Source organism: Metabacillus rhizolycopersici, from assembly GCF_020075705.1.
Genome location: NZ_JAIQUM010000033.1, coordinates 1 through 56,417 on the forward strand (window position 1 = coordinate 1; position 56,417 = coordinate 56,417).

Consider the following 56,417-nt stretch of genomic DNA (forward strand, 5'->3'; position numbering starts at 1 on the left):
ATCTCACCAAAAAGATGGGATGGAGGACTATTTTGGATCGTTTTTTCTCTTATTTCAACTATTTTTCACTAGTTTATATAAAAACCGTTCAAGTTGCCGAGAATTAAAAGGGTTTCTCGACAATCTGTTAAAAAGCTAGCATTATGCTAGCTTTTTTTATGGTTTCCTAAACGATAAAATTTTTGTACTGTGGATAAGCGCACGACATCCAGCGCAAGCGTCCGGCCCCTCTAAGGTCTAGAAGCGCATGAATAGAAGGCAAAAAAGTGCGCCTTCTATTCATGCGCTTCTTATGCCTGCCTTAGCTGATCAAGGCGCTTGCGCTTTTGTTATGGAGTGAGGTTCACAAATACTTAAATTAATGTTTTCAAAACAGAACGCTTAGTAAAAATATCTAATATAACCGTGTGGAATGATCATCGATTCACTTAGAGATTTTGCATTTTCTTTAAAAATTGCGCAAATTCTTACAAATTTAAGATATACTATATAGCAAGACTTCCATCAATGAGAGAATAAAATTACCTAACTGATGGAAATCACTTTGTGTAGTTAGACCGTAATAGGAGAGTTTACATTGGTTGATCAAGATTATGAGTTATTTATTAAGAAAATAAAACAAAAAACAGGAATTGATCTATCACTTTACAAAGAAGCCCAGATGAAAAGAAGATTAACATCTTTATATGAGAAACGAGGTTTTTCTAGCTTTAGTGATTTTTATAATGGTCTTAGCAAGGAAAATGAACTTTATTATGAATTATTAGATAGAATGACGATCAATGTATCGGAATTTTATCGCAATTATAAAAGGTGGCAAGTTCTAGAAGAGAAGATCCTACCAGGATTACTTGAAAAGAATGGTCAGTTAAAAATATGGAGTGCTGCTTGTTCTACAGGAGAAGAGCCATATACAATTGCTATGATACTTTCTAAGTTCGTTTCTCTTTCAAAGGTGAAAATTTTGGCAACAGATATTGATGAAAATGTTCTCGCACGGGCAAGACTAGGCATTTATCCTGAGAGATCATTAAATGAAGTTCCGATAGATATGAAACGGAAATATTTTACCCAAGAAGGTATGAACTACAAGGTAAGTGATCAAATTAAAAGCACTGTCCAATTTAAAAAGCAGAATCTACTAGCAGATCAATTTGATTCTCGGTTTGATTTAATTGTGTGCAGAAATGTTTTAATTTATTTTACAGAAGAAGCAAAAGAAACATTATATAATAAATTTAGTGACGCTTTAAACGATCAAGGAATCTTTTTTGTTGGGAGTACAGAACAAATTTTTAATCCAGATCGATTTAAACTAACATCTGTCGATACATTTTTTTATCAAAAGAAATAAGAATCTACTATTTTTTTCATACTTGTTATGTTATATTGTTACTTAAAAGCGTTAGTGCGTTGAAGGGAGAGAGAATTATGAGATATTTAACAGCTGGAGAATCCCACGGACCTCAATTAACTGCAATTGTAGAAGGTGTTCCGTCTGGTTTAAATTTAACTGCAGAAAATATTAATAAAGACTTAGCTAGAAGACAAAAGGGCTATGGTCGTGGTCGAAGAATGCAAATTGAAAAAGATCAAGTTCAAATAGTAGGTGGCGTAAGACATGGTAAAGCATTAGGAGCACCAATCTCACTTGTTGTTGAAAATAGAGATTGGAAGCATTGGACAAAAATTATGGGTGCAGAACCGATTTCTTCTGAAGAAGAACAGGAAGTAAAACGTCAAATTACTCGTCCTCGCCCTGGTCATGCAGACTTAGTAGGTGCGATGAAATATGGTCATCGGGATATGAGAAATGTTCTTGAACGTTCTTCAGCCCGTGAGACAACAGTTCGAGTAGCTGTAGGTTCATTAGCAAAACAAATCTTATCAGAGTTAGATATAAAAGTTGTTGGTCATGTTTTAGAAATCGGCGGTGTAAGAGCTGAAAATACTGAATACCGTGATATCGATGATCTTTTAGCAGTTACAGAAGAATCTCCTGTAAGATGTTACGATCGTCAAGCTGAACAGAAAATGATGGAAGCAATTGACCAAGCGAAGGAAAATGGAGACTCAATTGGTGGAATTGTTGAGGTTGTTGTTGAAGGGCTTCCTGCTGGAATTGGTAGCTATGTTCAATACGATCGCAAGTTAGATAGTAAAATCGCGGGTGCTATTGTCAGTATCAATGCTTTTAAAGGTGTAGAATTCGGTATTGGTTTTGAAGCAGCACGAAAATTTGGTAGTCAAGTACATGATGAAATTGAATGGTCAGAGGGAACAGGCTACACTCGTAAATCCAATCGTCTAGGTGGATTTGAAGGTGGGATGACGACAGGGATGCCAATCGTCGTTAGAGGTGTTATGAAACCAATACCTACGCTTTATAAACCATTGCAAAGTGTTGATATTGAAACGAAAGAACCATTTACGGCTAGTATTGAGCGATCAGATAGCTGTGCAGTACCTGCGGCTAGTGTGGTAGCTGAATCAGTCGTTGCATGGGAAATTGCCAATGCAATTGTTGAGCAATTCGGTGTCGATCGAATGGATCTTATTAAAGAAAATATTATGAAGATGCGTGCATATACGAGGGATTTCTAATGGAATCGATTTTAGTCAATACAGTCGACGATACGTATCCGGTAATCGTTGGTAGTGATGCCTTAAAGGAGCTTCCAAATCACTTAAGGGGCCTTTCTCCTTCAAAAATTCTTGTTATTACAGATACAAATGTAGACAAGTTGTATGGTCATGTATTAGTTGACCTGATTGGTGGAGATTGGAAAACTTATAAGTATGTAATAAAAAGCGGTGAGGCTGCTAAATCATTTGAAATGTTTTATGAGCTTCACTCGTATGCATTAAAAAACGAATTAGATCGAAAATCGGTCATCATTGCCTTTGGAGGTGGTGTGGTCGGTGATTTATCGGGATTTGTTGCAGCTACATATATGAGAGGGATCCCTTTCATACAAGTACCAACGACATTATTAGCGCATGATAGTGCAGTTGGTGGGAAAGTGGCAATAAATCATCCGGAAGGTAAAAATATGATAGGTGCTTTCTACCAACCTAAAGCTGTTGTTTACGATAGTAACTTTTTGCAAAGTCTGCCTGCAAACGAAATGAGGTCTGGTTTTGCAGAAGTTATTAAACATGCACTTATTCGAAGTGAATCATTGTATCAGTTTTTATTTAAGGAAATACGACGATTGGATGATATAAAAACTGAACATTTACAACGGATGATTCTTGAAGGAATTCAAATTAAAGCAGATGTTGTTTCGAAAGATGAAAAGGAATTAGGGCTGCGTGCGATTTTAAACTTTGGTCATACACTTGGTCATGCGATTGAAGCAGAAGCAGGCTATGGAAAGCTTTCCCACGGTGATAGTATTGCAATTGGAATGTTATTTGCAACATGGTTAAGCAATAAAACCCTTGATGTTTCACTACCTTATCACGAGCTGAAATTATGGTTTAAAGAGATTGGTTTTCCGGTAGAGGTACCTGCTTCGCAATCAACGGATCAACTAATTAGCAGAATGAAAAAGGATAAAAAAACAACGTCCAATCAATTAACGATGATAGTATTAAAAGAGATCGGTGTGACTACTTCTGCGATATTTTCTGAAGACGAACTTTATTCGCTTCTTAATGAGTGGAGAGCCGAGGAACGGAGTGAAAAGGTTGATTAGGGGAATTCGAGGGGCAACAACTGTAAACGAAAATGACGAGACTATTATCTTACAAGCTACAGACGAGTTAGTTCATGAAATGATTCGTCAGAATGACATTAGACCAGAAGATGTAGTGCAAGTTATTATTACTGTTACAGAGGATCTTACAGCTACATTTCCAGCAAAAGTGTTACGAACGATTGAAGGATGGATGCATGTTCCTGTTATGTGTATGCTGGAAATACCGGTTCCTAACAGTCTGAAAAGATGTATTAGAATTATGATGACCGTACAAACAAATGAAAAACAAGAACATATTCATCATGTTTATTTAGGGGAATCAGTTAAGCTTAGACCAGATCTAACTAAGATTGACTGATAGGAACAGGAACCCTTTTGTGGTGAAAAATTCAGAATAATTTTATAACATGATTGACAGAAGTTAGCATAGTGTATTACCATGATAGAGTAGTTTAATGAGTTAGTGAGCAGAGTAGATGAGTATAGGGTAGCCGAGAATGAGTTAGTTTAGCTGAGGTTTTATTTGTAATGGCACAAGTCTACCCAAAAACAAATGTGTTTTTGGGTTTTTTATATTCTTTCTTGAAAAGCAATTGGACACTTCGAACAATACAAAGTTAACTAAATATCAAACTTTTATTTTCATGTTCCTTTGTAAAGAAAGAAAGATTGTTGTGCTAGGACATTCTTCAAAATTTAATTACCTCCTAAATGCTCATTCTCCAAAATTTATTGGAGGAGTGAGTTATTTTGAATATTTCTTCTTTTACGACCTTTCGTGAAGATAGTAAGCATTATCGAACAATCCCCATTGTGAAACGATATATCGTTGACACTTTTACACCAATTCAATTATTTCAGCTTTTTCAAGATGAAGCTGTTTACTTATTAGAGAGTAAAGATGCTGAATCAAGCTGGTCGCGTTATTCTTTTATTGGATTAAATCCGTTTTTATTCATTGAAGAAAACCATGGAGAGTTTTCAATCTTAAATGAACAAAGAACAACGCTATCAAAATCAAATTCTATTACAAAGATTTTTGAAAACCTTCAAGATCATTTAGTTATTAAACTTCCTGATTTAGACATTCCTTTTGTAGGGGGAGCAGTTGGTTATATTGGCTATGATACGGTATCGATTATAGAAAAAGTTGATAAACATGAAACCGATGATCTTCAACAACAAAATTGTATGTTTTTTGTATGTGAGACAGTTATTGCTTTTGATCATCAGGAGAAACAGCTCTATTTCATCCATTATGAACGAGTAAATGGTGACGAGGATGAAGGTCATCTTCAAGCAACTTATCAGCTCGCTGAAGCAAAAATGAATAAGTATGTGAGCAAGCTAAAGCAAAAAGACCAAATGGAACATTTTCCATTGACTGTTGCAGATCAATTTGAAGTGAATTTTGATGACATAAAATCAAATTACGAAAAAAGTAAATTTATGGAGGATGTTGAAAAGGTAAAGGAGTACATTCGTTCAGGTGACATTTTTCAGGCGGTGTTATCGCAAAGATTTGAAATACCAATCACAATAGACGGTTTTTCATTATATCGAATTTTACGAATTGTTAACCCATCACCATACCTGTTTTATATTCGTATTAACGACACAGAACTTGTAGGGAGTTCTCCTGAGAGACTGATTTATATACAAGATAAACATCTTGAAATTCATCCGATTGCAGGTACGAGAAGACGAGGGAAAACAAACGAGGAAGATAGATACTTTGAAGAAGAACTGAAAAATGATGAAAAGGAAATAGCCGAACATTATATGCTTGTCGATTTGGCACGTAATGACTTAGGTAGAGTAGCGGAGTATGGAACTGTCAAAACACCGACATTAATGGAAGTTGGCCGCTTTTCCCATGTGATGCACTTAATCTCAAAGGTGACAGCAAAAAAGAAAGAGGATGTTCATCCAATTGATGCATTACTATCCTCATTTCCGGCTGGTACTGTCTCAGGTGCCCCGAAAATTCGAGCAATGCAGATCATTAAGGAATTAGAACCGAATGCAAGAGGAAGTTATGCAGGGTGTGTGGCCTACGTCGGTTTTGATGGAAACATTGATTCTTGTATAACGATAAGAACGATTATGGTTAAAAATAATACAGCTTATGTGCAGGCTGGAGCTGGAATTGTTGTGGATAGTGTTCCTGAGCTCGAATGGAAAGAAACGTGTAACAAAGCTAGTGCGATGTTAAAGACAGTTCAATTAGCTGAAAAGATATTTACTGAGGAGGCAAACGAAGATGATAGAACTACTAGCAAAATGTATTGAAGGGGAAACTTTAACAGAGGCACAGGCTGAAAATGTGATGAATTTGATCATGACTGGTAACGCTACATCTAGTCAAATTGCTAGTTTAGTATCCATCATGAGGCTAAGAGGGGAAACCGTTGATGAATTAGTTGGTTTTGCCAAATCAATGAAAAAACATATGACATCAATAAAATATGATAGCGATGTTGTTGATACGTGTGGAACGGGTGGCGACGGAGCTTCAACCTTTAATATTTCAACAGCTGCGGCAATTGTTGCTTCATCACTGAAGGTTAAAGTTGCAAAGCACGGAAATCGAGCATTTACCTCGAAAAGTGGCAGCGTAGATGTTATCGAAACACTTGGAATCAATATCCAAAAAACAGAAGAAGAGGCGGTAAAAAGCTTAAATAACCAGAATATGAGTTTTTTATTTGCACCGATGTTTCATTCATCAATGAAGCATGCGGTAAATCCTCGCAAAGAAATCGGCTTTCGAAATGTGTTTAATTTATTAGGACCATTAGCTAATCCTGCCAACGCAAAACGGCAAGTGATTGGAGTTTATTCTACGATCTATGCTGAAAAAATGGCAGAAGCGTTAAAACGATTAGGTGCCGAACATGTTTTGCTTGTCACCGGAAGAGATGGTTTAGACGAAATTTCAATATCAGGTGATACGGATGTAGTTGAACTAAAAAATGGTGTGATCACAAGATATGTTTTACATCCGACTGATGTCGGGCTTTTAGAAGGAGATAACGATGAAATAAAAGTTTCTGATCCGAAAGAAAGCGCAGAACTAATTGAAAGTATTTTTAAAGGGATAGCACCGAAAAGCGCAGAAAACATTGTAGCGCTCAATGCAGCTGCTGCTTTATATGTAGCAAACTATGTCCAATCATTAGCTGACGGAGTTATGTTTGCGAAAGAAGCGATACAGAACGGTCTAGCTTTACAGCAGTTAAAAAAACTACAGCGTCAAAAGGAGGAAAATTATGCTTAATCAAATAATAGAATCAAAGAAAGAAGAAATTAAAAAATTAATCCTACCAGAAGATGCTAATCTACCACATCTTTCTTTCTATGATGCACTTATGTACCCTCAGAGAGAACTAGCGCTCATTGCTGAAGTGAAAAAAGCATCGCCTTCAAAAGGGTTAATAAAAGAAGACTTTCATCCGGTTGAAATTGCTCAAGCATATGAAAAGGGTGGAGCTGATTGTCTATCAGTTCTTACGGATAACCCTTTCTTTCAAGGAAAGCGAGAGTTTTTGACAGAGGTGAAAAAGACAGTAAACCTACCAGTTTTAAGAAAGGATTTTATCATTGATCATATTCAGATTGATGAAGCAAAACGGATTGGTGCTGATGCCGTTTTATTGATAGGGGAAGCTCTTGAACCTTCCCTGTTAAAAGAACTTTATTACTATGCCGGGGAATTAGCATTAGACGTACTTGTAGAAGTACATGATCAACAAACTCTAGAAGCAGTATTAAAGGTTATTACACCGAAAATCTTAGGTGTTAATAACCGTAATTTGAAGAATTTTGAAGTGAATATCGACCAGCTAGAAGAAATGGTTACTTCTATTCCAAAAGGTACATTACTTGTTAGCGAAAGCGGTCTTTATACGAAAGAAGATCTTAAACTAGTTCAGCAATATGGGGCAAAGGCTGTGCTAGTTGGTGAATCGCTTATGAGGAAAGACGATCAAACATTAGCGATTAAACAACTATTCGGTGAAGTATAAATGAGTAAACCATTATTAAAATTTTGCGGAGTACGATCAAAAGAGGATTTAAAACTAGTCGCAAGCTCTCAAGCGGAATATATAGGTTTTATATTTGCAGAAAGCAAAAGAAGAGTTAATCCTGAGCATGTAAGTGAGTGGTTAAAAAAAGTTGATATTTCTACTAAAAAAGTAGTTGCAGTTTTTGTTAACCCGACCATTGAAGAAGTGCGTGCTGCCCTAGAATACGTACCACTAGATGTCATTCAATTTCATGGAAATGAATCAATTGAAGAAATTAGAAAAGCTAAAGACATATTTGCCGGTTCTGTTTGGAAGGCTCTTCACCATCACCCAAACACACTGGAAGAAATGAGTTCCTATAATGAGGTTGTAGATGGGTTTGTCATTGATTCAAGGATAAAAGGCCAATGGGGAGGGACTGGTGTAAGTTTTGACTGGTCGGCAGTACCTCAGTATATAAAGACCTCAAAGCTTTATGGAAAGCATTGTTTTATTGCTGGTGGTGTCAATAGTAGTAATATTGAAAGACTATTAACCTATGAGCCTCAAGGCATTGATTTATCAAGTGGTATTGAAGAGGAAGAAAAGAAAAGCAAGGAAAAGATAAGGGAAATAGAAGAGAGGGTGCTACATTATGACAACATATCCAGATAAGAATGGTAGATATGGAGAATTTGGTGGAAGATTCGTTCCAGAAACGTTAATGAGTCCATTAGCAGAAATTGAACAAGCGTATAATGAGGCAATGCAGGACCCTTCATTTTTAGAAGAATATCATTACTTACTTAAAGAATATTCAGGAAGACCAACTACTGTTACCTTCGCGGGTAATGTAACTAGAAAAATAGGTGGCGCTAAAATTTATTTGAAAAGAGAAGATTTAAACCATACAGGTGCCCATAAAATAAATAACGCAATTGGCCAAGCGTTGCTAGCAAAAAGAATGGGAAAGACTAAGGTGATTGCAGAAACCGGTGCAGGCCAGCATGGTGTCGCAACAGCAACGGTTGCAGCAAAGTTTGGAATGGAATGCAAAGTATTTATGGGTGAAGAGGATGTCCGTCGTCAAGAATTAAATGTCTTTCGTATGCAGCTTCTTGGAGCAGAAGTTATTCCGGTAACAAGCGGAAATAAAACGTTAAAAGACGCAACGAATGAAGCTATGCGTTATTGGGTCCAACATTGTGAGGATCATTTTTATATCATTGGCTCAGCTGTTGGTCCTCATCCGTATCCTTATATTGTAAAAGGATTTCAACGTGTAATTGGAGATGAAGCCAAGAAACAGTTTCAAGAAATTGAAGGCACACTTCCTACTAAAGTCGTAGCTTGTGTTGGTGGAGGAAGTAATGCAATCGGAATGTTTGCTGCATTTTTAAATGATGATGTTGATCTTGTCGCAGCAGAAGCGGCCGGCTTGGGTGTGGATACCGACATGCACGCTGCAACTATCACAAAAGGAACGAAAGGTGTACTTCATGGCTCATTAACTTATTTATTACAGGATGAATTTGGTCAAATCACTGAACCGTATTCGATTTCAGCAGGGCTCGATTATCCTGGAATTGGACCTGAACACGCTTATTTAGCAAGTACAGGACGGGTAAAATATGAAAGTGTAACAGATCATGAGGCATTGCAAGCCCTCGAATTGTTAGCAAAGGAAGAAGGAATCTTAGCTGCGATTGAATCAGCACACGCACTTTCAACAGCTTTTGAGCATGCGAAGCACATGTCTAGTGATGAATCTATTCTAATTTGTCTATCTGGAAGAGGAGACAAGGATGTACACACGTTAATGTCTTATTTTAAGGAGGGGGAACAAAATGAAAACACTCTTCACGCAGCCACTACAAGATAAATTATTTATTCCGTTCATAACTGCTGGAGATCCAAACGGTGATGCAACAATTGATATCGCAGTTGCATTACAAGAGGCTGGTGCTCAAGCGATTGAATTAGGGATACCATACTCAGACCCAGTAGCAGATGGACCGGTGATTCAAAAGGCATCTAGCCGTGCATTACAGAACGGAATGAATATTATTAAAGCGATGAAACTTGTGCCAGAAATGAGAAAAAAGGGATTAAATATTCCAATTATTCTATTTACGTATTATAATCCTGTGTTACAATTAGAGCAGGAATCCTTTTTCGCTTTACTGCGGGAAAATACGATTGATGGATTGCTTATTCCCGATATCCCATTTGAAGAGAGTAAAGAACTTCGCCAAAAATGTCAGGAACATTCGATATCATTTATTTCACTTGTTGCACCAACTTCGTCAAGTCGAATAAAAATGATTGCGGAAAACGCTGAAGGATTTGTCTATTGTGTATCTTCTTTAGGAGTTACCGGGGTCAGAAAACAGTTTGATAGCTCTATTAAATCGTTCCTAGATGAAGTCAAATTATATAGCAATGTACCGGTTGTTGTTGGTTTTGGTGTTTCTTCTAGAGAACAAGTTGAACAGCTATCAGGAATTTGTGATGGAGTTGTCGTTGGAAGTGCATTAGTAAGCGAAATTGATCGTTTACAAACACAATTAATGAATGAAAGTACTCGTAAACTGGCAATTGATGAATTTAGAGAATTCGCACAAAGATTCGGGGCTTAATCGAGTTTGATTTAAGTGACTAGTAAGAGGAATAGGATCGATCGTTGATTGCTTTATGTAAAATAATACTCTAAGATAATAAACAATCATCAGTGGGCAAATTTCACTGATGATTGTTTCATTCATAGTAGGAGAGGTGTTATCCATTGCAAGTTAAGGAGCAGTTATTAAAGTTAAAACCTTATCAACCAGGTAAACCAATTGAAGAAGTAAAAAAAGAATTCAACTTAACTAAGGTTGTCAAACTAGCTTCAAACGAAAACCCATATGGTAGTTCGAAAAAAGTTAAACAAGCGATACTAAATGAGCTAGATCAAGATCAGTTAGCTATTTATCCTGATGGATACAGTGCGCTTCTTCGCACGCAATTAGCTAAGCATTTGGGTGTGGACGAGAAGGAAGTCATTTTTGGAAATGGAACAGATGAAGTTATTCAAATTATTTGTCGAGCACTTTTACTTCCAGGGAAAAATACAGTGATGGCTAATCAGACATTTCCACAATACAAACATAATGCTGTTATTGAAGGAGCAGAAGTTCGTGAAGTACCACAAGTTAATGGTGAACATGACCTTGAAGCAATGCTTACGCAAATTGATGAAAACACGACAGTGCTATGGATTTGTACCCCAAATAACCCAACAGGTACATATGTGAAAAAGCAGGCACTAATTGAGTTTCTAAACAAAGTTCCTAAGCATGTTCTTGTCGTAGTTGATGAAGCTTATTATGAGTATGTATTAGCTGAAGATTATCCGCAAACAATTCCAATGTTAAAGGATTATCCAAATCTAATGATTCTTCGTACATTTTCAAAAGCATATGGGCTTGCTGCGTTAAGAGTCGGTTATGGGATTGCAAGTGCTGATTTAATTCAAAAAATTGAGCCTGCTCGCGAACCATTTAATACAAACCGTATAGCACAGGCAGCCGCAATTGCAGCATTAGAGGATTCTGAATTTATCTCTGAATGTATCGATAAAAATAAAAAAGGATTACAGCAGTTCTACAGATTTTGTGAAGAATTAAAATTAGATTATTATCCTTCAGAAGGTAATTTTATTCTAATTGATTTTAAGAGAGACGCAGATGAAGTATTCCAAGCGTTGTTGCAAAAGGGATTTATCGTTCGATCTGGTAATGCACTAGGTTTTCCAACCTCGTTACGTATAACAGTTGGAACGGAACAACAAAATGCAGAAATTATTGAGATTTTAAAGGATTTTGTTTGATTACAACTTTTTCTAACTATGAGAGTTCAGTCCTTTTGTTGATGGAACAGTGGACTGAACTATCTTAATGTGTTCTTTTCTCTGTAAATCTAAGTCATTCTAACTTTCAAATAAGTTAAATCTTTTCTTTATTTAATATGAATAGTCTTTTAGAATGGCGGATTGAAAAAAGGTGATTTTGATGGTGAAAAATATTTACATAATAGGACTTGGTTTAATCGGGGGCTCTTTAGCATTATCAATTAAACGAAAAGATCCTACAATACATATCATGGGTTATGATTTAAATGGTGATCAAGCATCGTTAGCAAAAAAGCTAGGTGCGATAGATGAAATTTCACCTACCCTTTTTCCAAATTTATCAGCAGTCGATATGATTTTTATTTCTACACCTGTTCAACAAACGATTAACATTATTGAACAACTTCAAAGTATCGAATTAAAACAAGGTGTTATTATAACAGATGTAGGTAGTACGAAAGTGAAAATCGTTGAAAGTGCAAAGAAATATCTCAACGGTACTACTATCAAATTTATCGGTGGTCATCCGATGGCTGGCTCCCATAAATCGGGGATTTTAGCAGCGAAATCCCAACTGTTTGAGAATGCATTTTACATATTAACTCCTTCTGAGAATGTAACGGCACAAGATCTTACTTGTTTAACAAACGTTCTTGAGGAAACGAGAGCTAATTTTGTAGAAATGTCTCCAGAAGAACATGATAAGGTAACTGGTATAATAAGTCATTTTCCGCATATTGTTGCGGCAAGCTTGGTATCTCAAGCAGAGAAACATGAAGATCAATTTCCTTTATTAAAAAGGCTTGCTGCTGGAGGATTTCGAGATGTGACAAGAATTGCATCAAGCAATCCAGCAATGTGGAGAGATATTTTACTACACAACAAAGGTCCTTTGCTCCATTTGTTTGATGAATGGATTGCTGAAATGGAACGGATAAAAAGCTTTGTGGCAAATTCAGAATCAGACAATTTATACTCGTATTTTGATCAGGCGAAACAATTTCGAGACGAATTGCCTAAGAAGCAAAGAGGGGCAATACCGTCCTTCTATGATTTATTTGTAGATGTACCGGATTATCCTGGGATTATTTCCGAAATTACCGGATATTTGGCGAAAGAAGAAATCAGTTTAACGAATATCCGCATTATTGAGACGAGAGAAGAAATTTATGGAGTATTAAGACTAAGCTTTCAAACTGACCATGATCGAGAATTGGCAATTGACTGTATTAGAAAATATTCAAATTATGAAACATTTATCATTTAATAGTTGCTTTTTTAAGTAAAAACTATTTTAGAATATAGTTTTTGATGAGAATTCTATAAGAAAAACTAAGGATTTTGCAAGTGGTTTTTGGTGACAACCTAAAATTTTCTACTAATTAAACGAGGTGCAATACATGACAGATGTAATAAAGTTGTCGAAGGTAAATAGCTTAGTGGGTACAATTGAAGTTCCTGGAGATAAATCGATTTCACATCGTGCAGTAATGTTTGGGGCATTGGCTAATGGCAAAACCGAAGTATCAAATTTTTTAATGGGGGCCGATTGCCTAAGTACGGTTTCTTGCTTTCAAAAAATGGGCGTTTCAATTGAAGTTGGAGAAGGATTAGTTACGATAGAAGGAAAAGGTTATGATGGACTGGTAGAGCCTTCAGAAATTCTAGATGTTGGAAATTCTGGTACAACGACGCGATTAATCTTGGGGATTCTAGCAGGTACACCTTTTCATTCATGTATTATTGGGGATGAATCAATTGCGAGAAGACCGATGTCTCGGGTAACAAAGCCATTAAAAATGATGGGGGCTGCGATTGAGGGAAGAGAAAATGGTCAATATACCCCTATAGCAATCAGAGGTGGCAACCTGCAAGGTATTAACTATCAATCACCGGTTGCTAGTGCACAAGTTAAATCTGCCATTCTTTTAGCAGGCTTACAAACAAATCAAGAGGAAACAAAGGTAACTGAACCGCACAAATCTAGAGACCATACTGAGCGCATGTTAAGAGCGTTTGGCGTAGAAGTTGAAGAAGACGCGTATTCAGCTACGATTAGAGGTGGACAAAGCCTTCAAGCTACAAATATCTTTGTCCCTGGTGATATTTCGTCGGCTGCTTTTTTCCTTGTCGCAGGTGCTATCGTTCCTAATAGTGAGATTGTCTTAAAAAATGTAGGGATTAATCCAACTAGAACAGGGATTTTAGACGTATTAAAAATGATGGGTGCTTCAATCAAAATAACACCACATAATGATCAGGCTTTTGAACCAATGGCTGATATCGTTATTAAAACTTCGACTTTAAAGGGAATAACTATTGGCGGCGACTTAATTCCAAAGCTAATTGACGAAATTCCTGTTATCGCATTGCTTGCAACACAAGCTGAAGGTGACACAATTATTAAAGACGCAAGTGAGCTAAAGGTGAAAGAAACAAACCGTATAGATACTGTTGTAGGAGAGCTTTCAAAAATAGGTGCCACTATTACAGCGACAGACGATGGTATGATTATTAAGGGTAAAACAAGCTTGAAAGGAAATGCAACTGTTTCAAGTCATGGTGATCATCGCATTGGTATGATGCTGGCTATTGCTTCTTGTCTGACAGAGGAGCCGATAGAGTTAGCTGATGCAAAATCGATTGATGTTTCCTATCCGAACTTTTTTGAGCATTTGTCATTCCTAACAAAATGACAACTTAATCTACCTTTCTTTTCATTGTAACGTAATAAGGATTAGCTTCAAAAACAAAATACTATCCAAGATAGTTAAAAATGAAGCTAATCCTATATTTTATTAAGAACACTTCTACACCTTAACTGAAAGGTTCGCCCCGATGTGTACCCAACTACAAAAAATCTATTTCTTTTAAGTGCTATAAAAGTCATAAATTACTACCTTTTCTCATAGCTTGTCTTAAGCGGAAGAAAGGTGGGAAGTTCAATGAATTATATCATTGAAAATGTAAATCTGCTTAAGACTACTGGAATAGAAAAAACATCCTTATTAATAAATGAAAACAGAATTGCATTAATGCGAAAATCTATGGGGAGTTTACGTTTCTTAAGAATGGATATGAGTTCATATTTATTAACTCCTAGTCATGTTATGCTTGATTTTTCCCTTCATTCGTCCCTTCATTTTCATGAATTCAAAGATTTATTCATTCAAAACTATTTAAAAAAAGGTTGTACGACTCTTCTTACAGTTGTAGATGTCCAAAATGAACAGGAATTAGTATCAAAAATAAAACAAAGAAGACATCTTATGATAAACTCTCCAATTGATTACTATCTAGGAGTAAGACTACCATTTCAGCGATTATCGCCTTCATTTTTAAGAAAATGTCGACAACAAAATATTTCAGTCGTTTTTGTAGAAGTTGATGTGGAAACAAAGCTAACAACTAAATCTTGGGGCTGGATAAGAGATGCAATGTTTTCTAATCCCATTACTTTAATCCCCTTTGTACATGAAAGGAATCTACCTGTTAACAAAGAAAAAAAACTTTTGCAAAAATGGGAACAAATAATGAAAGAACATAAACTATCATCAGTAACGACTTTTTTGGAAGAAAAGGCACCATTGAAAAAAGAGGTATTAATGAGGATTGGGATTTATCCCGAAAAAGGTGATGTTCGAGTAGGCGGTCAACTTAACTATAATTTGTACAATCTAGCAGATTTGCGTTATCATACCAATGGTACACCAATCATTTCACATGATGGAAATTTCCCGCTAGTTACTGTACATAATGGAAAGTTACTGAATGTGAATGGTGATATCTCATGTAAGCCAGGAATTGGTGTGGAATGTTTTATTTCGATTTCAGGTCGTTTTATGCCGCAATCAGCTTCTGTTTGATGTATGATAAAAGGGAAAAGAAACGCATAATACAGATATTTGAGATGTGGCAGAACAATAATGAAAATATTGGTTAAGTTAGAAAGGGATAATTATGTTTAATCAAGTACTAAAAGAAGCAATTAATCTGATCAATAAAGGTGAAACAGAAGAGGCTTTAGGTTTATTAGCAAACATACAACCGACTCTTCATGATGAAGAGAAACTTCACTTAGCTGAACAATACTATCAATGGGGAATCGTTGATAAAGCTCATGACATTATGGAAGAACTTCATTTTTTATATCCTGAGGAAGCGCAAATCACCTTATTTTTGGCTGAACTCTTTTTAGAATTGGAGAAAGAAGAAGAGTCTATAGAATTATTAAATACGATAACGACTGACCATGAAGCATACCCTCAGGCACTACTCCTTTTAGCAGATCTTTATCAAATGCAAGGGTTAGCGGAAGTAAGTGAACAAAAATTACAAGAAGCAAAACAGCTTTTACCTAATGAGCTAGTCATAGATTTTGCATTAGGGGAACTTTATTTTCACCAAGGAAAGTATAAACATGCGATACCTTATTATGAATCAGTGTTGAACGAACAAACATCGATTTCAGGAATTTATATTGGTCATAGACTTGCAGAGTCTTTGAGTGCAACAGGAGAATTTGAGAAGTCTTTAGATTATTATAAAGAAGCCATAGTCGAACATGAGGATCTAAATACGCTCTTTGGATATGGATTTACAGCATTTCAAGGAGGGTTTTATAAAACCTCAATTCAAGTATTTACTAAGTTAAAGGAAGCTGACCCTCATTTTTCTTCGCTTTATTTATACTTAGCTAAAGCTTATGAGCATGAAGGCCTTTTAGCAGAAAGTCTTGAAACTGTTCAAGAAGGTATAAAAGTTGATGAATATAATAAAGAGTTGTATCTATTTGGCGGTAAGATTGCCATTAAGTCTGGTCGAATTGAAGAGGCTGAAAGTTTATTACGTGAAACACTTGCATTAGATCCAGGTCATATAGAGGCTGCGATTACATTAACACATATTTTTCTTCAAGATGAAAGATATGACGATGTGATTGAATTAATATCAGAAATCAAACGATATGGTGAAGAAGATCCACAATTTGATTGGACTTTAGCGCGAGCATATCACCAAAAAGAAGAATATGCACAGGCATTAAATCATTATCAACTTGCATATAATTCATTCAAGGAACAACGAGAATTTTTACATGAATTTGGTTACTTTTTAATGGAAGAGGGCCGAAGAAAGGATGCCAAGGAAATATTTGGGGAAATTCTGAAGCAAGATCCTTCAAATGTCGAAATCGGTGAGATTTTGCTACAATTAGAAGAAGAGTTTTAAAGTAGATTAGAAGGAGTTTAATTTAGTTTTATGGAATTAACAAAGTAAGAATCTACTGAATAGCAGAGGAGGGAATTGTATGGAGGCCCCTGTATCTGTCCACGAAAAGAAAGATTTTATCAGGTGGTTTTTGAACCATTATCAACTGAAGCGAAGAGAATGTGTTTGGATTTTAAATTATTTAATGAGTCATGATACCTTAATGGAAAAGGTGCATTTTGTCGAGCAAGCACAGTATTGTCCACGGGGAATCATCATGTCAACGCACTGTGTTGAAGAAGTTCCATTTCGGTTTTATAAGGAAAACGTCATGACAACAGATGCAGAAAAATCTTTTCATGATATACGCTTAAATAAAGATGAAGAGCTTTTTATTCAACTTAATTTTAGATCTGTTTATCAGTCGCCCCAGTATGCAGCAGTTCTTGAATCAAATCCATTTATGCCTTCTCATTTACATGAAAATGAGAAGGATCGTGAAGTGACTGAAAAACTTCTCGAGCATTCCCTTCAAAATTTTCAGAAGGAAAAGCTTTTACAACTGATCGATGATGCATTAGATCGTCAAGATAAAGAAGGCTTTCAGCGGCTATCTCAGCAATTAATTAACTTGAAAAAGAACGAAAAGTAAATGCGACTGACTCGCCCATCCAAATAAATTTTGGAGGGTTTTTTTCTGTGTATGGGACGGAACCTGCTTAATATAATTAACATTCTAAAACAGTAAAAAAGACTAGTTTAGGCCCGAAAATAGTGTTGATTAAGCTTGTTCCACCGTAAATGAAGCGATATAGATCTCCCTCATTTTTCTTTATATTGAATAGTATCTTAGGATAATAATGCATCTTTTACTTAACTAAATAAAAGCCGCTCATAGATAGAAAAAGAAACTTCAAATTTAACAATTAGTTAGCTAGGATTTATAATAGAACTTATACTAAGTCATACAAGGAGTGAGATAGTTGAAGTGGGTTTTAAGTGATGTAGATGTATACAACCAATCGCGAGAATATGTAGATACTGCAATTGTACCCTTAATACCAGTTTCATTAGAAGCGGATTTAAAAGGAACAGTTTCAAAAGGTGAATTTATTACATATGTTTCAGTTGAGCTTGAGAGACAGTTGAAAGGGAGAGTGTTTTTATTTCCATCATTATCCTATTTAAAGAAGTCAAAAAATGTGATTGAAAGTGTTATAGAATGGAAAACTGAATTACAGGAGGAGTTTAAACATGTCATTTTTCTAACAAGTGATGAGACTTTAAAAGAGTATACTAGTGATCAACAAAATGTAAAGGATGATCTTATCTGGTTGCCTTCCGTACCTTTTGAACATATGGATGAAAGTTTAATGAAAAAGCTTTTAGAAGACCAGATTCAGCAAATTTTGAACATTTTATTACAATCTTGGAATAAGTGATAAAAACGCTTTCATTTCCAGAAATCAAACTAGGATTTTATTGACCTCTTCCAAATATTGATATATCATGAGTATGTCCTAGTTTTATATGTTATTTCGTATGTCCTATACGGACTGAGCTTAAGATAGAGGGGGGAAAATGATGAGCGAGAAAAAACATCGAGTTTCTAGACGTCAATTCTTAAACTACACGCTTACTGGTGTAGGCGGTTTCATGGCTGCAGGTATGCTTATGCCTATGGTTCGCTTCGCGCTTGACCCTGTGCTCCGACCAGCAGAAGAACAGGATTTAGTACAAGTTGTCAAAGTTGACGAAATTACGGAAGAACCTCAACGCTTTGATTTTAAGATTAAGCAAGTAGATGCTTGGCATGAATCAGAAGAAACTAAATCGGCCTGGGTTTATAAAAGCGGTGACAAAATAACAGCGCTATCACCAGTCTGTAAGCATTTAGGTTGTACAGTTGGATGGAACAATGATCCAGCTAATCCAAACCAATTTTTTTGTCCCTGTCACTTTGGGAGATATGAAAAAGATGGTACAAATATTAAGGGAACACCGCCTATTGGACCGCTTGATGTTTATCAACACGTAGTTAAAGATGGTTATTTATTCTTAGGTAAAGCAAAACCACGAGGGGAGGCGTAATCGCTTGCTTAACAAAATTTATGATTGGGTAGACGAACGTTTAGATATTACTCCGATGTGGCGTGATATTGCTGACCATGAGGTACCTGAACATGTAAACCCTGCACATCATTTTTCTGCCTTTGTCTATTGCTTTGGTGGATTAACATTTTTCGTTACGGTTATTCAAGTACTTTCTGGAATGTTTTTAACGATGTATTATGTCCCAGATATTAAGAATGCATGGGAATCAGTTTTCTATTTGCAAAATGAAGTCGCTTTCGGACAAATTGTTCGTGGGATGCACCACTGGGGCGCTAGTCTAGTAATAGTTATGATGTTTCTACATACATTACGTGTATTTTTCCAAGGTGCTTATAAAAAACCCCGTGAATTAAACTGGGTTGTTGGAGTTCTTATTTTCTTTGTTATGCTCGGTCTTGGATTAACAGGTTATTTATTACCTTGGGATATGAAAGCGTTATTTGCAACGAAGGTTACTCTACAGATTGCTGAATCCGTTCCACTGATTGGGCCAACAGTTAAGACCTTATTATCAGGTCATCCTGAAATTGTAGGTGCCCAAACCCTTACACGTTTCTTTGCTATACATGTATTCTTCTTGCCTGCTGCTCTATTCGCATTAATGGCAGCTCACTTTGTTATGATACGTAAGCAAGGTATTTCTGGTCCTCTATAGGATTAACTGTTCATTATCGGAAATTATTATGATACAAATAAATTGATATCGAAAACCACCTTAGTAAGGAGGGGAAATCATGCATCGCGGAAAAGGTATGAAATTTGTAGGTGACTCCCGTATTTCTGCAGAGAGAAAACCGAATATTCCTAAAGATTATTCCGAATATCCAGGGAAGACAGAAGCATTCTGGCCCAACTTCCTATTAAAGGAATGGCTAGTAGGTGCTGTTTTCTTAATTGGTTTTTTATGTTTAACAGTCGCACATCCGTCACCACTTGAGCGTGTGGCTGATCCGACGGATGCTGGATATATTCCATTACCAGACTGGTATTTTTTATTCTTATACCAATTGTTAAAATATTCTTACGCATCTGGTCCATATAACGTTATCGGTGCAATGGTCATTCCAGGTCTAGCGTTTGGTGCATTATTACTAGCTCCGTTTTTAGATAGAGGACCTCATCGTCGTCCTTCAAAGCGTCCGGTTGCTGTAGGTTTGATGCTACTTGGTGTTGCTGCCGTGTTTTGCTTAACTTGGGAATCTGTTGTAAATCATGACTGGGAAGCTTCAGCTGAACAAGGTAAGATTCAAGCAGAAGCAGAGATTGATACATCGTCTGAAGGTTATGCTATTTATCAGGAGCAGGGCTGTATTTCCTGTCATGGTGATAATCTAGAGGGTGGAGCAGCAGGGAAAGCTCTAGTTGATAATGGATTAGAGCCTGATAAAATTGCAGATATTGCTAAAAATGGTCAAGGAAGTATGCCAGCAGGCGTCTTTAAAGGAACAGATGAACAATTAAAAGTATTATCTGAGTTTATATCAGGTGTAACATCAAAATAAAAGCTGACATTTGTCAGCTTTTATTTTGTGTACAGGGAAAATATAGTACACAATTAGTAATTTTAGAAGTAATATGAGAAGAGTGAACTTGTAAAAAATTATGGATTTGGTGAGTGATAGAATGAAAATGTTTCAATATATTTTAGGACAAAAGCCAGTTTTAATTATGATGTTTTTAATTAATTTTTTCGGAACAATTTATGGGTATTATTGGTACAGATATCAATTGTCTGAAACACCAGCTCACTTTCTTATATTTGTCCCAGACAGCCCCACTGCAAGCTTATTCTTTTTAATCGTATTACTAGCGTTTTTGATCCGTAAAAATTTTCCACTTATTGAAGCGTTAGCGATTGTTACATTGTTTAAGTATGGTATCTGGGCTGTAATTATGAATATCCTCGTATTAGTTGTTAATGGTAGTTTACCTTGGGAGAGTTATATGCTAATTGCTTCCCATCTTGGGATGGCCATTCAAGGGCTTCTGTATGCTCCTTATTATCGTTTTAAGGCTTGGCATTTACTAATTGCTGCTGTATGGACTTTACATAATGACTTTATTGACTACATCTTTGGAATAATGCCACGATATAGTGTATTAATGGATTATATCAATCAAATAGGTTATTTCACATTTTGGCTAAGCATAATTTCATTATTAATCGCTTATGCCTTGGTTATAAATAAACGTGCATCTAAATTGAATTTACCTTAAGTTTAGCTCGAATAGGCTAGACTTTTTATTTGTTTCGGAAACAATTAAATTCTTGTACTGTGGATAAGAGCACGACATCCAGCGCCTAGCCCCTCGAGGTCAAAAGCGTCTTATGCTTGTCGGGGCTGATCAAGGCGCTTCCGCTTTTGTACTTCAAAAATCATTAAATCTTTTGGTCTATCCTTGTCCATCTCTACATAGTTTTTTAGTAGATGTTATAGGGGGGACAAGAATGAAGAAATGGATGGTCGCACTCATTATTGGTATGTTGCTGATTCATATAAAACCAGCAATTGCAGAAGAAGTCTATGACTGGGAATCGTTAAATAAGATTTCTGACTCAGCGTTACAACTAGCAAAGCAAGAACGCTTTAGCGAGTCTGCCCAATTACTCAAATATTTCGCAGTTAAATTTGAGGAAATTCCTATTGATAGAGAGTTTATCTCCTTAGATCAATTTAGAACGATTACGAGTACGCACAAAAATGCGCTAGATGTAATACAAAAAGAGAATATAACTACGGATGAAAAAGTTCGATCTTTAACTAAGTTCCGTCTTGTTGTTGATGCAATGGTATCGGAGTATCAACCGTTATGGGGATCAATGGAATCTTCGATTATGGAAACTTTTTCGCAAATGAAGAGTGATGTTGAGGAAGGTGATAATCAATCCTTTCAACATGATTGGAACCAATTTTTAGCTCTTTATGAAGTAATTTATCCTAGTATACAAGTAGATTTAGAAAGTCAGCAGATTAAACGAATGGATGATCATATTTCAGTTGTCGAGGATCGTTTGTTTCAAGTGATTCCTGAAATAAATCGTGTGAAACAATTAGCGGTGATGGAAGAAGATTTAAAGGCACTTTTTGCGAGGGTAAAGGACGATGAAGCAGATCCTTCTTTATTATGGGTAATGATATCAACAGGAAGTATTATTTTATTATCACTTTCATACGTCGGATGGAGAAAGTACAGTGGCGAAAAGGAAAAAGTAGCGAAAAGAGAAATAAATAAGGAATGATATTAAGGTCAATTAAGTTACCCTGCTGCTTTCAAAACTGCTTGTCAGAAAAATAGAGACATCTTCATTGTATATACTAGTAAAGCGTGAGATTAACTAGGTGAACTTTTTTATAACATCAGAATTTATAGGTTTTGGCTTCGGGAATTGTCCAGCGCAAGCGTCCGACCTCTCTTGGGTCTACAGCCACTCAGGAATTGAAGGAAAAGAATACCTTCAATTCCTGAGTGGCTTATTCGCCCGAGGCTGAACAAAGGCGCTTGCACTTTTCTTATAACGAATCATCAAGTGATTTACCGTTGGATAGGCTCTTTATTTTCGTCTAATGTAAAGCCCTCACCTAAAACATCATGTACATCGCTTACAGATACAAAAGCATAAGGGTCAACAGATGTAATAACATTTTTTAACCTTACAATCTCATTTTTCCCAACTACACAATACAAAACATTGCGATCCTCTTTCGTAAATGAACCCTGTCCTTTTAATATTGTCACTCCCCGATCCATTTCTTTCATAATTCTTTCGGAAATTGCCTCTGGTCGGTTCGAAATAATCATCGCACCTTTTGCAGCATACGCACCTTCCTGCATAAAATCAATAACTCGTGCGCCTACAAATACGGCGACAAGTGTATACATTGCTTCTTTGTATGATAAGTATGTAATCAAGGACAATGTAATGACACATAGATCAAATATAAACATTGTCTTTCCCATACTCCAGCCCAAATACTTATTTGCAAGTCTTGCGATAATATCGACTCCACCAGTTGTTCCACCATAACGAAAAATCATTCCTAAGCCAATTCCAAGTGAAACCCCTGCAAAAAGAGCCGCGAGTGTTAAATCATCATTTAAAGGCATATGAATTTGATACCTCTGAAAAATCCATAAGAAGAGTGACAAACTAATCGTTCCTATCAGAGTGTATAAAAAAGAAGTCCTGCCTAAAATACGCCAGCCAATAATAAATAATGGTATATTTAATAATAAGTTAGATATAGATGGGTCAAAATGAAAGAGGAAATAAAGCATAAGGGTAATACCAGTAAATCCACCTTCAGCTAAATTATTTTGCATATTAAAATGGACCAGACCAAAACCAAAAATGCCAGACCCAATTAAAATAAAAAATATATTTTTAAAACGAAGTTCTTCTACCATTTGATACCCCCAACAATTCATTTATAGCTTAAAATAGTATAGTTGATAGAATGTCAAGGTGCAAATTTCGAAAAAATAATGTCAAAATAATTGTAAAAATTAATAGGATTAGCTAACATTGAATAGAAAAGCGGACGAGGTGATTTCTATGGAACAAAAGAAGATGAAAGACCTTCAAAAAGAAGTTGATCAATACATAAGTGGGTTTAAAGAAGGATATTTCTCTCCATTGGCTATGATGGCTAGGATAACGGAAGAAGTGGGAGAGTTAGCGAGAGAAATCAATCATTATTACGGTGAAAAACCGAAAAAGGCTTCTGAAAAAGAAAAGGAAATAGAAGAAGAGCTTGGCGATGTCTTATTTGTTCTCATATGTCTCGCTAATTCGTTAGACATAGACTTAGAACAAGCTCATGATCTTGTCATGAAGAAGTTTAAAACAAGAGACAAAGATCGTTGGACTAAAATTGATTAGAAAAGTAGTGCGCTTCGTCAGCCAAGTGTAATATTAGGCGCAGCGCACTAATTTGATAATAGATAAATAAAGGAGAATTGGATGATGGAAGAGATTAAAATTGTCATTGCAGGTGCCCGAGGTAGAATGGGTAGTGAAGCTGTAAAACTCGTCGGAGATACGGCGCATTTTTCACTAGTAGCTGTTGTGGACCATAAGCATGAAGGGAAAAGTCTAAAGGAACTTGAAGGCTTTGACGTTGATGTACCTATTTATACCGATATTGAAAAATGTTTTGTTGAAACAAAGCCAGACGTACTAATTGATTTAACTACGCCGGAAATTGGTAAAATACATACGAAGAAGGCGTTGTTAAATGGAGTCAGACCTGTAGTTGGAACAACGGGATTTTCTGAAGAAGATTTAAAAGAGCTTCAACAATTAACAGAAGAAAAAGGAATTGGCGCTATAATAGCTCCTAACTTTGCTCTTGGAGCTATTTTGATGATGAAATTCTCTCAGATGGCAGCAAGGTACTTTCAGGATGTCGAAATTATTGAACAACATCATGATCAGAAACTAGATGCTCCATCTGGTACGGGATTAAAAACCGCAGAAATGATAGCTACTGTTAGAGATGAAAAACAACAAGGTCATCCAAATGAAAAAGAGCTACTTACAGGAGCACGGGGAGCTAATTATAACGGAATTCGCCTACACAGTGTCCGTCTTCCAGGTTTAATTGCTCATCAAGAAGTATTGTTTGGTGGTGATGGACAAACATTAAAAATTCGCCATGATTCCTATAATCGTGCTTCGTTTATGTCAGGAGTTAAGCTGGCAGTTGAAAATGTGATGAAAGTTGATTTATTAGTATATGGATTAGAAAATATTCTTGAATAAAGGGGATTGAAAAATGAAAATAGCTTTAATCGCACATGATAAGAAGAAATCAGATCTTGTTCAGTTTGTAATGGCATATTTGCCAATATTCGAAGATCATCAACTTTATGCAACAGGAACAACAGGGTTACGAATTCAAGAGGCAAGCGGCTTAGCCGTTCATCGTTTTCAATCAGGTCCACTTGGCGGAGACCAAGAAATTGGAGCATTGATTGCAAAGAATGATATGGATATGGTTATTTTCTTCAGAGATCCATTAACTGCTCAACCTCATGAGCCTGATATTACAGCTCTAATTCGTCTTTGTGACGTATATTCCATTCCACTTGCAACAAATATGGGTACAGCTGAAATACTAGTACGTGGTCTTGAGCGCGGTGATTTAAATTGGAGAAACGTAATTAAATCGTCAAACGAATAAGTATTTTTGTGAAAAAATATACGTAGTATAGACCATATTTTCACTTTAACAACAAGGAGATACTAATGAGTCATACACTAGATATTCTTGCAATTGGAGCTCATCCTGATGATGTCGAAATCGGGATGGGGGGAACGATTGCAAATTATACAAATAAAGGGTTTAAAATTGGGATTTGTGATTTAACAATGGCCGAGCTTTCCTCTAACGGTACGATAGCTATTCGACAAGATGAGGCTAAACTTGCAGGAGAGATTTTAGGCATCACGAAAAGAATTCAATTGTCATTACCAGATCGTGGATTATACATAACAGAATCTGCAATTCATTCAATTGTTACGGTCATCAGAAAATATCGTCCAAAAATTGTATTTGTACCATACTTTGAAGATCGCCATCCAGATCATGGTCAATGTTCAAGACTAGTTGAAGAAGCGGTTTTTTCAGCTGGTATTCGAAAATATAAGGATGAATTAGACCAACCATCCCACAAAGTTCAGACGATTTATTATTATATGATCAACGGGTTTCACAAACCAGATTTCGTCATTGATATTTCAGATACGATTGATAAAAAATTAGAAAGCCTTCGTGCTTATGTAAGTCAGTTTGAAAAAACAGAGGCTTCAACGAATACTCCACTAACAAACGGTTACATTGAATCAGTTGAGAACAGAGAGAGGCTATTTGGAAATGAGGTTGGAGTCAGTTATGCTGAAGGCTTTAAAACGAAAAAACCAATTTTACTTTCAAACGATTTATTAGGTGAAAGAAGATGAAACGAAAATTAAAAATTGGCATAACTTGTTATCCTTCTGTAGGAGGATCTGGAGTTGTAGCTACCGAACTGGGAAAGCAACTTGCAGAGCGAGGACATGAAATCCATTTTATTACATCAAGTTTACCATTTCGATTGAATAAGGTATATTGTAATATTACTTTCCATGAGGTTGAAGTGAATCAATATTCAGTCTTTAAATATCCACCATATGATCTGGCTTTGGCTAGTAAAATGGCAGAGGTTGCAAAAAGAGAGAAATTGGACTTATTACATGTACATTATGCAATTCCGCATGCAATTTGTGCTTTTTTAGCTAAGCAAATGGTTGGGGATGATCTTAAAATTGTCACCACTCTTCATGGAACGGATATTACTGTACTTGGGTATGATCAATCGCTATCAGAATTGATTCGCTTTGGAATTGAATCCTCAGATGTCGTGACAGCTGTTTCAGATTCATTAGTAAAGCAAACATATGAACTAATTCAACCAAAAAAAGAAATCGAAACTGTATATAATTTTATCGATGATCGAGTTTATAATAAAAAAGATGCATCTCACCTTAAAAAGCAATATGGCATTCATGAAGATGAAAAAGTTGTCATTCATGTTTCTAATTTTCGAAAAGTAAAACGTGTTCAAGATGTAGTTTATTCCTTTCAATTGATTCAAAAAGAAGTAAAAGCAAAGTTATTGCTTGTAGGCGATGGCCCTGAAATGACCTATATAAGTAATCTTGTTGGTGAATTAGGCCTTACCGATAAGGTTCTTTTTCTTGGAAAACAGGAAAATTTAGAAGAACTGTATTCATTAAGTGATGTCATGCTTTTGCTTTCGGAAAAAGAAAGCTTTGGTTTAGTTTTATTAGAAGCAATGGCATGTGGTGTTCCATGTATTGGAACAAATACTGGTGGGATTCCAGAAGTGATTTACGAAGGTGAAACAGGTTATCTATGCGAGGTTGGAGATATTAAGTCAATCGCTAATCGTGCCGTTGAGTTATTATCAAATGATTTATTGCATCAAAATATGTCTGAAAATGCGATATTTACTGCTAAAGATGCATTTCATTCTGAAAAAATCGTTACACAATATGAGTCAATTTATTATGACTTGATAACGAAATGAAAATAAGTTCAAAATGAAACAATTTATTTCGAAGGAAAACCGCATTAAAATGTCGGTGAGGCAGACACAGGCATTTTACATGTAGTGAATCAATATTTTGACTAATGAAAACAGGATACCTGTTTTGATAATGTAGCATAGTTCATTACCACTTTCCTTCATACATAAGGAGTAAAACGATGGAACGCTTGTTTCTTGAAGCAAAACCGATAGTAGAAAAACTACATATGGCTGGTTATGAAGCTTTTTACGTTGGGGGTGCTGTTCGGGATCACCTTTTGAAAAGAGTGATCGGTGATGTTGATATAGCTACCTCTGCAAAGCCTGATGAAGTACAATCTTTGTTTGATCATACGATTGATGTTGGGGCAGAGCATGGTACCATTATTGTATTGCATAAAAATACGCCCTATGAAGTAACAACTTTTCGGACGGAATCAGAATATGTGGATTTCCGTCACCCTAAAAATGTTTCATACATTACATCTTTGAAAGAGGATTTAAGGCGTAGAGATTTTACAATTAATGCAATGGCAATGGATATAGACGGGATGATTCAAGACTTTTTTAATGGTGAAGCCCATTTGAAGGAGAAACTTATTCAAACGGTTGGGTCACCATCAGAAAGATTTACAGAAGATGCCTTAAGAATGTTAAGGGCCGTTCGATTTGTTAGTCAATTGCAATTTACACTGTGCCCTCTAACGAAAGCAGCTATTAAAGAGCATGTTCATCTATTAAGTGCTATTTCGGTTGAGCGAAAAACGATGGAGATTGAGAAGCTATTAAAAGGTATAAATCAAAAATGTGCCTTAGAAATCATAATCGAAACGAATATAAATCAATACTTACCAGGATTAGAAACGAAACAACAAGAGATAAAGAGAGTATCTACATATGATCTGCAATTACTAACAACAAATGAAGAACTTTGGACGTTATTTACATACTGTATCGCTCCATCGTCCATTTCCACTTTTCTAAGAAAATGGAAATTATCCACTAAAATAATTAAGGCTGTTGAAAAAAATATTCGATACCTTACAATATTGAACGAGGGGCAATGGTCTGACTTATTATTATATGAAGCAGGATATGAAACAGCTGTTTCAGTTGAATGGATTCATTCAGTCATGACAAACCCATCATTAGTGGAATCAAATAGTAGGAATATAAAGAAGTTAATTAAGCAGCTTCCAATTAAAAGTAGGGATCAGCTTGCGATAACAGGTCATGACGTGATTCGCTGCTTGAATAAAGAACCAGGGCCTTGGGTATCAAAAGCTATTACCGAAATCGAGAAAGCCGTCGTAATGAATGAATTAGAAAATAATAAATCTGCAATAAAGGAGTGGCTAATGAGATGCAAACAGGAATTCGAGCAAAATTATTAGAAGCCTTCTCAAAAGCAGATGGAGAATTTTTATCAGGTCAAAAAATTAGTGACTATATTGGTTGCTCAAGAACGGCCGTATGGAAACATATGGAGGAACTTAGAAAAGAAGGTTATGAGCTAGAGGCTGTTCGAAGATTAGGATATCGGATTACGAAAAAGCCAGATAAAATAAGCAGTAATGAAATCCAGCTCGGACTAAAAACAACGATGATGGGACGTCATATTCACTTTGAAGAAATTGTTTCCTCTACACAGAAGATTGCGCGAAATCTAGCAAATGAAGGTGTAGAAGAAGGGACAATCGTTGTCGCTGATCAACAAACGAATGGAAAAGGGAGAATGGCTCGAGTATGGTATTCTCCTAAAGGAACTGGGATTTGGATGAGTATGATCATTCGTCCGAATCTCCCAGTAAACCAAACACCACAACTAACCCTCCTTACTGCGGTTGCGATTGTACAAGCTATCGAAGAGTTAACACCACTAAAGCCAGAAATAAAATGGCCGAACGATATAATGTTAAATGGAAAAAAACTGGTCGGTATACTAACGGAATTACAGGCTGAGGCTGACCAAGTACATTCGGTCATTATTGGTACTGGGATTAATGTTAATCAGAAAATAGACGATTTTCCTGAAGAGTTGCAAAGTATTGCAACTTCGATCTTTATTGAAACAGGGACTGTGTGGGAGAGAGCACAATTTATTCAAATGATTTTGCTGAAATTTGAAGGGCTTTATTCGTTATTTTTGACTCAAGGTTTTAAGCCGATTAAGCTTCTCTGGGAAAGTTATGCCATTAGTTTAAATAAAAAAATTATTGCTAGAACACTGAGCGGGACGATTGTAGGAAAAGCAATTGGGATAGATGACGACGGTGTTCTATTAATTGAAACGAACAATCGAGTGATTGAACGAATCTATTCAGCTGATATTGATTTTCAATAATGAAAAATGATGGTAATCTGGCGAATTTTTTGCTATAGTTTCACTAGGGTAGTATCTTATTGAACTACACCTTAAGTTGTAATAGTTAATGAAGCATTTTACTTTTGACAAACATAAAAGTTCATATGCTTAACGAAATTAATTGAAATTATATTCTGCCTTGATCCAAAAGGGACTAGGACAGAGGGATGAAACCGTTTTTTTAGTATGCCTTTAAATCCTTCTTTCTCTGTCGAAAGAAGGATTTTTTACGTTAAATAAATGAAAAATCTGATGACGGTCATTTCCTCCCTCTCCTTAAACGAAACGAGCAAGGACAAAAAAATGGTTCAAAAGTAACGAACCAATTGCTCTAAAAAACGGAGCGAAAAGTGTAGAAGAAGGATCTTCTCCATCGTGCTCATTAAACTATTAGGAGTGAAACATATGAAGACGAGAATGGATTTTATGAGGATGAAACAAAAAGGTGAACCGATTTCAATGGTAACGGCATATGATTATCCCAGTGCAATCCAAGCTGAACAAGCTGGCATTGATATGATCCTTGTTGGCGATTCACTTGGGATGGTTGTACTTGGTTATGATTCTACAATCCCTGTCACAATGGATGATATGCTTCATCATACAAAGGCCGTAAAGCGCGGTGCCAAAAATACATTTGTTGTAACAGATATGCCATTTATGTCATATCACCTGTCAAAAGTGGATTCTCTGAAAAATGCGGCCCGACTTATGCAAGAAGGTGGAGCAGATGCGGTAAAGGTTGAGGGTGCTGATGGTGTAACAGAAATAATTACAGCGCTTACTCATGGAGGGATTCCAGTCATTTCTCACCTTGGCTTAACTCCACAATCTGTTCATGTGTTAGGAGGATATAAAGTCCAAGGAAAGGATGCAGAAGCAGCCCGAAAATTAATCGAAGATGCAAAGAAATGTCAAGATGCTGGTGCGATTGCAATTGTATTAGAATGTGTTCCACAGCAATTGGCAGAAGAGATAAGCAATCAGTTAGTAATACCGACAATTGGTATAGGTGCAGGTAGACAAACTGATGGTCAGGTTTTGGTTTACCATGATTTGATTGGGTATGGATCTGGGCATGTTGCAAAATTCGTTAAGCAATATGCGTCTGTAGCGGAAACAGCTGAAACAGCAATTAGGCAATACAATCTTGATGTCAAAAACAGAGATTTCCCCGAAGAGAAGCATTCCTTTAATATGAAGGAAGAAGAGCTCCATAGTCTTTATGGTGGGGTGAAAAAATGATCGTTATTACAACAAAGAATGAATTAGTTCAAAAAATAAGTGAAATAAAAAATGACAATAAAACAATTGGTTTTGTACCAACAATGGGCTTTTTACATGATGGACATGTGAAACTGTTAGAGGAAGCAAGAAAGGCAAATGATTTTGTGGTATTAAGTATCTTTGTTAATCCTTTACAATTTGGTCCAAACGAAGATTTTGATTCATATCCAAGGAATGCTCGTAAAGATGAAGAAATAGCAAGGCTTGCGGGCGTTGATTTTATCTTTACTCCAAGTGTATTGGAAATGTATCCTAAAAAACCGACCTATACTGTTACCGTCGGATCGAGAGTGGATGTCCTCTGTGGGAGATCAAGAGAAGGACATTTCGATGGAGTTGCAACAGTCTTAACGAAACTGTTTAATCTTATCGAACCGAATCGAGCTTATTTTGGAATGAAAGATGCACAGCAAGTTGCTGTTGTTGATGGATTAATAACCGAATTTAACTACCCGATTGATTTAGTAACGGTTCCAACAGTTAGGGAAGAAGATGGCCTGGCAAAAAGTTCACGAAATGTATATTTAAGCGAGATTGAACGAAGTCAAGCTATTGTTATTTATAAAAGTTTAGTAATGGCAAAGCAAAAAATCAATCAAGGTATGCGTGATAAGGAAGAAATCAAGTCGTTTATTTCCTCGCTAATTTCAAATGAATCAGACGGAATCATCGACTATGTCGAAATTCTTTCCTATCCTGAATTGGATGAAATAGAGATAATGAATGGTAAAATTATTCTCGCTATCGCAGTTAAATTTACAAAAGCAAGACTAATTGATAACATAACGTTTGAAGTTGAATGAGAAGTACGAATGATTTATAAATATAATTGTCGCAAATTAACGGGTAGACAAACTATGACTACAAATGAAAAAGTAAAAATAGGTTAAGTGGGGAAAAACTGCCTGAAAAAGCAAGTGGTCAGTATGTGCCCTGTAATGAAAGACCTGTCTTTTAGAAAACATAAGATTTGGAGGAGAGAGCAAATGTTTCGAACAATGTTAAACGCTAAAATTCATCGTGCTCGTGTCACAGAAGCAAATCTAAATTACGTAGGTAGTATCACAATTGATGAAGATATTATTGATGCAGTTGGAATGATAGCGAACGAAAAAGTTCAAATTGTAAATAATAACAATGGTGCACGATTTGAGACATATATCATCCCGGGTAAACGAGGAAGCGGAGTTGTATGTTTAAATGGAGCGGCCGCACGATTAGTGCAAGAAGACGACGTCGTCATCATCCTTACCTATACACTAATTGCAGAAGAACAGGTTGCTTCACATCAGCCAAAAATAGCGATTATGGATGAAAACAATAAAATTGTTGACATTTTAGGACATGAACCAGCAGCTACAATTTTGTAGTTCGATCGCTTATCCAATGTAGTATCAAATGAATTAATGATAGGGACTGACTCACAATTAATTGAAATTTACTGATCGATACGTTGATTTTATCAATGATTTCAGTTAATTAAAATGAGTCAGTCCTTTTTTATTAATAATAAAATCATTGGAATTATGCTATATTAACTGTAAAGTATATTTATAATCAAAATTTACATATTATGTACATAGATTTTGTTTAGATCGGAAGCACAAGGCAGGCATTTGTGTTTACTGCAACTAATGAAGGTAAACTTCATGTATGACTGGTCACGAACGATCTCGATTCATGAGAATTTTATCTCCTATAGCTTTTCGCATGCTGCTTCCGCTTTTCATACTAATAGAGGTGTCACAGATGAAAGAGCAACGATTTGTTGTCATTGATTTAGAAACAACAGGTAACGCGCCCAAAAAAGGGGATAAAATTATTCAAATTGCTGCGGTCGTCATTGAACAAGGAAAAATTGTCGATCGCTATATGAGCTTTGTCAATCCGATGCAAAAAATTCCTTCATTTATCGAGCAATTAACTGGAATCACGAATGAAATGGTTGAGGATGCCCCACCATTTCAAGAAATAGCTAAAGATATTCGATCGTTGCTAACGGATTCTTTTTTTGTCGCTCATAATGTTTATTTCGATTTATCATTTTTACAAGAAGAGTTAAAGAACTGCGGATATCAATTCTCAGGACCTATTCTGGATACTGTTGAATTGGCAAGAGTTGCTTTTCCTACAGAAACAAGCTATAAATTATCTGATTTAAGCGATGAATTTAATATGCTGCATGAAAACCCTCATCGTGCTGATAGTGATGCAGAAGCGACTGCTCTTCTATTATTACGTATATTTGCGAAATTTATGGCACTGCCAGTCAGCACCCTACAGCAATTATCCAAGCTTTCAAAGTCCTTTATAAGTGATATTGGAGATATATTAGAAGGTGTGATATCAGAAAAGCTGATGAAAATCGAGCAACAAAACAATAGGAAAGATTTGCATATCATTCGATCATTAGCGATAAAAAGGGTGAATGAAACAAATCACCAAAACATAGTGAACGAAGATCTAAACGAAAAAGAGTTTATAGAACTTTTTAAAAATGAAAAAGGTCGGTTAAGTGATATCGTTCCTTCTTATAACGTGCGGCCAGAACAAATGCACATGATGCGGGAAATCTTCGATGGTTTTGCTACTCATCAGCATGGTTTGTTTGAAGCAGCAACTGGAAGTGGGAAAACAATTGCCTATTTAGTGCCAGCGATATTTTACTCTAAAAAGGAACAAAGACCAGTAATTATCAGTACCTATACAACGAACTTACAATCACAGATGCTTGAAAGGGATATTCCATTTCTTGAAAAACTCTTTCCATTTGCCTTTACAACAGCAATATTAAAAGGACAGCGCCATTATCTGTGCCTGCAAAAATTCGAACAGTCCTTAAATGAGTTAGAGGATAATTATGATTTCGTTCTAACGAAAGCACAACTTTTACTATGGCTAACAGAGACTGAAACTGGTGATGTTGATGAATTAAATATTCCTTCGGGTGGTAAAGTTTTATGGAATCAACTTTATGTTGATCAATCATCTTTAAAAGGAAATCCATTTTCTGACTATTGCTTCTACCAACGTGCTAAAAAACATGCAATGAATGCAAATATCATTATTACAAATCATGCCATGCTATTATCAGATCTCCAACGTGAGTCTAAGATTTTACCAGATCATCAGGAAGTCATTGTTGATGAAGCGCATCACTTTCACCGAGTAGCAAGTGAGCGTCTTGGCGTACGATTATCCTACCTCGACATACACAGTGTAATAAACCGGTTAGGGACAGATATGACAAAGGGATTGGTTGGTAAATTTATGCAAGTGCGAGAAGAGATAGGTGAACGAACACACATAGACCTCAAGGAGATGAATGTTTATATACTGCGATTACAAGAGGATTGTCATCAATTCTTCTCAGGGATCCATTCCTATGTTTTAAATCGTAGAAAAGAATCCCACTTAAATCGTACATCATATAAATATAATACGGAAAAAGAAAATAATCGAACATGGGAATCACTTCTTGAACTTGCGAAAAGAATCCAGTTTAATTTTTATGATTTAATCGTCTTAATGGAGAAATCTTTACACACCTTGGGGAAAGTAAATGTGGGAGAACTTTCGATAAAAAATAAAATCATTTATGAGGATTTTAAACATGTACTCGCAATATTAGAAGAATGTAAGCAAAAAATGAATGATTTGTTTTTTGAAACGAATGAAGAAGTTGTTACTTGGATTGAAATTGATTCAAAAGGTGCAAAAAACGCTGTCACAATCTATGCGCAACCAATACACGTCTCAGATTATTTAGCAGATGAATTTTTTGCGAATAAGCAAAGCGTCATTCTAACATCAGCAACCTTAACAGTAAAACAATCTTTTTCATATATCATCGATGCAGTTGGCTTAACCGACTTTTTTCCGAAACAATTACAGCTTAATTCACCATTTAAGTACAAGAATCAGGTGAAAATATTTATCCCTAGTGATATGCCACTTGTAAATGAAGTCTCCATTGATGACTATTCAGAAGCGATTGCTGCAAATATAGGTAGCGTCGCGCAAATAACAGATGGGAAAATTCTTGTATTGTTTACCTCATATGAGATGCTTAAAAAGACATATCATTTGTTAAAAGAAGATGAAACGCTAGATGAATTTATGATAATGGGGCAGGGAACTGGAAGTGGAAGTCGTTCAAGATTAACAAAGAACTTCAGACAGTTTGACAAGGCTATTTTGTTAGGAACAAATAGTTTTTGGGAAGGTGTTGATTTTCCTGGTGATGAGTTAACGAGCCTGATTATTGTTCGGTTGCCTTTTGCATCTCCTGATGAACCAATTGTTTCAGCTAAATGCAATCAATTGGAAAAGAATGGCGTAAATGCATTTTATCAATACTCACTTCCAGAAGCTATTTTACGGTTTAAACAAGGTTTCGGTCGTCTTATTCGAAATGAAGATGATCGGGGAATTGTCTTTATCCTCGATAACCGTATTGTTACGACAAAATATGGGAAAGATTTCCTTAATTCAATTCCAGAGGTGGAAGTAGAAAAAAAACCAATGCATTTATTAACACATTCAATTGAAGAATGGATAAACTAAAATCATTATAGTGTCAAATTCAAAAAGTGGCTGATTCGAAATGACAAGAGGTAATCGAACCAGCCTAAATATGGTGTGAGTTAGGAGAAGATTTATTATCACGCTAAAAGGTTGACACCTGTTATAATGAATCATGGTACAACAAATAAGATATTGTTGTAATTTTATTGTGTCCATACTAAACTGACATATAAGTTACAAATTTTGTTTCTAAAGTAGGAAGAAATAAAAGTATTGAACGGTGGATTAGCGCTAAATAGTCAAGCTTATTCAGTATTTGAAGGTGAAAACGATTCAAATACTGAATAAGCATTCCCTTTACCAGAAGTTGAGTAAGGCGTTACCACTATTGCTCGAAGGAGGATAATGTTTTGGAAAGTAAAATAGAAATAGTATCAACAGTGACTGTTGACCACTCGGACGATTTATATAAAGTTGTTGATCTGTTAAATAGGACACTAAAGAGAAATGATCTAATGTTTGGATTAGCGCTTGACCAAGAAGATAAAAATAAAGCTGTTTTTACGATTTATCGTACATAAAGGAAGTAGACATGTAATGGGCAAAAAAACAACGGTTACGGTAATCATCACAATTGTCATATTAATTATTGCTGCCTGGGTATTTACGTCGACATATACCTCTGCTAGAGATCAATACCTCGAGGGCCATGATAAGTCAAAAGCATTAGCTATAGAAAAAGGGAAATTGTCATCAATTGATTGGATTGAAACATTCTATGGACACCGAAAATATCATGTATTATCAGGTACAAATGCTCAAAATAAGAAAGTATATGTTTGGATACCACAAACTAAAAAGAATGAGAGTGTTATTGTAAAAAAACAATCTTCAGGAATTACGAAAGAACAAGCCATCACGAATGTGAATAAAGAATATGATCCAGTAGAAATTGTTTCAGTAAAATTAGGTATGGATGAAGAAATCCCAATTTGGGAAGTAAAGTATAAATCTCAGTCTGGTCGTTTCACATATGATTATGTCGATTTTAATAATGGCGAGGTTATCAAGCATATGGCCTTAAAAAGTACAAAGGATTCATAATCAAAACGAAAATACCTTGATCTATGTAGGAGATATAGCATGAAGGCTGAGCTTTGGAGCAGGATGAGGAAAAGCACAATCATTGTTTAGGTTTTTATCTCTTGTTAACAAACTGTAATACCTTGCCTCTCTTTTAATGAATGAAAGAAGCATCGGTGGGGTATAACTGCCTATATAAGGTGAAGTTTATCTCACATTTTGATTTCTTGGAAATTAGGGAGAAAAGTAACGATACAGCATTTTGTGTCAGATTGAAACACAGATTTAAAAAAAGTATAATAATAAAAAAAGCGACTAATACATAGAGATTCGGACATCAGAGCATGATGGAGGGGATTATTAAGTGAAAACGACAATCGCAGAAGTAGGTAAATTTGTAGGAGAAGAAGTGACGATTGGTGCTTGGTTAGCAAATAAGCGTTCAAGTGGTAAAATCGCGTTTTTACAATTAAGAGATGGAACAGGCTTTATACAAGGAGTTGTCGTTAAGGCTGAAGTTGAAGAAATGATATTCCAACAGGCTAAATCGATTACACAAGAAACGTCTATGTACGTATCAGGTATCGTTCGCGAAGATGAAAGGTCTCCGTTTGGATATGAACTTGGCGTTACAAATATTAAAGTAATTGCAGAGTCAGCTGATTATCCAATAACGCCTAAAGAGCATGGAACTGAATTTTTGATGGACCATCGCCATTTGTGGCTCCGTTCAAAACGTCAGCATGCTGTGATGAAAATTAGAAATGAAATCATCAGGGCAACATATGAATTCTTTAATAAAGAAGGGTTCGTAAAGGTCGATCCACCAATTTTAACTGGAAGTGCTCCAGAAGGAACGTCAGAGCTTTTCCATACGAAATATTTTGAAGAGGATGCATACCTTTCACAAAGTGGCCAGCTTTATATGGAAGCAGCTGCTATGGCACTAGGTAAAGTCTTTTCATTTGGTCCAACATTTAGAGCTGAGAAATCCAAAACACGCAGACATTTAATCGAGTTTTGGATGATTGAACCTGAGATGGCTTTTTATGAGTTTGAAGACAATTTAAAAGTACAAGAAGAATATGTGTCTTATATTGCACAAAGTGTTCTTGATAATTGTTCATTGGAATTAAACACATTAGGAAGAGATCTTTCTAAATTAGAGAACATAAAGGCGCCATTCCCACGTATTACATATGATGATGCGGTTACTTTCCTTCATGAAAAAGGGTTTACTGAGATTAAATGGGGAGATGATTTTGGTGCCCCACATGAAACAGCAATCGCTGAGGCTTACGATAAACCAGTATTTATAACTCATTATCCAACGAGCTTAAAGCCGTTTTATATGCAACCAGATGCAAATCGTGAGGATGTAGTCTTATGTGCTGATTTAATTGCACCTGAAGGCTATGGCGAGATTATTGGCGGCTCTGAACGGATTCATGACGCTGATTTACTAAAGCAACGATTAGACGAACATAAATTAGATAATGAAGCGTATAAATGGTATTTACAGCTTAGAGAATATGGTTCTGTTCCTCATTCAGGTTTTGGATTAGGTCTTGAACGGACTGTAGCGTGGATTAGCGGTGTAGAGCATGTCCGCGAAACAATTCCATTTCCACGTTTATTAAACAGATTGTATCCATAAAATAAAAAAGCTGACTCTAAAATAGCTTAAAAAGCTCTAGAGGGTCAGCTTTTTATTTACGAGTAAAGTTGGAATCCTTGTTTCGTGCTGAATTCCATCGTACTAAAAAGAGGGACAGGACTCGAAAATAAGCGTTAGATCGTTAATGTAAGTATCTCAGGCTCTTTGTACATCCTTTACTATACTGGGACTGGTAATAACAACCGAAGCCGAATTTATACAATGTTGCATGATGTCATGATATACTTGAAGGTGAGGTGTGTTTGATGAAGAAAGAACAATTTATTTATTTGCAAGAAACGGGAAATGTATCGATTCCCGTACTTTTAATTAATAATTATTCAAAATTAGGTTTAAAAGAAGAGGAATTTATGATGATTCTTCATGTTAAAAATTTTAAACAAAGTGGTAATCATTTTCCAACTCCCACCGAGCTATCCGAACACATGTCAATCTCAACTTCAGCATGTACAACGATATTAAGAGGTTTAATACAAAGAGGATTTTTAACAATTGAAGAGAGTGAAGAAAATACAATTCTTTTTGAAAACTACTCATTAAAGCCACTATGGGATAAGTTATATACTTATTTCATACAGGAAAATAATAAAAAAGAGCTTGATCAAAGCAAGCAAGCGGATGAAAGTTTATATACAATTTTCGAAAATGAATTTGGACGTCCATTATCTCCGTTTGAGTGCGAAACATTAGCGATATGGATTGATCAGGAAGATTATGATCCAGTTATTATTAAAGCTGCTTTAAGAGAAGCGGTCATGTCAGGTAAGTTGAACTTTCGTTATATTGACAGAATCTTGTTTGAATGGAAAAAGAGTGGGATTCGTACAATCGAGCAAGCACGTAATCATGCAAAAAAATTCCGTCAGCACAAAGTGAACTCTTCTAGTAAACAAGAAAGTAATGAAGAGTACAAACGAAAGGTTCCGTTTTATAATTGGCTTGAGAGCTAGAATTTAGCTCTTTTTTCTTGTTATAGGAAACTAAAAATTGTTGTACTGTGGATAAGCACATGACATCCAGCGAAAGCGACAAGCAACTAGTGAACTTGACCCTCCTTATACGCTAAGGCAACATCGAATTGCATTCGCTCTTCGTGTTTCCTTTATCTCATACACGAAAAAGCGGAGGCGACTGTCCAGTTCCGACCAGCATAAGACGAGCGGGAATAGAAGGTGTTTTTTACCTTTCAATTCCCGCTTGGCTAGACTTTCGGGGCTAGGAGCCGCAGCTAGATTCGGAGTGCTCCAGTTCATACGTGGCTGAACGGGCGCTTGCGCTTTTGTTCTTGAAATCAAATCTATGATCGTTAAAACGAATGTCAAGAAGGTGAATACATGTTAACAAAAGTACAAATTCGAGAGTGTTTAGATACATTTGAATCGATGTTTCCGGACGCACATTGTGAATTAGTCCATGAAAACCCATTTGAACTTGTCATTGCAGTTGCGTTATCAGCACAATGCACTGATGCACTTGTAAATAAAGTAACAAAAAGTCTTTTTCAAAAATATAAAAAACCAGAAGACTATCTTGCGGTTCCATTAGAGGAATTACAGTCAGATATTAAATCCATTGGATTGTTTCGAAATAAGGCCAAAAATATCCGAAGCCTATGTGAAACATTGCTTGAACAATATAATGGCGAAGTACCGAGAGAACATGAAGAATTAACGAAACTTGCTGGTGTTGGACGAAAAACAGCTAATGTTGTTGTATCGGTAGCGTTTGGTGTTCCAGCAATAGCGGTTGATACACATGTAGAAAGAGTAAGTAAGCGTTTAGGGATTTGTCGATGGAAGGATACTGTTTTAGAGGTTGAAAAAACGTTAATGCGCAAAATTCCGAAAGAAGAATGGTCTGAAACACATCATCGGTTGATCTTTTTTGGACGTTACCATTGTAAAGCACAATCACCAAAATGTGAAGTATGTCCACTCTTACATTTATGTAGGGAAGGTCAAAAGCGAATGAAAAAGGAGAAATCGGTAAATGTGCGCTAGGAATGTGTATCAAGTTCCAGAATCATTTCGATACGCTCCATTTTATTCAACTGGTACATCATTTACATGTCACGACCATTACGTAGACTTAGAAAAAAAGGTAAAAGCAGAGCCATTTTATTTTGATATGCTATATTTAGTAGGAGAAAAATTAACAGAAGTACCATGGGAACATTCAGAGAGAAGTGTTCCCATTGTATTCAAACAATGGAAAGAGTTAAAGCCACAATTACAGGAAGGTTTTACTCAAAGAAAAAGTAGCAAGCAAAATGAATCTGCACTTATTCATGCTCTTTCCCTTTTTATTGTATGTTTATTTTGGACAAATGAAACATATGTAAAAGGTTTACATGTGAAAAATATGATGATTTCCGATTTAATTCTAAAACCTGTAAATTGTGAGGAAAGACTATTGTTTGTTATCAATAAACCTACTCAATACCATTCATTTGTACAGCTGCAACAATTATTTGATGAAATAGAAAAAATCTATCATAAAGGTCAAGCGATAAAACAAATGAAACATGAAAAAGGTATTACTCATATAGAGTAATACCTCAGGCTGTCGACAAAGTCGATAGCCGTTTTTTATAATTACTAACTTATCAATATATGGTGCTGTTTCGCAACAGGAACCACCAAATATGTAACTAAAAAAGAAACAAAACCCCTTTTTCTTCAGATGAATTTTTGAAAAAGGGGTTTGTCTACACTCTGAGGTATTACTCATATAGAGTAATACCTCAGAGTGTTTTGAAAGGATAATAGCTTATTCTCCTTCACCATTATCACCATTTGGTTGTATATCTTCTTCTTTTCCAGAACTATTTTGAGGCGGTGTACTGGTTTCAGCAGGAGGTGAGGTTGGCGTCGTTGCTCCATCGCCACTATTGCCATTGTTATTGCCATTGTTATTGCCATTGTTATTGCCATTGTTATTGCCGTTGTTATTGCCGTTGTTATTGCCGTTGTTATTGCCATTGTTATTGCCATTGCCGGTACTGTCGCCATTGCCCTGGTCATTATTCTGTTGTTCATTTTTAGTATCATCATTATCTTCATTTCCTTCAAGTCCAGGAATATCTGGAATCTCAGGCTCCTCTATCTCAGACTCTTCTATCTCAGGCTCTTCTATCTCAGGCTCTTCTATCTCAGGCTCTTCTTCCACTGCACCAGGTATTTGAATTTTAGTTGCTGCAGCATTGCTTCGATTGCCAGAGTCCTCGTCACTGACTGCTACAACCTGGAAGGAGTATGTTGCCCCAGGAGTTACATCTGCTATTTGATAGGACCTATTTTTCGAATTAGATACTACTTGATATTGTCCGCCATCAACAGACTGACTTACTTCAAATGAAACAGATCCTAATGCACCTTCATCATAATTCCAATTTACACTGACTGAATTTGATGCTTGGTCATAATTAACAGATAATTTGGCAGGTTTAGCAGGTTTTGCCGGTTTATCATATTTTTTCGAAACCTTTGAAGGTTCAGAGCCTTTAACGAAATATTCATACGCAATTCGATTTGAAGGAGTATTATTTCCTGCTAATACGGCATCTGATGACCCCATTTCAACTGCTTTTTTTACGACGCTGTCAGGTTGCTCAAAGTCAGAATCATCATCAGCTGCAATTTCAGAGAATATTTTCTTAAATATTGCTCTTGCTAATTTTTGGTCAGATGAATTTAAATATACTTTTTCACTTTCTTTACTAATATTATATCCGGTCCAAACAGCGGCTGTATAAGTTGGGTTATAGCCAACAAACCAAGCATCCTTTGCAGCACCAGAAGGGACGTTATATGCCGCTTTTTGTTTTGCATCAAAGTTTGTTGTTCCAGTTTTACCTGCGATATTAATACCAGGAATGTTCACTGATGCACCAGTACCATATTGAACAACTGATTTCATCATATCTGTAATCATAAACGCTGTATAATCACTCATAGCCGCTTTAGGCTCAGGAGTAAGATTAATTTCAGTGCCATCACTTAAAATGATTTTCTTAACTGTATGTGGCTCAATGAAAATCCCGTTATTACCAAAGGCACTAAAAGCACCTGCCATTTGCATAGGGGAAACACCACTTGTAAATCCTCCAACTGCATAAGGTTCATATATTTCGTCTAGAGGAATACCGAGACCTTGTGCAAAAGCTTGGGCTTTTTCTAAACCAACCTCTTGTAATGCTTTTAAAGCCGGGATATTTCTGGATTGTGCTAATGCTTGACGAATTGACATTTGGCCCATATAACTTCGGTCCCAGTTATTGATAGGAGTTCCATCGCTATAAGTGTATGGCTCATCAACGATTTGCTTATATGTTGACCATTTTTCATGCTCAATAACAGGTCCGTAATCAAGTACAGGTTTAATTGTAGAGCCTGGTTGGCGTCTTGTATCTGTTGCGTAATTGTAGCCACCTACAGGCTGATTACGGCCGCCTCCAATCGCACGGATCTCACCTGTTTTCGTATCAATTAGTGAAATACCAGCTTGGAGTTCATCATCTGGAAAACTAATGACATCGCCATTTAATACATCATCCACAGTTTCCTGTGCTTTTGGATCTAAGGTTGTATAGATTTGTAATCCGGCAGAACCAGCATCAATATCTGTTTTTTCTTTTATTTCCTGAATAACCTCTCCGACAAATGCGTGATAAGGATTTGCTTTCTCAGTTGGTTTAACAAGTGTTGATTGAATAGGGACTTTCTTTGCTTCATTCGCTTCGGCTTCTGAGATGAAACCATGCTTCGCCATTAATGATAAGACGATATTACGTCTTTTCTCAGCACTCTCTGGATTTGTTCTTGGATTGTAATTGTTAGGACTTTGAGGCATCCCTGCAATCATCGCTGCCTCATGTAGCTCTAGCTTGCTTAAATCTTTTCCATAGAATGAATCGGCAGCTTTCGCAACACCATAGATGTTCCCAGGAAAGTAAATTTTGTTTAAATACATTTCAAGAATTTCTTGTTTTGAATATTTTTGTTCTAATTGAAATGCTAACCAAACTTCTTGTACTTTACGGGAAATTGTTTTATCCGTTGTTAAAAGTGAGTTTTTAATAACCTGCTGAGTGATTGTACTACCACCCTCAGCACCAAAACCTTCTTGAATATTTGCTACTAGTGCACCACCTAAGCGGATGATGTCCACTCCGTGATGCTCGTAAAACCGTGCATCTTCGGTAGCAAGAACTGCTTCTTCAAGGGCTTTAGGAATGTCTTCATATGGAACGTAAGTCCGTTTAACCTGTCCAAATTCAGTAATCTCGTCGCCATTTACATCATATATTTTTGATGAGAATGAATCCTTTAGTTTTTGTTCGTCTAAAGATGGAGCACCAGAGACAATGACTGCAAATGTGATACCACCTGCAACCATTCCGACAATCCCAATTGCAAGCAAGATTAGAAGGATTTTCTTCCAGAGTGGTGCTGAATTTTTTGGGTCTTTCTTTTTTGATTTTGTCTTTGTCTTTTTTTGGGTCTGTAGTCTTTTTCGTTCTTCACGACTATTATATTGTTCAGACATATCTTTCCAACCTTTCAATAGGTTTTAATTAAAAACCGTTATTATCCGTTTTTATTTTTTACGGAGATTTGTGGCTAATTCGAAGCGCAGGGCCAAAAGCCACTAAATGTTGAAGTGCTTATCAGTTGGTCGTTGCCACTCCTAACGACATTCCTGTAACTACATAGCAATGAACAGCTTTTTAGCACGAATCCGTCCAAGGCATCTAGGTCTTTCTATTATTATACTTAAAAATATAGTTTATCTATAATTTTAAGATAGTCAATCCTTGCTTGATATCCTAATGGGATTGTATAGGCGAATTCCTGTAGTTCTTTAAGCGTAATTGATTTTCTTCCACCATCATTTTGTCGATTCCAAAATGTCAGTAGGTGCTCAGCTCCAAGGAAGTAATAGTCATCAAATGCTGATAAAATAACAAAGCTTATTCCACCTTGATCTAACACACTTTCCATATGTTCAATCTGGTGATCATGGAAGTTATTTAACGGAAATGACGTTTTATTTTTTGTTTCCTTCGCTTCGAAATCAATATATTTACCACGGTATACCCCATTATAATCAGTCGTTGAGCTTTGTTTAAAATAAGCCTCTTTAATAACAGCAGCACTTCTTCTTGGATAGTCTACATTTACTATTTGTACAGGTGTTGGTTTTTTATGTATAACCGCTGTCTTGTTTTCAAGATAAAATTTATTCGTTTCATTTAAATCTTCTTCTAGAGTCATCCCCCGATTACTATAAGAAATTGATTGTTGCTTCGTATGTTTCGTATGTTCTGTTGGTTGATAAGTCTTTCCGTTCGGATAACGAAAAATCATACTTTTCCTCCTCATAAAAACTACTACCTATCATACCAAATTTATGTGGAAAGGAATGATAAATAAGTATCATTTTTGTTAAATTGTGTATTGTTCTATTTTGATATTGAAATCTGCACATATATAAATTATACGTCTATAAAGAAAAATTACGACAATATCTGTACAACAATATCATATATGGCTTTTTATTCCTGATTTTATCGAAAATTGTACCACATTCTGGGTCAACTTATAATGATGAAAAGCATATCCTCTGGTTTCACAAACTATAGACGAAAAAGAACAAGAATAGTTTCATGGTCAAAAGATAAAAGTATGATGTAAGGAGCAAATGGTCTGAAAAATGATGAAGGAATGGGGAGAATTGACACAAGATATATTAGCCATAGTTTATATACTCACTACAAAAATAGTGGAAAAATAAATAAAGCAAGCAAGGACGGTTTCCTTGCTTGCTTTATTATTGCATTTTTTGAATTGTTTCAAAGGTTCTTTACGATTTTTAAAAAATGTCATTATACATCATTTAAGTTGCAGGACGATTTGGACCATCCAACTTTTTATCGCCAGTACTGCGTGCTTTTTCTTCAGTCGTTTGTTGTTTTCCTTTTGGTTTTTTAGCCATCATTAGCACCTCCTATTGTGTAGTCTTTACAAACCTAATTGTTTCCATACAAGCTCAAGGTAAATGTCGAAGAATGCACAATATCACTATCTTTGACGAAAAGAAACTAGTTTTGTCAAGCGTGAAGGTGGCTGGAAATTGAGAGCGAATAATAAGCTATAAGAGGAGGGAGAAGGATGAAAAATATCGTTGAAAAGAGTGTAATCGTGAGGGAATTAGCTGAGTTAGAACAAGAAATTTTTGCACTTGAGAAAGTACTTATGAACAAAGTTTCAACTAAGAAAATAGGGCAGAAAATTATTGAGGATGCAGCTCGTATTGATGAGCAATTAACTGACATTATTTCTTGCTTAGACAGAGCCAAAGATACACATCTAAAGAATGATAACGATCAGTCTCATGCTTCCATTTTTCCTTTAATAGCAACAAATGTCTAATGAGAGTAATGTTTGAATGGGCTATAGCAAAGTCATTTGAAAAAGGGGCCTACCCATTTTAAATGTTCATAACATCATATGATTCATAAACAATCAAGTTGAATATGTGCTTTTTTGTAAGGTTTGGTATGATAAGCGTAGAGGTGAGCTTTTAATGGAATTAAAAATGACGTCAAAAGAGCTGTTGCAACTTTTGAATAATTGTAAGGAACGGTTTGAATTAGTGAATACAAAGCCAGAAAAAACGGAAGCTCTCTTTTATGATGAGGTAAAGCCTACGTTTGAAAAGATTATGAATCAAGCAAATGCATGGAAACCATTAGCAGAAGCTTGGGTAAAGGAACAAAAACCAAAATATGTCCATCTTTCACAAATTGAATCTACGCTTGATAATATAGAACAGGTTGTATTGCAATCCTTTTATAAAGATGTAAATAAGCAAAGGTTTCATAATTTACATCATTCAGTGGAGTATATTGTAAATAGTATCCTTGCGGAAATAGAAGAAAGGGACTGACTCTTATTTAGTAGTAAGTCCCTTTTTTTGTTGGTTAGGAATTTATAAAATTCTTGTACTGTGGATAAACGCACGACATCTAGCGTAAGCGTCCGGCTCCGAAGCACAGGACGTGCAAGTGCAGTCAATGCGACAGGACGTCGCGTTCTTGACTGCCTCTTGGGTCTACAGCCACTTTTGAATTGAAGGGCCTTCTATTCAAAAGCGTCTTATGCTATGCCTGAGGCTGATCAAGGTGCTTGCGCTTTTGTTCGTTTACTTTTCTATTTTCATGCTAACTGGTGCAGCATCTTCAGTCGCAACAGTATTAATTTCATATTCAATATGCTTATTTGCCTTTGCCTCAACTTCTTGACCTTGTTTTGAAATTGTAGGTTCGTGCCCTTTTTCTTTATGATTAAAATGTTTACCTCTAGCCATGAAAAAACCTCCCTTATTCGTTTCCCTTCTAATATGAGCAAATCACGTGATAATCATGTATCTAATTGTTTCACCTAATAGGCGTTTACATCATATAGTAATATAACTAGGTTCCGAATATTGAAAGGGGGAATTTGAATGAATCAGCCATATCCATTTTATAACAGTAGACCACGGAGAAGACAAAGTGAGCACTATCAACAAGCTCCGACTTTTAATCCCTATAATCAACAGCTATCTAATTTTCAAAGTGGTCAAAATACGAATGCTACAATGCACCAACAACCATATTATCAAGCTTATCACCAACAATACCATCAGCCATTTCATCAACCTTTTCAACCTTTTGTGGGAAGTGGCGGCAATGGTAATGTGCATGGGCAGTTTATGAACACACCATATCACACTCCATACCCTAAACCAGCACCTAATCTTAAGCAGCAGTCATCAGGATTTCAAACAGTTATATCACAATTTAAGAAATCTGATGGTCAATTAGATTATAGTAAGATGATGGATACAGCAGGACAAATGGTGAGTGCTGTCAACCAGATGGGAGGACTATTTAAAGGAGTCACTTCGATGTTTAAGTGAAAATGAGAAAAAAGGAAATAAGAGCAAAAGAGGTGATCCTCATTTTTGCTCTTTTAAAAATTTTGCTCCAAGTAGACGTTTTACCTCATTGTAGGACAATCCTGATTGGGCATTTTGCCGCTTTATTTCTTCCACATTTGTATTTGAATAATGCTTCGTATTATTCGGATTCATGATGATCATACCCAATTAATAGCTCATAAACCTCATTTAGTTGATTACCGCGAGTATAGTCTTGTTCATTAAATGAATATTTTATTTCATCAGGTAAAACAGTATTTAAAAATTGAATTTCATCATCTGTAAGGGCAAGGACGAATTCTCCTTCACTTTTGAAATGTCCACTTTCCATCTTTTGGCTAATTTCTTGACAAACGGTACTTTGTTCATAATTCGATAACGCTTCTTTTAAATAATCTAACGTATAATCCATGTTTGATCAGTCCTTTTCTGCTTGTCCACTTTTGCGCCGCCAATTTTAGTATTTGGATAGAATGGTATTTCTCTCTGAACAATATTTGGATGTTTTTCTTGTTAACGTCTTTAACCTATTCTTTACGGGGAGTAAGCCCCTACCTGAATGTTTAAGCTGAACAAAGATGATAGGTAGGGGATAACTGCCAGTAAAGATTAAGTGAAGTCTCAATTTAAAAATGATCATCTTCAATTTGGACTTGTCTTGATTTTTTTGGAATGGTTACTAACAAGGAACCTTCTTTAAACTTTGTTTTTATTTCATTTTCTTTAACAGGAAAAGGTAAAAGAATTGTTCTTGATAAGCTACCAAATGATGTATAATTTCTAAATGTTGCTGAGTTTTCATTGAATTCTTTTATTTCTTCATGATTTGTTATCGAAATAGTTAAATACTGGTCGAAAAGCTCAAGTTTAATTTGTTCTTTTTTTACTGGTGGAATTTTTATGTCAACGACAATGTTTTTGTCTGTTTCATAAGTAGTAACATTAATATGGTGAAAAGGAAATGGATTGTCCAACATCGTATTGAATTCATTCATAAATTGTTTTATAGGCTCAGCTTGGAAAAACTGATCGACAATTTGGAAAAAGTCTAGTTGTTCTAATGGGTGTTCCTTGTTTGTATGATCAAGCTCATTTTTTTTATTCATCGAATTCCTCCTTACTCAAACGCATTTAAAATAGTATATGATGAGTTAGAAAAAAGGTTAGAGAAATTACGTTATAATACCAGCAAGAAAGAAACGGGAAATTTATCAAAAAATAAGTGTGATAGGTAGTAAGGCGGCACCGTACTTTAAGTGGATCAAAGAAGTGATGGTGTGGGTAAACTGTTTGGCTTAGGTAAAGGAAGTCTAGTTTTATTTCCGAACGTTTATTCGGTAAAATAGGATTAGAACAATCCATGATAACAAGGATATGAAGTGAGGTGTAGATAAAGTGGAATTTCGACAATCATTAACAAGTCTTCTTCAAGCATTAAAAAGGGAAAAAGAATTTAATGAACAAATCGTTCATTGGCATACAATTCCATCAAGAGAGGCAGAAACAGACGATTTGCCTAATGAGATAGATTCACGTTTAAAAAAAGCTTTGCAAAGTAGAGGTATCCAAGAATTATATACTCATCAATATGAGGCATATCAGATTGCGAAGAATGGATCACATTTTGTGGCTGTAACACCTACGGCATCTGGAAAAACATTGTGCTATAATCTTCCCGTACTACAGCAAATTTTGAACGATGAAACAAGTCGTGCATTATATCTTTTTCCGACGAAGGCACTCGCTCAAGACCAAAAATCAGAACTTAATGAGATCATTGCAGAAATGGGTGTTCAGTTGAATTCATATACATATGATGGTGATACGTCCCCTGCAATCAGGCAAAAGGTGAGGAAAGCTGGACATATTGTCATTACGAACCCTGATATGCTTCATTCAGCGATTTTACCTCATCATACAAAATGGGTTTCTCTTTTCGAGAATCTTAAATATATTGTTATTGATGAATTACACATCTACCGAGGTATATTTGGTAGTCATGTTGCGAACGTCATAAGAAGACTAAAACGAATTTGCCAATTTTATGGAAGTGATCCGCAGTTTATTTGCACATCAGCAACGATTGCAAACCCGAAGGGATTAGCTGAAACACTAACAGGGGTAACGATGGAACTGATTTCAAAAAATGGGGCACCATCGAGTAAAAAACACTTTATTTTCTATAATCCACCTATTGTCAATAAGCCGTTAAATATTAGAAAAAGTGCAACGTTAGAGGTGAGAAGACTAGCGGGTCATTTTCTAAAGCATAAAATTCAAACAATCGTTTTTGCTCGAAGTCGTGTACGAGTGGAGATTATTTTGACTTATTTACAAGAACTGATTAAAAACGAACTAAAAGCGAAATCAATCCGAGGGTATCGTGGTGGGTATTTACCAAAGCAAAGAAGAGAGATTGAACAAGGCTTGCGAAACGGTGAAGTGTTAGGGGTTGTGAGTACAAATGCGCTTGAACTAGGTGTTGATATCGGTAGGCTACAGGTTTGTATAATGACAGGTTACCCAGGAACAATTGCAAGTGCTTGGCAGCAAGCAGGAAGGGCTGGAAGAAGGCAAGGAGAAGCAGTGATTATAATGGTGGCTAGCTCTAGCCCGCTAGACCAATATATTATTCAAAACCCTGATTATTTCTTTAAGCAAAACCCTGAAACTGCTATTATTAATCCAGACAATTTAGTCGTCCTCGTTGATCATTTGAAATGTGCTGCTTTTGAGATTCCTTTTAAAGAGGGAGATACATTTGATGGACTTGAATTGGAGGAAATTTTACAATTTTTAGCAGAAGAGCGGGTCTTATACTATAATGATAAGACATATCATTGGATGAATGATTCCTTTCCAGCGCATAACATTAGCCTTCGCTCTGCATCTCAAGAAAATGTGATTATAATCGATCAAACCGATATTGCACATGTAAAGGTCATTGGCGAAATGGACCGATTTAGTGCGATGACACTATTACACGATGAAGCAATTTATTTACATCAAGGAGTTCAATTTCAGGTTGAGAAGCTAGATTGGGCGGAGAAAAAGGCTTTTGTAAGAGAAGTAGATGTTGATTATTTTACTGACGCAAATTTAGCAGTACAGTTAAGAGTACTTGAAGAGGATATGCATCAAGAAAATGAGCGTACTGAATATGGATTTGGAGATGTAACTGTTCAAGCGATGGCAACGATTTTTAAAAAAATAAAATTTGATACACATGAAAATATCGGTTCTGGTCCAATCCATCTTCCTGAGGAGGAGCTTCATACAAATGCTGCATGGATGAGTTTGCAATTAAGTATGAAAGAAGAAATGACAGAAAATCGTCTCGAAGAATCATTAATTGGTGCTGCACATGTTCTTCAGCATGTTGCTCCTTTGAAAGTAATGTGTGATCCTTCAGATTTACACGTGATTGCTCAAATAAAAGCTACTCATAATGAAAAACCAACTATTTTTTTATATGATCGATATCCAGGTGGTGTCGGATTATCAAAGAAAATTTACGAAACAATGGATACTGTTTTAACTGAAGCATTACAATTACTATCCGCATGCCCTTGTCATGCTGGGTGTCCTTCTTGTATTGGTACGGAAAGTAGTTCAAATTCAATAAAAAAAGATACCCACCTACTTCTTGCAAAATTATTAATGAGTAGAAACGATACCCATTAAAAAGAAGAATTATTGAAGTAGAGCAACGAGCCCAACTTCAGATGGTGGTGGAAGCGTAGTAAACTCTATGTCATTTGTTGCAACCAAATTTGTCTATTTTAATTATAGAGTAGTTGTGATAGTGTAGGGAGACTTCCGACAGTGGAAGATCTACTGTCCGCTAAGAATAGGGTAAATTAGCGTAGTTCCATCCCCATTACCTTTTTACTAAATTAAAGGATGAGGCAAATGTCGTTAAAAAATAAATTAAATCGAATGAAAAAACACGTAGTAAGAGAAGAAAGTAAAACTACTATCACTGAGCAGGTAGAACTTAATGATCCGCTTGAACAAGTTTGGAAAGACTTTCAAACAACTATTTTTTCATTCGATGACCAAAAATGTCTAATAAGAGAAGTATCATACCCATTAGATTATCAACATGGGCATTATCAACTTGGTGAATTTCATCAGATTGTTTCAATGTGGAATGAAAGTGATTCAACTCACCCCCTATCATGTAAAGGTCATGAAGCAAGTGATCTGTTTTTCTTCGATACTGAAACTACAGGCCTTGGTGGTGGAGCAGGGAACACAATCTTTTTATTAGGACAAGCCCAAGTCTTTTCGGATCGAGTCGTAGTAAAACAGCATCTATTACCAAAACCAGGAAATGAAATAGCGTTATACCAGAGTTTCTTACAAGGGATTAATAGTAAAACTCTTGTAACTTACAATGGCAAGGCATTTGATTGGCCGCAAGTTAAAACGCGGCATACATTAATACGAGATTCAGTACCCAGTCTTCCTGCATTTGGTCATTTTGATTTGTTTCATGCAGCCAGAAGGCTATGGAAAAATGAACTTGAGTCTGTAAGACTTTCAAATGTTGAAAGTGAAATTCTTAATATTACTAGAGAAAATGATATTCCAGGCTTTTTAGCGCCGATGATTTATTTTCAATTTGTCAAAGAACAGCATCCAAGTATCATTACAGGTGTTCTTAAACACAATGAAATTGACGTATTATCATTGATCACATTATATATCCACTTATCTTTAAAGTTATTAAAGACAAATCATGAAGCAAATTCAGCAGAGCACTTTGAAATTGCTAGATGGTTAGAGTATGTGGGGGATAAAGACGCTGCATTTACTGCTTACCAGTCATTGATGGAAAAAGGTACAAATAAGGAAATTGAAGCAAAGTTTGCCGTTGCTCATCATTATAAGAAGGAAAAGCACTGGGAAAAAGCCGTAGCAACTTGGAAGGCTATCATCGATTCAGCAAGTAATGGGGTTACTGTTAGGAAGGCAGCGATTGAATTGGCTAAATATTATGAGCACAAGGAAAAGAACTATCAAGAAGCGCTGTATTTTAGTGAACAAGTATATACGTTGTTACAGGAGGTAGAACTTGTTTCAGCCCATTCGGAGAAGAATGAAATAGAAAAAAGAATTAATCGATTAAAGCGGAAATATTCTAATAATATTGCCCGGGTAAGCGCAGAAATTGAGTAAATTCGTCAAAAAAGCGGTAAAACAACGAAAATATTTTCAATTGAAAAATAAACAATTGTAGATTCTTGTTGAACGATGTAAAATAAGTGACTGTATTATCAATTTGAAGGAGTAGAATACCGTGTATAAAAGTATCCTTTACTTATTTTTCGTCGTTGTCGTTTTAACAGTCTTTATTTTGACAAATTTCAAAGATAGCTTTTTTGCCTTTTTATAAAGATTAGGTAGATGTTCGCGTACAGATATAAGACTTTCTATCAAAATTAGGTTTATGTATTAGTACATGTATATCCCTTTCATCATAGTTTAAAAGTGTAAGGTAAACTAAATGATTGAAAGGAGATTAACATATGCATCATCATCATTGTTGTAAACCAAATGTAATGGCACCAATCGTACACCCGACTAAATGTTGTGTGCAGAATACCTATTCTGAAACAATCGTACCACACATCCATCCACAACACACAACAACAGTAAACCATGATTTTTATAAGCATCAACACTATTTCCCACAAACTCAATCTGTTGAGAACGAAGTAACACACCAACACTTTAATGTGTACGGTCAGCAACCAGTTCCAGGGTATGGCTTTGGAGGTCCAAGACCGCGTCCAGGATTTGGCGGCTTTGGTCCATTTGGTCGATAAGGTAAAAATTTGTTTAGGAGCTGATTTTTCAGCTCCTTTCCATTTATGAACAGATACAAATAGTATTTTTATGAAATAAACTGTTTCATTAGAATGATTATAACGATCAAATTATCGATAGGTGATTAATGTGAAAGTAATAATGATCTCTGGGTATAAATCGTTTGAATTAGGAATTTATAAAAATGATGATCAAGCAGTACAATATATTAAAAAGGCAATTGAAAAATCGTTACTTAGGCTTGTAGAAGATGGATTGGAATGGGTAATCATTAGCGGTCAAATGGGGGTTGAACTTTGGGCAGCTGAAGTTGTTTACGACTTGCAAATGGATTACCCCGAATTAAAACTTGCGATTCTTACTCCATTTTTAAATCAAGAAAGTAAATGGAATGAAGTCAATCAAGAGTATTATGAATTCATCGTGTCACAAGCTAATTTTGTTGATAGTATTACAAAGAGAGAATATGAAAGTCCGTTGCAATTCCGTCAAAAGAATGATTTTCTTGTAAGCAAAAGTGAAGGACTCCTTCTTGTCTATGATGAAGAGAATGAAGGCTCGCCCAAATTTTTATTGGACATTGCGAGAAAGAAGAAAGAATCGAGTAGTTATTCAATTGAGTTAATTAACTTTTCGGATTTACAGGTAGTAGTTGAGGACGAAAATATGAAAAATAGCGAATTTTGGTAAGAATTGTCTAAAATATTATTTGTAACAAATGATTGTTGAAATTGACAATTTATAAGATTTCTGAAAAAATAAGGTTGATGATTTCGCTATGATGAGGTGAAAGATATGCTTTCAGATAAAATTAAATTAACAGCTAAGGAAATTTTGGAAAGAGAATTTAAATCGGGGGTAAGAGGGTATAAACAAGAGGAAGTTGACAAGTTTTTAGATTACATCATTAAAGACTATGAAACCTTCCATCAAGAAATTGAAGATCTTCAACAAGAAAATCTTCGCTTGAAAAAACAATTGGATGATACATATAAAAAACAGCCCCAAGTCCAAACGAATACAACAAATTTCGATATTTTGAAACGATTATCGAACTTAGAGAAACATGTTTTTGGTAGTAAACTTTACGATTGATTTTGCATTAACGGACGAGTAAACTCCCCACCTCTAAGCTTGAGTGATTCAAAGAGCTGAAGGAGAAACGGTGGGGGATAAAGAAAGCCCTCACTGTTGGAAGTCCTGCTTGAAAAAACAATTTTTTACACTTGTTTTATTTGAGAAATTTATGTATACTTAATTTTGTTGTTTGTTAATAACGTTTAGGTAATCGCTGCAACCTATAGGGTTGTAGAGGAAAGTCCATGCTCGCACAGTGCTGTGATGCCTGTAGTGTTCGTGCCTAGCGAATTCATAAGCTAGGGCAGCCGGATTAATCCGGTTGACGGCAGAGAAAAAGCCTAAGTCCATTGGATATGGCTTGACTATCTTGAAAGTGCCACAGTGACGGAGTCTTACAAGAAATTGTAAGGGTGGAACGGGGTAAACCCCACGAGCGAGAAACCCAAATAATGGTAGGGGCATCTTCTTGGAGGAAACGAACGAAAAGAAGGACAGAAGCAATTAATTGCTTCTGTAGATAGATGATTACCACCTGAGTACGAGGCTTAGCCGTTTGCAGTACAATGGAACAAAACATGGCTTATCGAACGTTATTAATCAGTATGAAAACAAATGCTACAAGGGGCTGAACGATTCAGCCCCTTTTCACGTTATAGGAGACTATAAAATTCTTGAACTGTGGATAAGCGCATGACATCCAGCGCCAGCGCCTAGCCCCTCTTGGATCTAAGCCACTCAGGAATTGAAGGTAAAGAGCACCATCTATTCCTGAGCGTCTTATGTTTGTCGGGTCTGATCAAGGCGCTTGCGCTTTTGTTCTTTACATATTTTTTGGATAGATATGATAAAAATAGTCGATGATGGTTAATGAGTTAAAACTCATTTTATTAAATACTAATATTGGAAATAGAAGTAAGGTAGGGTGAATGAATGAAGAAGTTATCACTTATTGCGACGTCTGCGATGGGACTAGAGGCAATTGTTGGAAAAGAAGTAAAGGACTTAGGGTATGATTGTAAAATTGAAAATGGTAAAGTAACGTTTGAAGCAGATGAATTAGCTATTTGCCGATCAAATCTATGGCTGCGAACAGCGGATCGTATAAAAATTAAGGTTGGGGAATTTCAAGCAAAAACCTTTGATGAGCTTTTTGAAAAAACGAAAGCGTTGAACTGGGGAGATTACTTACCTGAAAATGCAGAATTTCCTGTAATAGGGAAATCAGTTAAGTCTATGCTTGCAAGTGTCCCTGATTGTCAAGCAATCGTAAAAAAAGCTGTCGTTGAAAAATTAAAATCTCATTATAAGACGACTGGTTGGTTTAATGAAGATGGGCCACTTTACCGAATTGAGGTTGCTTTGTTAAAGGATGTTGCAACAATTACGATTGATGCTAGTGGGACTGGATTACATAAGCGTGGATTTCGGATTGATCAAGGGGGAGCACCGATAAAAGAAACACTTGCAGCAGCGCTCGTTTTATTAACTAGGTGGACACCTGATCGTCCGTTTGTTGATCCGTTTTGTGGTTCAGGTACAATCCCGATGGAGGCAGCATTGATTGGTCAAAATATCGCACCTGGATTTAATCGTGAATTTGCTTCTGAACAGTGGCATTGGATTGGAGAAGATAAATGGAACCTTGCTAGACAAGAAGTTGAGGACAAAGCGAAGTATGATCAGCCTCTTGATATACAAGCTTCTGATATTGATCATCGCATGGTATCGATTGCTGAAGCAAATGCTGAGGAAGCGGGTCTACGCGAACTTATTCATTTTAAGCAAATGCAAGTAAAGGATTTTACAACGAATAAACAATTTGGTGTTATTGTCGGAAACCCACCATATGGTGAGCGTCTTGGTGAGAAAAGAGCAGTTGAACAAATGTATAAGGAAATGGGACAAGCATTTTCTACTTTAGATACATGGAGTATTTATATGCTGACGTCACATGAAGGCTTCGAAGGACTTTACGGAAAACCAGCTACGAAAAAGCGTAAACTTTTTAATGGATTTATCAAAACAGATTTCTATCAATATTGGTCAAATGTACGTCCACCAAGAAATAACAAAGAATGAGTTTAACTTTCCTAGTCAAGTCGCACAAACATGGATTATCATGAATATAAACTTTTACACTATACGAAAAATAGGTTATTACTTGTATAATAAAAGATAAAAGGAGGTGGAGGAAATGTCTTCAATACTAGATCAACTAGGTCCAAAATATTTTGCTTTAGATGCAGCCCGTGTTGATGCAAGCCCAACCGAGGTTATCATATCAAATGATGAAGGAACTACATACTATATTGTTACACCCGATTTGTTAACAGCAGAATTACTAGAATTAGGTTATAAAAAAATAGACGAAGAGAATTAATCTCTTCGTCTCAGACTGTAGACAAACTCGATGAAAATTGAGTTTGTCTACGGTCTTTTTTGTTTTAAACTAGAAGTAAGAAAAACCTTGAGGTGATGACGATGCTTTCGAAACATAATTCTATTCAACGAGATCAAATTGAAATGATTGCTTTAGATGAATTGGTGCCTGCGA

Annotated in this window: 57 protein-coding genes and 1 other RNA gene; 50 read left to right on the forward strand and 8 right to left on the reverse strand. The window is 36.0% G+C overall.

Annotation, left to right across the window (positions count from 1 at the left end):
• Positions 1-577 precede the first annotated feature (577 nt).
• The 22 genes from K9V48_RS14725 to ypjB all read left to right on the forward strand — a co-directional run bounded on the left by K9V48_RS14725 (position 578) and on the right by ypjB (position 22,170).
• Entirely contained in the window at positions 578-1,354 is a 777-nt protein-coding gene (locus K9V48_RS14725; protein ID WP_224139746.1) for a CheR family methyltransferase, read from the forward strand.
• A 77-nt stretch (positions 1,355-1,431) separates the two neighbouring features.
• Positions 1,432-2,604 (forward strand): chorismate synthase, encoded by a 1,173-nt coding sequence (gene aroC, locus K9V48_RS14730; RefSeq protein ID WP_224139748.1) that lies wholly within the window; start codon positions 1,432-1,434, stop codon positions 2,602-2,604.
• A complete protein-coding gene (gene aroB, locus K9V48_RS14735; protein WP_224139750.1) occupies positions 2,604-3,701 on the forward strand; it encodes a 3-dehydroquinate synthase in 1,098 nt (365 codons plus the stop codon). Before aroC ends, aroB begins: the two co-directional genes overlap by 1 nt.
• Positions 3,694-4,062, forward strand: a complete 369-nt coding sequence (gene aroH / locus K9V48_RS14740; protein WP_111614260.1) for a chorismate mutase — start codon at positions 3,694-3,696, stop codon at positions 4,060-4,062. Before aroB ends, aroH begins: the two co-directional genes overlap by 8 nt.
• A 392-nt stretch (positions 4,063-4,454) precedes the next feature.
• Entirely contained in the window at positions 4,455-5,996 is a 1,542-nt protein-coding gene (gene trpE, locus K9V48_RS14745; protein WP_224139752.1) for an anthranilate synthase component I, read from the forward strand.
• Complete coding sequence (trpD, locus tag K9V48_RS14750; protein ID WP_224139754.1) at positions 5,968-6,984, forward strand: anthranilate phosphoribosyltransferase; 1,017 nt, start codon at positions 5,968-5,970, stop codon at positions 6,982-6,984. Before trpE ends, trpD begins: the two co-directional genes overlap by 29 nt.
• Positions 6,977-7,732, forward strand: coding sequence for an indole-3-glycerol phosphate synthase TrpC (gene trpC, locus K9V48_RS14755; protein WP_224139755.1), 756 nt, complete (start codon positions 6,977-6,979; stop codon positions 7,730-7,732). Before trpD ends, trpC begins: the two co-directional genes overlap by 8 nt.
• Positions 7,733-8,389 (forward strand): phosphoribosylanthranilate isomerase, encoded by a 657-nt coding sequence (locus K9V48_RS14760; protein ID WP_224139757.1) that lies wholly within the window; start codon positions 7,733-7,735, stop codon positions 8,387-8,389.
• On the forward strand, positions 8,370-9,596 hold the full coding sequence (gene trpB, locus K9V48_RS14765) for a tryptophan synthase subunit beta (protein WP_224139759.1): 1,227 nt from the start codon (positions 8,370-8,372) through the stop codon (positions 9,594-9,596). The genes K9V48_RS14760 and trpB overlap by 20 nt, the downstream gene beginning before the upstream one ends.
• On the forward strand, positions 9,562-10,353 hold the full coding sequence (gene trpA, locus K9V48_RS14770; protein ID WP_224139761.1) for a tryptophan synthase subunit alpha: 792 nt from the start codon (positions 9,562-9,564) through the stop codon (positions 10,351-10,353). Before trpB ends, trpA begins: the two co-directional genes overlap by 35 nt.
• Before the next feature lie 146 nt (positions 10,354-10,499).
• Positions 10,500-11,585, forward strand: coding sequence for a histidinol-phosphate transaminase (hisC, locus tag K9V48_RS14775; protein ID WP_224139762.1), 1,086 nt, complete (start codon positions 10,500-10,502; stop codon positions 11,583-11,585).
• 181 nt (positions 11,586-11,766) lie between these two features.
• The gene (locus tag K9V48_RS14780) at positions 11,767-12,873 is read left to right on the forward strand and encodes a prephenate dehydrogenase (RefSeq protein ID WP_224139764.1); all 1,107 of its coding nucleotides are present in this window, start codon (positions 11,767-11,769) and stop codon (positions 12,871-12,873) included.
• Between the two features lie 145 nt (positions 12,874-13,018).
• Entirely contained in the window at positions 13,019-14,302 is a 1,284-nt protein-coding gene (gene aroA / locus K9V48_RS14785) for a 3-phosphoshikimate 1-carboxyvinyltransferase (protein WP_224139829.1), read from the forward strand.
• A gap of 249 nt (positions 14,303-14,551) precedes the next feature.
• Positions 14,552-15,472: a hypothetical protein gene (locus K9V48_RS14790; RefSeq protein WP_224139766.1), complete on the forward strand. Its 921-nt coding sequence runs from the start codon at positions 14,552-14,554 to the stop codon at positions 15,470-15,472.
• A gap of 94 nt (positions 15,473-15,566) precedes the next feature.
• Positions 15,567-16,835, forward strand: a complete 1,269-nt coding sequence (locus K9V48_RS14795; RefSeq protein WP_224139768.1) for a tetratricopeptide repeat protein — start codon at positions 15,567-15,569, stop codon at positions 16,833-16,835.
• Positions 16,836-16,914: 79 nt separating this feature from the next.
• Positions 16,915-17,466, forward strand: coding sequence for a ReoY family proteolytic degradation factor (locus K9V48_RS14800; RefSeq protein WP_224139770.1), 552 nt, complete (start codon positions 16,915-16,917; stop codon positions 17,464-17,466).
• Between the two features lie 331 nt (positions 17,467-17,797).
• Positions 17,798-18,256 carry a YpiF family protein gene (locus K9V48_RS14805; RefSeq protein ID WP_224139772.1) on the forward strand — a complete coding sequence of 153 codons (459 nt, stop codon included), beginning with the start codon at positions 17,798-17,800 and terminating at the stop codon, positions 18,254-18,256.
• A gap of 142 nt (positions 18,257-18,398) precedes the next feature.
• Positions 18,399-18,905: a QcrA and Rieske domain-containing protein gene (locus K9V48_RS14810; RefSeq protein WP_224139774.1), complete on the forward strand. Its 507-nt coding sequence runs from the start codon at positions 18,399-18,401 to the stop codon at positions 18,903-18,905.
• Positions 18,906-18,909: 4 nt separating this feature from the next.
• On the forward strand, positions 18,910-19,584 hold the full coding sequence (gene qcrB / locus K9V48_RS14815; protein ID WP_224139776.1) for a menaquinol-cytochrome c reductase cytochrome b subunit: 675 nt from the start codon (positions 18,910-18,912) through the stop codon (positions 19,582-19,584).
• 79 nt (positions 19,585-19,663) lie between these two features.
• Positions 19,664-20,431, forward strand: coding sequence for a menaquinol-cytochrome c reductase cytochrome b/c subunit (locus K9V48_RS14820; protein WP_224139778.1), 768 nt, complete (start codon positions 19,664-19,666; stop codon positions 20,429-20,431).
• A 121-nt stretch (positions 20,432-20,552) separates the two neighbouring features.
• On the forward strand, positions 20,553-21,146 hold the full coding sequence (gene lhaT / locus K9V48_RS14825; RefSeq protein WP_224139779.1) for a lipoprotein heptaprenylglyceryl N-acetyltransferase LhaT: 594 nt from the start codon (positions 20,553-20,555) through the stop codon (positions 21,144-21,146).
• A gap of 232 nt (positions 21,147-21,378) precedes the next feature.
• Positions 21,379-22,170, forward strand: coding sequence for a sporulation protein YpjB (ypjB, locus tag K9V48_RS14830; RefSeq protein WP_224139780.1), 792 nt, complete (start codon positions 21,379-21,381; stop codon positions 22,168-22,170).
• Positions 22,171-22,463: 293 nt separating this feature from the next.
• On the opposite strand, the gene K9V48_RS14835 is transcribed toward ypjB, so the two are convergent.
• Complete coding sequence (locus K9V48_RS14835) at positions 22,464-23,336, reverse strand: YitT family protein (protein WP_224139781.1); 873 nt, start codon at positions 23,334-23,336, stop codon at positions 22,464-22,466.
• Between the two features lie 148 nt (positions 23,337-23,484).
• Between K9V48_RS14835 and K9V48_RS14840 the strand changes: the two genes are divergently transcribed.
• From K9V48_RS14840 to K9V48_RS14920, 17 genes are all read left to right on the forward strand, one after another.
• Positions 23,485-23,811, forward strand: a complete 327-nt coding sequence (locus K9V48_RS14840; RefSeq protein WP_181455709.1) for a nucleotide pyrophosphohydrolase — start codon at positions 23,485-23,487, stop codon at positions 23,809-23,811.
• Positions 23,812-23,895: 84 nt separating this feature from the next.
• The gene (gene dapB / locus K9V48_RS14845) at positions 23,896-24,693 is read left to right on the forward strand and encodes a 4-hydroxy-tetrahydrodipicolinate reductase (protein WP_224139782.1); all 798 of its coding nucleotides are present in this window, start codon (positions 23,896-23,898) and stop codon (positions 24,691-24,693) included.
• A 13-nt stretch (positions 24,694-24,706) separates the two neighbouring features.
• Entirely contained in the window at positions 24,707-25,114 is a 408-nt protein-coding gene (gene mgsA / locus K9V48_RS14850; RefSeq protein WP_224139783.1) for a methylglyoxal synthase, read from the forward strand.
• A 65-nt stretch (positions 25,115-25,179) separates the two neighbouring features.
• Positions 25,180-25,893 (forward strand): bacillithiol biosynthesis deacetylase BshB1, encoded by a 714-nt coding sequence (bshB1, locus tag K9V48_RS14855; protein ID WP_224139784.1) that lies wholly within the window; start codon positions 25,180-25,182, stop codon positions 25,891-25,893.
• A complete protein-coding gene (gene bshA, locus K9V48_RS14860) occupies positions 25,890-27,023 on the forward strand; it encodes an N-acetyl-alpha-D-glucosaminyl L-malate synthase BshA (RefSeq protein WP_224139785.1) in 1,134 nt (377 codons plus the stop codon). Before bshB1 ends, bshA begins: the two co-directional genes overlap by 4 nt.
• 179 nt (positions 27,024-27,202) lie before the next feature.
• On the forward strand, positions 27,203-28,417 hold the full coding sequence (locus K9V48_RS14865) for a CCA tRNA nucleotidyltransferase (RefSeq protein WP_224139786.1): 1,215 nt from the start codon (positions 27,203-27,205) through the stop codon (positions 28,415-28,417).
• Entirely contained in the window at positions 28,387-29,367 is a 981-nt protein-coding gene (locus K9V48_RS14870) for a biotin--[acetyl-CoA-carboxylase] ligase (protein ID WP_224139787.1), read from the forward strand. The genes K9V48_RS14865 and K9V48_RS14870 overlap by 31 nt, the downstream gene beginning before the upstream one ends.
• A gap of 426 nt (positions 29,368-29,793) precedes the next feature.
• Positions 29,794-30,633 carry a 3-methyl-2-oxobutanoate hydroxymethyltransferase gene (gene panB, locus K9V48_RS14875; protein ID WP_224139788.1) on the forward strand — a complete coding sequence of 280 codons (840 nt, stop codon included), beginning with the start codon at positions 29,794-29,796 and terminating at the stop codon, positions 30,631-30,633.
• Entirely contained in the window at positions 30,630-31,478 is an 849-nt protein-coding gene (panC, locus tag K9V48_RS14880; RefSeq protein ID WP_224139789.1) for a pantoate--beta-alanine ligase, read from the forward strand. The genes panB and panC overlap by 4 nt, the downstream gene beginning before the upstream one ends.
• A gap of 183 nt (positions 31,479-31,661) precedes the next feature.
• Complete coding sequence (gene panD / locus K9V48_RS14885) at positions 31,662-32,045, forward strand: aspartate 1-decarboxylase (RefSeq protein ID WP_224139790.1); 384 nt, start codon at positions 31,662-31,664, stop codon at positions 32,043-32,045.
• Between the two features lie 379 nt (positions 32,046-32,424).
• Positions 32,425-35,241: an ATP-dependent DNA helicase DinG gene (gene dinG, locus K9V48_RS14890; protein ID WP_224139791.1), complete on the forward strand. Its 2,817-nt coding sequence runs from the start codon at positions 32,425-32,427 to the stop codon at positions 35,239-35,241.
• A gap of 371 nt (positions 35,242-35,612) precedes the next feature.
• A complete protein-coding gene (locus K9V48_RS14895; RefSeq protein WP_224139792.1) occupies positions 35,613-35,783 on the forward strand; it encodes a YpmA family protein in 171 nt (56 codons plus the stop codon).
• 16 nt (positions 35,784-35,799) lie between these two features.
• Positions 35,800-36,306: a cell wall elongation regulator TseB-like domain-containing protein gene (locus K9V48_RS14900; protein ID WP_224139793.1), complete on the forward strand. Its 507-nt coding sequence runs from the start codon at positions 35,800-35,802 to the stop codon at positions 36,304-36,306.
• A gap of 343 nt (positions 36,307-36,649) precedes the next feature.
• On the forward strand, positions 36,650-37,942 hold the full coding sequence (gene asnS, locus K9V48_RS14905) for an asparagine--tRNA ligase (RefSeq protein ID WP_224139794.1): 1,293 nt from the start codon (positions 36,650-36,652) through the stop codon (positions 37,940-37,942).
• Between the two features lie 266 nt (positions 37,943-38,208).
• On the forward strand, positions 38,209-38,913 hold the full coding sequence (locus K9V48_RS14910; RefSeq protein ID WP_224139795.1) for a DnaD domain-containing protein: 705 nt from the start codon (positions 38,209-38,211) through the stop codon (positions 38,911-38,913).
• Positions 38,914-39,297: 384 nt separating this feature from the next.
• Positions 39,298-39,963: an endonuclease III gene (nth, locus tag K9V48_RS14915; RefSeq protein ID WP_224139797.1), complete on the forward strand. Its 666-nt coding sequence runs from the start codon at positions 39,298-39,300 to the stop codon at positions 39,961-39,963.
• Entirely contained in the window at positions 39,953-40,516 is a 564-nt protein-coding gene (locus tag K9V48_RS14920; protein WP_224139799.1) for a YpoC family protein, read from the forward strand. Before nth ends, K9V48_RS14920 begins: the two co-directional genes overlap by 11 nt.
• Positions 40,517-40,732: 216 nt before the next feature.
• Here the strand turns inward: K9V48_RS14920 and K9V48_RS14925 are convergent, their stop codons facing one another.
• The 3 genes from K9V48_RS14925 to K9V48_RS14935 all read right to left on the reverse strand — a co-directional run bounded on the left by K9V48_RS14925 (position 40,733) and on the right by K9V48_RS14935 (position 44,959).
• Positions 40,733-43,510, reverse strand: a complete 2,778-nt coding sequence (locus K9V48_RS14925) for a PBP1A family penicillin-binding protein (protein ID WP_224139801.1) — start codon at positions 43,508-43,510, stop codon at positions 40,733-40,735.
• A gap of 227 nt (positions 43,511-43,737) precedes the next feature.
• Positions 43,738-44,328: a Holliday junction resolvase RecU gene (gene recU / locus K9V48_RS14930; protein ID WP_308012584.1), complete on the reverse strand. Its 591-nt coding sequence runs from the start codon at positions 44,326-44,328 to the stop codon at positions 43,738-43,740.
• Between the two features lie 532 nt (positions 44,329-44,860).
• Positions 44,861-44,959 (reverse strand): spore protein, encoded by a 99-nt coding sequence (locus tag K9V48_RS14935; RefSeq protein WP_111614296.1) that lies wholly within the window; start codon positions 44,957-44,959, stop codon positions 44,861-44,863.
• Positions 44,960-45,135: 176 nt separating this feature from the next.
• Here K9V48_RS14935 and K9V48_RS14940 point away from each other — a divergent pair, with 176 nt between their 5' ends.
• Positions 45,136-45,396 (forward strand): hypothetical protein, encoded by a 261-nt coding sequence (locus K9V48_RS14940; protein WP_224139804.1) that lies wholly within the window; start codon positions 45,136-45,138, stop codon positions 45,394-45,396.
• A gap of 154 nt (positions 45,397-45,550) precedes the next feature.
• Positions 45,551-45,913, forward strand: a complete 363-nt coding sequence (locus K9V48_RS14945; RefSeq protein WP_224139806.1) for a DUF1798 family protein — start codon at positions 45,551-45,553, stop codon at positions 45,911-45,913.
• A gap of 255 nt (positions 45,914-46,168) precedes the next feature.
• Here the strand turns inward: K9V48_RS14945 and K9V48_RS14950 are convergent, their stop codons facing one another.
• The gene (locus tag K9V48_RS14950) at positions 46,169-46,333 is read right to left on the reverse strand and encodes a hypothetical protein (RefSeq protein ID WP_224139807.1); all 165 of its coding nucleotides are present in this window, start codon (positions 46,331-46,333) and stop codon (positions 46,169-46,171) included.
• 138 nt (positions 46,334-46,471) lie between these two features.
• Between K9V48_RS14950 and K9V48_RS14955 the strand changes: the two genes are divergently transcribed.
• Positions 46,472-46,927 (forward strand): YppG family protein, encoded by a 456-nt coding sequence (locus K9V48_RS14955; protein WP_224139809.1) that lies wholly within the window; start codon positions 46,472-46,474, stop codon positions 46,925-46,927.
• A gap of 39 nt (positions 46,928-46,966) precedes the next feature.
• Here K9V48_RS14955 and K9V48_RS29095 read toward each other — a convergent pair whose 3' ends face one another.
• The 3 genes from K9V48_RS29095 to K9V48_RS14965 all read right to left on the reverse strand — a co-directional run bounded on the left by K9V48_RS29095 (position 46,967) and on the right by K9V48_RS14965 (position 48,054).
• On the reverse strand, positions 46,967-47,101 hold the full coding sequence (locus tag K9V48_RS29095) for a hypothetical protein (protein ID WP_263432840.1): 135 nt from the start codon (positions 47,099-47,101) through the stop codon (positions 46,967-46,969).
• The gene (locus K9V48_RS14960) at positions 47,088-47,360 is read right to left on the reverse strand and encodes a sigma-G-dependent sporulation-specific acid-soluble spore protein CsgA (protein WP_224139811.1); all 273 of its coding nucleotides are present in this window, start codon (positions 47,358-47,360) and stop codon (positions 47,088-47,090) included. Before K9V48_RS14960 ends, K9V48_RS29095 begins: the two co-directional genes overlap by 14 nt.
• Positions 47,361-47,574: 214 nt before the next feature.
• Entirely contained in the window at positions 47,575-48,054 is a 480-nt protein-coding gene (locus K9V48_RS14965; RefSeq protein WP_224139813.1) for an Hsp20/alpha crystallin family protein, read from the reverse strand.
• Positions 48,055-48,343: 289 nt separating this feature from the next.
• On the opposite strand from K9V48_RS14965, the gene K9V48_RS14970 reads away from it, so the two are divergent.
• The 8 genes from K9V48_RS14970 (at position 48,344) to K9V48_RS15010 (ending at position 56,243) form a co-directional block, all read left to right on the forward strand.
• Entirely contained in the window at positions 48,344-50,632 is a 2,289-nt protein-coding gene (locus tag K9V48_RS14970; protein WP_224139815.1) for a DEAD/DEAH box helicase, read from the forward strand.
• Positions 50,633-50,860: 228 nt separating this feature from the next.
• The gene (locus tag K9V48_RS14975; RefSeq protein WP_224139817.1) at positions 50,861-52,132 is read left to right on the forward strand and encodes a ribonuclease H-like domain-containing protein; all 1,272 of its coding nucleotides are present in this window, start codon (positions 50,861-50,863) and stop codon (positions 52,130-52,132) included.
• Positions 52,133-52,482: 350 nt separating this feature from the next.
• Positions 52,483-52,782: a CotD family spore coat protein gene (locus K9V48_RS14985; protein ID WP_224139821.1), complete on the forward strand. Its 300-nt coding sequence runs from the start codon at positions 52,483-52,485 to the stop codon at positions 52,780-52,782.
• A gap of 130 nt (positions 52,783-52,912) precedes the next feature.
• On the forward strand, positions 52,913-53,473 hold the full coding sequence (locus K9V48_RS14990; protein ID WP_224139823.1) for an SLOG family protein: 561 nt from the start codon (positions 52,913-52,915) through the stop codon (positions 53,471-53,473).
• Between the two features lie 105 nt (positions 53,474-53,578).
• Positions 53,579-53,878, forward strand: coding sequence for a cell division regulator GpsB (gene gpsB / locus K9V48_RS14995; protein WP_111614305.1), 300 nt, complete (start codon positions 53,579-53,581; stop codon positions 53,876-53,878).
• Positions 53,879-54,059: 181 nt separating this feature from the next.
• Positions 54,060-54,451: RNase P RNA component class B (gene rnpB, locus K9V48_RS15000), an RNA gene on the forward strand.
• Positions 54,452-54,793: 342 nt separating this feature from the next.
• Positions 54,794-55,942, forward strand: a complete 1,149-nt coding sequence (locus K9V48_RS15005; protein ID WP_224139825.1) for a THUMP domain-containing class I SAM-dependent RNA methyltransferase — start codon at positions 54,794-54,796, stop codon at positions 55,940-55,942.
• 115 nt (positions 55,943-56,057) lie between these two features.
• Positions 56,058-56,243, forward strand: coding sequence for a hypothetical protein (locus K9V48_RS15010; protein WP_224139827.1), 186 nt, complete (start codon positions 56,058-56,060; stop codon positions 56,241-56,243).
• Positions 56,244-56,417: the final 174 nt, after the last annotated feature.

Excerpts from the sequence above, each read along its gene's own strand:
- mgsA (WP_224139783.1), top strand. The coding sequence starts at position 24,707 with ATGAAAATAGCTTTAATCGCACATGATAAGAAGAAATCAGATCTTGTT.
- K9V48_RS14790 (WP_224139766.1), top strand. The coding sequence starts at position 14,552 with ATGAATTATATCATTGAAAATGTAAATCTGCTTAAGACTACTGGAATA.
- K9V48_RS14950 (WP_224139807.1), bottom strand. The coding sequence starts at position 46,333 with ATGGCTAGAGGTAAACATTTTAATCATAAAGAAAAAGGGCACGAACCT.
- K9V48_RS14780 (WP_224139764.1), top strand. The coding sequence starts at position 11,767 with ATGGTGAAAAATATTTACATAATAGGACTTGGTTTAATCGGGGGCTCT.
- ypjB (WP_224139780.1), top strand. The coding sequence starts at position 21,379 with ATGAAGAAATGGATGGTCGCACTCATTATTGGTATGTTGCTGATTCAT.
- K9V48_RS14920 (WP_224139799.1), top strand. The coding sequence starts at position 39,953 with ATGTGCGCTAGGAATGTGTATCAAGTTCCAGAATCATTTCGATACGCT.
- K9V48_RS14865 (WP_224139786.1), top strand. The coding sequence starts at position 27,203 with ATGGAACGCTTGTTTCTTGAAGCAAAACCGATAGTAGAAAAACTACAT.
- K9V48_RS14935 (WP_111614296.1), bottom strand. The coding sequence starts at position 44,959 with ATGGCTAAAAAACCAAAAGGAAAACAACAAACGACTGAAGAAAAAGCA.
- trpC (WP_224139755.1), top strand. The coding sequence starts at position 6,977 with ATGCTTAATCAAATAATAGAATCAAAGAAAGAAGAAATTAAAAAATTA.
- K9V48_RS14940 (WP_224139804.1), top strand. The coding sequence starts at position 45,136 with ATGAAAAATATCGTTGAAAAGAGTGTAATCGTGAGGGAATTAGCTGAG.
- K9V48_RS14840 (WP_181455709.1), top strand. The coding sequence starts at position 23,485 with ATGGAACAAAAGAAGATGAAAGACCTTCAAAAAGAAGTTGATCAATAC.
- bshA (WP_224139785.1), top strand. The coding sequence starts at position 25,890 with ATGAAACGAAAATTAAAAATTGGCATAACTTGTTATCCTTCTGTAGGA.
- trpD (WP_224139754.1), top strand. The coding sequence starts at position 5,968 with ATGATAGAACTACTAGCAAAATGTATTGAAGGGGAAACTTTAACAGAG.
- K9V48_RS14945 (WP_224139806.1), top strand. The coding sequence starts at position 45,551 with ATGGAATTAAAAATGACGTCAAAAGAGCTGTTGCAACTTTTGAATAAT.
- K9V48_RS15005 (WP_224139825.1), top strand. The coding sequence starts at position 54,794 with ATGAAGAAGTTATCACTTATTGCGACGTCTGCGATGGGACTAGAGGCA.
- K9V48_RS14925 (WP_224139801.1), bottom strand. The coding sequence starts at position 43,510 with ATGTCTGAACAATATAATAGTCGTGAAGAACGAAAAAGACTACAGACC.
- K9V48_RS14870 (WP_224139787.1), top strand. The coding sequence starts at position 28,387 with ATGCAAACAGGAATTCGAGCAAAATTATTAGAAGCCTTCTCAAAAGCA.
- K9V48_RS14760 (WP_224139757.1), top strand. The coding sequence starts at position 7,733 with ATGAGTAAACCATTATTAAAATTTTGCGGAGTACGATCAAAAGAGGAT.
- K9V48_RS14820 (WP_224139778.1), top strand. The coding sequence starts at position 19,664 with ATGCATCGCGGAAAAGGTATGAAATTTGTAGGTGACTCCCGTATTTCT.
- K9V48_RS29095 (WP_263432840.1), bottom strand. The coding sequence starts at position 47,101 with ATGAATCCGAATAATACGAAGCATTATTCAAATACAAATGTGGAAGAA.
- aroB (WP_224139750.1), top strand. The coding sequence starts at position 2,604 with ATGGAATCGATTTTAGTCAATACAGTCGACGATACGTATCCGGTAATC.
- K9V48_RS14960 (WP_224139811.1), bottom strand. The coding sequence starts at position 47,360 with ATGGATTATACGTTAGATTATTTAAAAGAAGCGTTATCGAATTATGAA.
- dapB (WP_224139782.1), top strand. The coding sequence starts at position 23,896 with ATGGAAGAGATTAAAATTGTCATTGCAGGTGCCCGAGGTAGAATGGGT.
- panD (WP_224139790.1), top strand. The coding sequence starts at position 31,662 with ATGTTTCGAACAATGTTAAACGCTAAAATTCATCGTGCTCGTGTCACA.
- trpA (WP_224139761.1), top strand. The coding sequence starts at position 9,562 with ATGAAAACACTCTTCACGCAGCCACTACAAGATAAATTATTTATTCCG.
- nth (WP_224139797.1), top strand. The coding sequence starts at position 39,298 with ATGTTAACAAAAGTACAAATTCGAGAGTGTTTAGATACATTTGAATCG.
- K9V48_RS14795 (WP_224139768.1), top strand. The coding sequence starts at position 15,567 with ATGTTTAATCAAGTACTAAAAGAAGCAATTAATCTGATCAATAAAGGT.
- aroC (WP_224139748.1), top strand. The coding sequence starts at position 1,432 with ATGAGATATTTAACAGCTGGAGAATCCCACGGACCTCAATTAACTGCA.
- K9V48_RS14955 (WP_224139809.1), top strand. The coding sequence starts at position 46,472 with ATGAATCAGCCATATCCATTTTATAACAGTAGACCACGGAGAAGACAA.
- K9V48_RS14910 (WP_224139795.1), top strand. The coding sequence starts at position 38,209 with ATGAAGAAAGAACAATTTATTTATTTGCAAGAAACGGGAAATGTATCG.
- K9V48_RS14975 (WP_224139817.1), top strand. The coding sequence starts at position 50,861 with ATGTCGTTAAAAAATAAATTAAATCGAATGAAAAAACACGTAGTAAGA.
- K9V48_RS14900 (WP_224139793.1), top strand. The coding sequence starts at position 35,800 with ATGGGCAAAAAAACAACGGTTACGGTAATCATCACAATTGTCATATTA.
- K9V48_RS14810 (WP_224139774.1), top strand. The coding sequence starts at position 18,399 with ATGAGCGAGAAAAAACATCGAGTTTCTAGACGTCAATTCTTAAACTAC.
- K9V48_RS14965 (WP_224139813.1), bottom strand. The coding sequence starts at position 48,054 with ATGAATAAAAAAAATGAGCTTGATCATACAAACAAGGAACACCCATTA.
- K9V48_RS15010 (WP_224139827.1), top strand. The coding sequence starts at position 56,058 with ATGTCTTCAATACTAGATCAACTAGGTCCAAAATATTTTGCTTTAGAT.
- panC (WP_224139789.1), top strand. The coding sequence starts at position 30,630 with ATGATCGTTATTACAACAAAGAATGAATTAGTTCAAAAAATAAGTGAA.
- lhaT (WP_224139779.1), top strand. The coding sequence starts at position 20,553 with ATGAAAATGTTTCAATATATTTTAGGACAAAAGCCAGTTTTAATTATG.
- K9V48_RS14985 (WP_224139821.1), top strand. The coding sequence starts at position 52,483 with ATGCATCATCATCATTGTTGTAAACCAAATGTAATGGCACCAATCGTA.
- K9V48_RS14835 (WP_224139781.1), bottom strand. The coding sequence starts at position 23,336 with ATGGTAGAAGAACTTCGTTTTAAAAATATATTTTTTATTTTAATTGGG.
- dinG (WP_224139791.1), top strand. The coding sequence starts at position 32,425 with ATGAAAGAGCAACGATTTGTTGTCATTGATTTAGAAACAACAGGTAAC.
- panB (WP_224139788.1), top strand. The coding sequence starts at position 29,794 with ATGAAGACGAGAATGGATTTTATGAGGATGAAACAAAAAGGTGAACCG.
- bshB1 (WP_224139784.1), top strand. The coding sequence starts at position 25,180 with ATGAGTCATACACTAGATATTCTTGCAATTGGAGCTCATCCTGATGAT.
- gpsB (WP_111614305.1), top strand. The coding sequence starts at position 53,579 with ATGCTTTCAGATAAAATTAAATTAACAGCTAAGGAAATTTTGGAAAGA.
- trpB (WP_224139759.1), top strand. The coding sequence starts at position 8,370 with ATGACAACATATCCAGATAAGAATGGTAGATATGGAGAATTTGGTGGA.
- K9V48_RS14800 (WP_224139770.1), top strand. The coding sequence starts at position 16,915 with ATGGAGGCCCCTGTATCTGTCCACGAAAAGAAAGATTTTATCAGGTGG.